The sequence below is a fragment of the Stenotrophomonas sp. NPDC077659 genome (assembly GCF_050268705.1).
Classification (GTDB): Bacteria; Pseudomonadota; Gammaproteobacteria; order Xanthomonadales; family Xanthomonadaceae; genus Stenotrophomonas.
Genome location: NZ_JBNNHG010000014.1, coordinates 1 through 48,281, shown reverse-complemented (window position 1 = coordinate 48,281; position 48,281 = coordinate 1). Strand labels below are relative to the sequence as shown.

The following is a 48,281-nucleotide window of genomic DNA, read 5'->3' as shown; positions in this document are numbered from 1 at the left end:
CAGGCGCAGCTGCGACCACACCTGGTCGTTGTAGAAGCTCTTGCCGGTGCGCGGGGGAAAGGCACAATGGCTCGTATCGTCCTGATCGAGGATTCACCGACCGACCGCGCGGTGTTCACCCAGTGGCTGCGCCGTGCCGGCCACGAGGTGCTGGAAGCGGACAACGCCGAAGATGGCCTGCAGCTGATCCGTGACCAGGTTCCACAGCTGGTGCTGATGGACGTGGTCCTGCCCGGCATGAGCGGCTTCCAGGCCACCCGCGCGATGTCGCGTGACGCGGCCATCAAGCACATCCCGGTCATCATCGTCAGCACCAAGGCGATGGAAACCGACAAGGCATGGGGCCTGCGCCAGGGCGCGGCCGATTACATCGTCAAGCCGCCGCGCGAGGAAGAGCTGATCGCGCGGATCAACGAACTGGTGGCCTGATGCGTTCGCCCTTCGACATTCTTGAAGCCTACGAGCGGCGCAGCCTGAACCATGCGGTACAGCTGCCCGAGCGGCAGTTCGCCCAGGACCTGTGGCGCGGCGTCGGTTTCCGTGTGGGACAGCGCCGGCTGGTGTCCGATTTCCGCGAAGTGGTGGAAATCGTGCCGATGCCGCCGGTGACCCCGGTGCCGTGCGCGCAGCCCTGGCTGCTGGGCGTGGGCAACCTGCGCGGCAACCTGTTCCCGGTGGTCGACCTGAAGTACTTCCTGGAAGGCACCCGCACCGTGCAGCAGGAAGGCCAGCGCGTGCTGATCATGCGCCAGGCCGGCGGTGACGTGGCGCTGACCATCGACGAACTGTTCGGCCAGCGCAGCTTCGAACTGGGCCAGCAGGTCCCGGCCGGCACCCTGGCTGAAGGCCGCTACGGCCATTTCGTTGATCGCGCCTTCCATGCCGATGGCCACGACTGGGGCGTGTTCTCGCTCTCGTTGCTGTCGCGCACCCCTGAATTCCGGCAAGCCGCGGCCTGAGGCCGGGCAACGCCCCCTGCATTGAAGATCGAGGTTGAACGATGAGTACTGCTTCGGACGCTCCCAAGACCGGCAAGCTGCGGCTGGGCGGCAGCAACCTCTGGCTGGCCCTGCTGGCCCTGTCGATGATCGTGTTCGGTGTGAACACCGGCGTTTCCACCTGGCAGGGCAGCCGCCTGGCCGATGCCGGCTCCAAGGCCGCCGACCTGCAGGTGCTGTCGCAGCAGCTGGCCAACCAGGGCCGTGATGCGGTGGGCGGCAACGCGCAGGCGTTCACCGCCTTCAAGGCCACCCGCAACGCCATCGAACAGAACGTATCCACCCTGCAGGGCCGTTACGGCAACGAGCCGGGCGTGTCCAAGGCGATCACCACGCTGGCCGACACCTGGACCCCGTTGGGCAAGCAGGCGGGCCAGCTGGTGGCCAGTGAGCCGGCGGTGCTGGCCCTGGCCGGCAATGCCAACAACTTCACCGGCGCGGTGCCGGGCCTGCAGGCCCAGCTGAACGAGCTGGTGCGCGCGATGTCCGCGTCCGGCGCACCCGCCTCGCAGGTGTACAGCGCGCTGCAGCAGGTCGTGGTGGCCGGTTCGATGGCCCGCCGCGTGACCGAAATGCGCGCCGGTGGTACCGCCGCAGCGGCCTCGGGCGACGCCCTGGCCCGTGACATCACCGTGTTCTCGCAGGTGCTCGATGGCCTGCGCAACGGCAACGAAGAGCTGGGCATCACCGCCGTGCGCGGTGCCGGTGCGGTGGCCGCGCTGGAACAGTCGCAGCAGAAGTGGGAAGCGATGAAGCAGGACGCCGACGCGATCCTGGCCAGCTCGCGCCAGCTGTTCGCCGCGCAGTCCGCCGCCAACGCGCTGGGCCAGGGCTCGGCGCGCATGCTGGACGACAGCCGCAAGCTGTTCGAAGCATTCTCCTCGTTCGGCTCGGTGTCCGATACCCGCCTGTTCCCGAATTTCTGGATCGGCGTCATCTCCGGTGCGCTGTCGCTGATTGCGATCATCGGCTTCGTCTCCACCAGCGTACGCAGCCGCTCGCGCGAACAGGAACTGCGCTACCAGACCCAGGTGGAGTTCAACAGCCGCAACCAGCAGGCCATCATGCGGCTGCTGGACGAAATCTCCTCGCTGGGCGAAGGTGACCTGACCGTCAAGGCCTCGGTGACCGAGGACATGACCGGCGCCATCGCCGACGCCATCAACTACGCCGTCGACGAACTGCGCCACCTGGTGACCACCATCAACGACACCTCGGCCAAGGTCGCCGTGTCCACCCAGGAAACCCAGGCCACCGCCATGCAGCTGGCGGAGGCCGCCGGCCACCAGGCCAACCAGATCACCTCGGCTTCGGACCGCATCGGCGAAATCGCGGCGAGCATTGAACAGGTGTCGCGCAACTCGGCCGAGTCGGCCGACGTGGCACAGCGTTCGGTGGTCATCGCCGCCGAGGGTGCCGGCGTGGTCCGCGAGACCATCCAGGGCATGGACCAGATCCGCGACCAGATCCAGGAAACCTCCAAGCGCATCAAGCGCCTGGGTGAGTCGTCGCAGGAAATCGGCTCGATCGTGGAACTGATCAACGACATTTCCGAGCAGACCAACATCCTGGCGCTGAACGCGGCCGTGCAGGCAGCGTCGGCCGGTGAAGCGGGCCGCGGTTTCGCGGTCGTGGCCGATGAAGTGCAGCGCCTGGCAGAACGTACCTCCGGCGCGACCCGACGCATCGAAAACCTGGTGCAGGCCATTCAGGCCGATACCAACGAAGCGGTCACCTCGATGGAACAGACCACCGCCGAAGTGGTGTCCGGCGCACGCCTGGCCGAGGACGCCGGCACCGCGCTGACCGAGATCGAGCGCGTGTCCAATGCACTGAACACCCTCATCAAGAACATCTCCATCGCCGCCCAGCAGCAGTCCGCTGCGGCCTCGGACATCACCCGCACCATGGGCGTGATCCGGCAGATCACCGGCCAGACCTCGCAGGGTGCCGGACAGACTGCCGAGTCGATCGGGCACCTGGCGCAGTTGGCGGCCGACCTGCGTCGTTCGGTCGCCGACTTCAAGCTGCCGGCGTGACGCGGGCAGGGCGGCGAGCAAGGAATCATTCGATGAAGCAATTCCATTTCCCACGCCAGAATGCGCGCGGCCTGCGCGCGGCGGCGACTGGAGCGCGTCCATGAGCAGCCTGCGCGATGCGATGAGCCATGCAGCGCTGGGCTGGGTCAAGCCCGAGCTGGACGAGACCCTGCGCCAGGTGCGCAACGAGGTCGAGTACTTTGTCGAAGACCCGGCCGATGGCAGCCGCATGCGTATCTGCGCCGGCTACCTGCACCAGGTGCAGGGCACCCTGCGCATGGTCGAGCTGTATGCCCCGGCGATGGTGGCCGAAGAACTGGAACAGCTGGCCGTGGCCGTCGGCGAAGACCGTGTGGCTGACCGCGATGAAGCCTGCGCGACGCTGATGCGTGGCAGCGTGCTGCTGCCCGATTACCTGGAACGCCTGCAGAACGGTCACCGCGATATTCCCATCGTGCTGATGCCGCTGCTGAACGAGATCCGCGCCGCGCGTGGCGAGGAAGGCGTCAATGACAGCGTGCTGTTCGCCTTCGCGCCGGACAGCGTCAGTGCCACCGAAGCGGAGCTGGACCACGCCCGTGGCAGCCTGAGCGGGCGCAACCGCGAGCTGCTGGACACCGTCGGCAGCGCGGTCAAGGAAGAGCTGCTGCAGGTCAAGGATGCGCTGGACCTGCACCTGCGCACCGGCGGCGCGCCGCAGCAGCTGCAGGAGCAGGTGACCAAGCTTGGCGCCGTGGGCGACACGCTGGGCATGATGGGCCTGGGCGCCGCCCGTGGCGTGGTCGCGCAGCAGCGTGATGCGCTGCTGGGTGTGGTCGAGGGCCGCCAGCAGATCGACGAGGACATGCTGCTGGATATCGCTGGCGCACTGCTCTATGTCGACGCATCGCTGGATGACCAGGTCGCCCATCTGGGCGCTGGCGGCAGTGGCGAGGACGATCCGAGCGCGGTGGAAAACCGGCGCACGGTGGAGGTGCTGGCGCACGAGGCGATCGCCAATTTCGCCGCCGCCCGCGAGCACTTCGTCGCCTTCATCGAAACCAGCTGGAACCATGCCGAACTGCAGGACGTGCCGCGCCTGCTGGGGGATGTCTCCGGCGCGCTGCGCATGCTCGACCTGGGCACCGCCGCCGACTACCTGCGCGGCGTGCAGCAGTACATCGAGGCCGAACTGATCGGCCGCCAGCGCGTGCCCAGTGGCCGCCAACTGGACACGCTGGCCGACGCCATGGCCAGCCTGGAGTATTACCTGGAAGCGCTGCGTGACCGCCGCCCGGGACGCGAGGACATCCTCGACATCACCCGCAGCAGCCTGGAAACCCTGCGCTACTGGCCGCTGCCTGCGCAGCACAACGACGCGGCCGAAGCCTCGATCGCGCCGCTGCAGCCGGTCGAACGCGAGAGCGTGCCGCTGGCCGCGGTGCCGTTGCAGCTGGAGGCGGTGGAAATCGCCGTGCAGCCGGCCGCGCCCGCACCGGGCGAGATTCCGCCGCCGCTGCCGGACTTCACCTTCGATCCACTGCCGGCGGCGCCAGTGGCCGACAACACGCTGGTGTTCGGTGCACTGGACGGGCAGGACGGTCCTGCACCGTCCCAGGTAACGGTCCAGGCCGAGCCTGCGCCGTTGCTGTTTGCGGCCTCCACCGCGCCTGCACCGAGCGTGCCGCAGTGGGAAATCGGCGCGTACGAAACGCTGCCGGCCGCTGAAGAGCGGGCCCCCACGTTTGCCGACTTCGAACCGGTCAGCTTCGAACCGGTCGGTGCCGGGCAGACCAGCGCACCCGGCCACGCTGCCCCGGAGTGGACGCTGTCCGAGGCCGCCGACGCACAGGCTGACGGCGACGCGCTGGTACTGGAAGACACCCGCGAGGACTTCGATTTCGCCGCGCTGGACGTCGCCGCCGGTGGCGCTACGCTGGAGCTGGCTGCTGTTCCGGTGTTCGATCCGGTGGCCGCAGAACATGACGGCCAGGCCGTGCTGGCCGACGACGTGGTGTTCCACTTCGACAACAGCGCCCTGGACAACGCCGACGACGTGCTGTCGCTGCAGGCGATGGAAACGCTGTCGCTGGACGATGAACTGGGCGCGCCGCTGCCGGCACTGGACATCGTCGATGCCAGCGAGGCCGCACCGTTCGAAGCCAGCGGAGCGGCTGCAACGATCAAGCCCGTCGAGCAGATCGACCTTGCCGACGTTGCTGCCGAGGCCGCGCCGGTGGAAATGATCGAAGCCCTCGCTGCCGCCGAAACCGGCGTGGATGAGGAACTGGCGGCGACCACGGCGCCCGCCGCGACCGTGTCGCTGGTCGACGTCGACACCATCGCCGCCATCGATTTCAGCGAGGCCGACGCGCAGTTCTTCGCCGAACTGAGCGCTGCCGCAGCCGAGTTCAATCCGCAGGCCGCACCGGCAGCGCCCGCGCCGGAAGCGGTGCCGGTGGCCGCCGAGCATGCCGGTTTCGAAGCCGGTTTCGACGACGACGCCGAGAACATCGACCAGGACATCCGCGAGGTGTTCCTGGAAGAATTCGACGACGAGATGGGCAATCTCGCCACCCTGCTGCCGGCGTGGCGCATGCAGCCGGACAATATGGACCGGCTGCGTCCGATCCGTCGCATCTTCCACACCCTCAAGGGCAGTGGCCGCCTGGTCGGCGCCCGCACCCTGGGTGAGTTCGCCTGGAAGATCGAGGGCATGCTCAACCGTGTGCTTGATGGCAGCCGCCCGGCCACCCCGGCGGTGCTGGCGATGGTCGACCATGCCAGCAATGCGCTGCCGCAGCTGAACGCCGCGCTGCGTGATGGCCAGCGCGTCACTGCTGATCTGCAGGCGATGCAGGCCATCGCTGACCGCGTCGCCGCTGGCGAGGAAACCTTCTACGTACCGTTGCCGGTGGCTGCGGCCCCGCAGCCGGTCGAGCAGGCCGAAGCCGTGGTGGACGCGCCGCAGGTGGAAGCGGCTGAGCTCGCAGATGAGGCGGTTTCCGCCGCGCCCGTGGCCGGGCCGGTCGGTACTCCGGCCAATATCGACAGCGTGCTGCGCGAGATCCTGGAAGCCGAGGTGGACGTCCACCTGGCGACCCTGCAGCAGTGGCTGCAGTCGGCACAGCAGGGCGAGCAGCCGGTGAACGACGCACTGCTGCGCGCCGTGCACACCATGAACGGCGCCTTCGCGATGACCGAAGTGCCGGAGATCACCGCCGTCACCGGTGGCGCAGAGTCCTATATCAAGCGTGCGCTGGCCGCCAACGTCGTGCCGGGCGCGGACGCGCGGGCCGCACTGGCCGCCACTGCGCTGGCCGTCAATTCGACCATGGCGGCGCTGCAGGCCGAACGGCCGCGCATTGCGCCGCAGGCCGAACTGGCCCAGCGCCTGCAGGCGCTCGCCGCCGAGCTGCCGGAAGCGCGCTGGCCGATGATGGATCTGGCGCTGGACGACGAGGCGCTGGACGAAGCCGAGGCTGCCGACATCGAAGTGGAGACCCGCGTTGAGCCCGATGCGGACATCACCGCAGACGACGAAGCGGCTGTTGATGCCGATGTGCTGCAGGCCGGGACCTTGGCCGAAGCCGCACTGGATACGGGTCTGGAAGCAGCCGAACTGACCGGCGGCGAAGATCTGTCGCGCTACTTCGACGCCGGCTGGCCGTCGATGCCGGAGGCCGCTGCCACGTTGCCGACGGCAGTCGAAGAGGCCGCCAGCGAAGCCATCGAATACGACGAAGCTGCCCCCCCGACCCTGCTCTTCGCCCCCATTGCGGACGCTCTGGACGAGACCGCGCTGACAGCGGCCGATGACCTCTCACCGTATCTGGACGCCAGCGCGCTGCCGGTGGACGACCGTGATCCGGGCGAGGACACCATCCTTGCCATCGATGAAGCGCTTGCCGTGGACGGGCGAACGCAGGTGTCCGACGTTGAGGATGAAGACGAAAACGTCGACGCACTGGCCGATGAAATGGCTGTGCCGGCGTTTGCCGAACCGGTCACGCTGGACGCTGCACGCGAGGCTGGCCTGCACGTGATCGAGGAAGAACAGGCACAGGGCGAGGACGGCCAGTGGCCCGTGCTCGGCCTGCAGGCCAGCGAACCCGCGCCGGGCGAGGCCGAGGCCTTTGCCGAAGATGCGGACGTCGGCGCGGAGGCGCTGGCCGGTGAAGGAAGGGGCGCCGAGCTGCCGTCCCCGGCCACGGTGGACGAAGTTTCGCCGGGCGAGGTGCCCGTAGAGGCTGCCGCACCGCCGCGTCTGTTCGAGATGGAAGATGCCCCGGGCTTGAGTCCGGGGGCCGAAGCCGCCGCGCCGGCATCGGACGCGGTCGACCGACCGACCGACCACGTCGAAGCTGACCAGGTCGCGCCCATCGAGCTCGAAGCTGCCGAAGCCGAAGCCGAAGCCGAAGCCGATGCGCTCGACTTCAGCATCCATGATCGCGAGCTGGTGGACATCTTCGTTGAAGAAGGCAAGGACCTGCTCGACCATTGCGATGGCCTGATCAGCGAGCTGCGTGATGCACCGCAGGACCGCGAAGTCGTGGCCGGCCTGCAGCGCGATCTGCACACGCTGAAGGGCGGTGCACGCATGGCTGGCATCAACGCCATCGGTGACCTGGGCCACAGCATCGAATCCTTGCTGGAAGCGGTGGCCGCCGGCCGCACCGAGATCGAACACCGCGACGTGCAGCTGCTGGAGCGCGGCTTTGATCGCCTGCACCAGCTGCTGACCCGTACCGGCGACCACCGTGTGGTCGAACCCGCGCAGGACCTGGTGGAGGCGTTCGAAGCCCGTACCCGTGGCGATGGTGCCGAGGCTGCCATCGCCGCTGAAGCTCCGACCGCCGTCGTCGGCGAGGCCCCGGCGACGCTCGCGCCGCCGGTCCTGGCCGACGCACCGCTGTCGGCGCCGCTGCCGGTGGAGGGCAGTGCCGAAGAAGACCCGCTGGCGCGTCCGCAGCAGGAGCAGGTGCGCGTGCGCGCCGATCTGCTCGACCGCCTGGTCAACCATGCCGGTGAAGTGGCCATCTACCGCTCGCGGCTGGAACAGCAGCTCGGTGCCTTCCGTGGCGCCATGGGCGAACTGGAGCGCACCAATGCGCGACTGCGCGACCAGCTGCGCCGTCTCGACCTGGAAACCGAGGCGCAGATCGTCGCCCGTTACCAGCGCGAGCAGGACCAGGCCGACCAGAAGTTCGACCCGCTGGAACTGGACCGCTTCTCGACGCTGCAGCAGCTCAGCCGCGCGCTGAACGAATCGGCGGCCGACCTTGGCGGCCTGCAGGGTGTGCTGGACGATCTGTCGCGCCAGTACGATTCGCTGCTGCAGCAGCAGTCGCGCGTCAGCTCGGAACTGCAGGACGGCCTGATGCGTGCGCGCATGGTGCCGTTCGACGGGCTGGTGCCGCGCCTGCGCCGTGTCGTCCGCCAGGCCGGCATGGACACCAGCAAGCAGGTCCACCTCACCCTGGAAGGTACCCACGGCGAACTGGACCGCAACGTCCTGGACCGCATGGTCGCGCCGCTGGAGCACATGTTGCGCAACTCGGTGGCCCATGGCCTGGAAGCTCCGGAACAACGCCGCGCTGCGGGCAAGCCGGAGGAAGGCGAGATCACCATCCGCCTGCACCGCGAAGGCTCGGAAATCGTGCTGGAAGTGGCCGATGACGGTGCCGGACTGGACCGCGAAGCGATCCGTCGCCGCGCCATCAACCGCGGCCTGCTGGCCGCCGATGCGGCGCCGAACGAGCAGGAACTGGACAACCTGATCTTCGCTGCCGGCTTCTCCACCGCCGACCAGGTCAGCCAGCTGGCCGGCCGCGGCGTGGGCATGGACGTGGTGCGCAACGAAGTGCGCCAGCTCGGCGGCTCGGTCGACATCCAGTCGGTGCGCGGGCAGGGCGTGCGCTTCACCCTGCGCCTGCCGCAGACCCTGGCGGTCACCCAGGCCGTGTTCGTGCAGATCGGCGAAACCACCTTCGCCGTGCCGGTCGCCTCGGTCAGTGGCATCGGCCGCCTGTCGCGCGAGCGTTTTGAAGCGGCCGACAGCAGCTATCGTTACAGCGGCGAAGACTACCCGCTGTACGACCTGGGCAGCCTGGTCGGTCAGGCACCGGCCCGTGCCGATGGCCAGGACCAGGTGCCGCTGCTGCTGGTCCGCGCCGGCGATCTGCGTGCCGCCGTGGCCATCGACCAGGTGCTGGGCAACCGCGAAATCGTGGTGAAGCCGGTTGGCCTGCAGATCGCCTCGGTGCCGGGTATCTACGGTGCCACCATCACCGGCGATGGCCGGGTGGTGGTCATCCTCGACGTGGCACCGCTGGTGCGCCGCTACCTGGCCAACCCGACCGCGCCGGTGCAGGTCAACGCACCACGGCAGGACCGGCAGGTGCCGTTGGTGATGGTGGTCGACGATTCGCTGACCATGCGCAAGGTCACCGGCCGCATCCTGGAACGCCACAACTTCGAGGTCAGCGTCGCCCGCGACGGTGTCGAAGCGCTGGAGCAGCTGGAAGAGCGTGTGCCCGACCTGATGCTGCTGGACATCGAGATGCCGCGCATGGACGGCTATGAGCTGGCCACCGCGATGCGTGCCGACCCGCGCTACAGGGACGTGCCCATCGTGATGATCACCTCGCGCAGCGGCGACAAGCATCGCCAGCGCGCCTTCGAGATCGGCGTGCAGCGCTACCTGGGCAAGCCGTACCAGGAGCTGGACCTGATGCGCAACGTGTATGACCTGCTGGGGATCGCCCGTGTCCGTGAGTGATGTCAATCCGGTTCCGGCCGTCGCCCTGCTGGCCCGCCCGGGCGCGGCACGCGAGCGCCTGCGCGAAGCGCTGGCCCATGCCGATGTGCATCTCGTGCTGGAAGACGACCCGACCACGCTGGAGCCGCAGGCCCTGGCCGATGCCCGTCCGCAGTTCGTGGTGATCGCCCTGGAAGCGGCCATTGAAGATGCGCTTGAACGGTTGGAGACGGCACTGTCGGCACCGGGCCTGACGCTGGTGTTCGACGAAGCCGAACTCGCCGCGCGCCGCGACGGCTGGGAAGCGCAACGCTGGGGCCGCCACCTGTCGGCAAAGCTGCATGGCCACCAGCAGGTGCTGCCGCCAGGTGCCGAGGACGAACCCAGCCTGCAACTGGAGCCGGGCCGGCCTGCACCGCCGCCGGTACCACCGCAGGACGCGGTACTGCACGCTCATATGGAGCAGGCGCAGGACTGGGCGGGCGATGTGCCTGCAGACGGCCTGTACGCGTCGCCTGCACCGCCTGCAGCTTTCGCCGAACCGGTGTCGCTGGAACAGCACCTGGCTGCCCTGCAGGCACAGGTGGATGCCGCCGACATCGATGCGGCACCGGCCGAGCCGTCTGTGCCCGCACCCGCCGTCACCGAGCCGCCGCCGCTGTCCTTCGATCACACCGCCTGGTCGCTGGTCGACGAGGCCGCCGATGCGGCCGCGCCAGGAACCAGCACGCGAACGGATGCGGTGGCCGTGCCGTCCTACGATACCGGACGCCTGAGCCTGGTCGACCTGGATGCCAGCCTGCCGGCCGGGTCCCGCGCCGGTGCCCTGCTGGTGCTGGCCGGCATCGGTGGCCCGGATGCGCTGCGCCGCCTGCTGGCCGCACTGCCCACCGCGCTGGCCGTGCCGGTATTGGTGTACATGCGCCTGGACGGTGGCCGTTACGGCAATCTGGTCAAGCAGATGGCGCGCGTGTCGCCGCTGCCGGTGCAGCTGGCCGAAGCCGGCCGGCGTGCCACCCCGGGCGAGGTGCACGTGCTGGCCGATGACATCGGCGTGCGTGCCGTGGCCGATGGCCTGCATTTCCAGACCGATCCGGCGGGTATTTCGATTGCCGCCCTGCCGGCCGAACACAGTGCACTGGTGCTGCTCAGTGGTGCCGACCTGGCACACGTCGGCCCGGCCCTGGACCTGGCTGCCGCCGGCGCCTGGGTGGCCGGCCAGGTGGGCGAGGGCTGCTATGACCCGGCTGCTGCAACGGCGGTGGTCGCTGCCGGCATGGTTGCCGGCGAACCGCAGGAACTGGCGCAGGCCATCGCCGCGCGATGGGACGAGGACAACGGAGAAACGCCATGAGCTACGCCAGCAATGATGAAATCCGCGGCGTCCTGATCCAGGCCGGTGCTGAACGCGTGCTGCTGCCCAATGCGACGGTGGCCGAAATGATGTCGCGCGTGCCGGTTGAACCGGTGGCCGATGCACCGCGTTGGCTGGTCGGGCAGATCGCCTGGCACGGTTGGCAGGTACCGCTGCTGTCCTTTGCCCGTCTGTCCGGGCTGGGCGATGAAGCGGTGGGGGGGCACAACAAAGTGGTGGTGCTGAAGGCGCTCAGCGGCAACGCACAGCGCCCGTACTACGCACTGCTGACGCAGAACTTCCCGCAGTTGATCGCCGTGCCGCGCGACGGCCTGCTGGCCGATGCCTCGGAGGAAACCCTGCCGGAGATCGTGCACATGCGCGTGCTGCTGGGTGAACAGAGCGCGCTGCTGCCGAACCTGGACGCGCTGGAATCGGCGCTGGATTCGCTGGCCGCCTGACCGCCGGGCGGTAGTGCCGGCCGCTGGCCGGCACTACCGCACTGCCTGCGCTTTGGTAGATGCCGACCTTGCTCGGCAGCCCCAGGTGTTCGCCCTACCCCAGATCCCCAAGCCGCGCCTGCAACGCCGCGATCGCGGCCAGGCCGGCGGTTTCCGTGCGCAGGATGCGCGGCCCCAGCTGCAGCCCCTGGAAACCCGCCGCAGCAAGCTGGTCGCGGTCACGCGGCGACCAACCGCCCTCAGGCCCAATGGCGATCACGATGCCGCCGGCCGGCGCGGCTTCCAGCGTTGACAGCTGATGCGCGCCCTGCGGGTCCAGCGTCAACCGCAGTGTATCGGCAGGCAGCACCGCTGCCGCCTGGGCCAGCGACAACGGCGCGCCCACCTGCGGAATGCGCGCGCGCCCGGACTGGCCGCAGGCCGAGGTCACCACGTTGTTCCAGTGCGCCACGCGTTTTTCCGCACGGGCTGCATCCAGCTTCACCTCGGTACGCTCTGCATTCACCGGCACGATCGCAGTCACGCCCAGCTCGGTGGCCTTCTGCAGTATCAGGTCCATCTTCTCGCCACGGGCAATGCCCTGCAGCAGCGTGATCGCCAGCGGCGATTCGTTGCCGACCGCCTGCACCGCGTCGATGCGGACCTGCACCTCGCGCTTGCCGGCCACGATCAGCGTGGCGCTGTAGTCGTGGCCATCGCCGTTGAACAGTACGCAGGTATCGCCCTCGCGCAGACGCATCACCCGTACCAGGTGGTTGGCCGTCTCTTCCGGCAGGGTCACGGTCTGGCCGCTGTGCAGCGCCAGGTCGATGGGGCAGCGGGTCACGCGCATGCAATCGCCTCGTCGATGGCTGCCAGCGTGGTCTGTGCCAGCAGCTCCAGTTGTTCGTCATCCACGCAATAGGGTGGCATCCAGTACAGCACATCGCCCAGCGGGCGCAGCACCACGCCGCGCTTCAGCGCGGCCTTGTAGGCGTGCAGGCCAAGCCGCAGCGCCGGGTTGAAGGGGGTATGCCGGTTGCCGTTGCGCGACAGTTCGAAGGCCACCACCATGCCGGCCTGGCGTACGTCGGCCACATGCGGGTGGTCGGCGAACGGCGCAGCCAGCGTGGCCATCACCGAAGCAGTGCCCCGGTTGCGCGCGATCACATCCTCATCGCGGAAGATGTCCAGTGTCGCCAATGCTGCCGCGCAGGCCAACGGGTTGCCGGTGTAGCTGTGCGAATGCAGGAAGGCGCGCTCGCGCGACTCATCCAGAAACGCGTCGTACAGTGCCTGCGTGGCCAGCACCGCGGCCAGCGGCAGGAAGCCACCGGTGAGGCCCTTGGACAGGCACATCAGGTCGGGCATCACGCCGGCCTGCTCGCAGGCGAACATCGTGCCGGTGCGGCCGAAGCCGGTGGCGATCTCGTCGGCGATCATGAAGGCGCCGTGCGCATCACACAGCTCGCGCACGCGCTGCAGGTAGACCGGGTCATGCATGCGCATGCCGCCGGCGCACTGCAGGCGCGGCTCGAGGATCACCGCGCAGATCTCGCCGGGATGCTGGTCGAACAAGGTCGCCAGGCCATCGGCGGCCTGGCGCGCGCGATCAGCCGCGCTCTGCCCCGGTTCGGCCAGGTAGGCGTCGGGTGAGGGCGCGAACAGGCCCTCGGCCAGCAGCGGCGCGTACACGCGGCGGTACAGGGGAATATCGCCCAGCGCCAGCGCGCCCAGGGTTTCGCCGTGGTAGCCGTTTTCCAGCGCGATGAAACGCGTGCGCCGGGCCTCGCCGCGGTTCTGGAAGTACTGGAAGACCATCTTCAGCGCCACTTCCACACCCGCCGAGCCGTTGTCGGCGTAGAACACCTTGGCCAGCGGCGCGCGACCGGCCTGGCGCGGTGCCAGTGCCAGCAGGCGTTCGGCCAGCAGGATCGCCGGTTCATGGCTGAAGCCGGCCAGCATCACCTGTTCCAGTTGCCCGGCCTGGGCAGCGATGGCTGCGCCGATGCGCGGTTCGGCATGGCCGAACAGGTTTGTCCACCAGCTGCTGACCGCATCCAGGTAGCGGTTGCCGTCATGGTCGATCAGCCAGGCACCCTGGCCACGCGCGATCGGCACCAGTGGCAGCGTGTCCGGATGTTCGCGCATCTGGGTACACGGGTGCCACAGCACCTGCAGGTCGCGTTGCCGCCACTGCCGGGCCAGCGGGGAGGGGGTTGGGTCTGCTAGCATTTCGGGCTCATGAACATGTTGCTGCCTGCACATTCTATCGGCCCCGGCGCATGCGCCGGCCGCCTCGGAGTTTCCGCATGAACGACGACCGCAGCGGCCGTCGCCTGCCGATCATCCACCGGATCACCGACGAGGAGAACGGCCCCTTCCAGCGCCAGCACCTGGACCTGGAGTTCTCCAACGGTGAACACCGGCGTTTCGAGCGCCTGGTCAGCCGTGGCCATGGTGCGGTGGTGGTGGTGCCGATGCTGGATGAGGACACCGTGCTGCTGGTGCGTGAATACGCCGCCGGCGTGCATCGCTACGAGCTGGGCCTGGTCAAGGGCCGCATCGATGCCGGTGAAACGCCTGAACAGGCCGCCGACCGCGAGCTGAAGGAAGAGGCCGGCTACGGCGCACGCCGCGTTGACGTGCTGCGTGCGATGACCCTGGCGCCGACCTACATGAGCCACCAGTCGTGGCTGGTGGTGGCGCGCGATCTCTACCCGGAAAAGCTGGCTGGCGATGAGCCGGAAGAGCTGGAAGTGGTGCCGTGGAAGCTGGCCGAGCTGGACCAGCTGATGCTGCGCGAAGACTTCTCCGAAGGCCGTTCGCTGGCCGCGCTGTTCATCGCGCGCCAGTGGCTGCAGGCAGGCCGATGATCAAGCTGACCACCGAGCTGCGCGAGACCGTGATCGCCATCGCCCAGGAGGCAGGGCAGGCCATCATGCAGGTCTACGGCAGCGGTTTTGACGTGACCCTGAAAGCCGATGACAGCCCGGTGACCGCAGCCGATCTGGCCGCCGACCGGGTCATCGCGCAGGGCCTGCGCCAGCTGACCCCGGATCTGCCCATTCTTTCCGAGGAATCAGCGCTGGTGCCGTGGGAACAGCGCCAGCACTGGGGCGCTTACTGGCTGGTCGATCCGCTGGACGGCACCCGTGAATTCGTCAAGCGCAATGGTGAGTTCAGCGTCAACATCGCGCTGATCTACCAAGGGGCACCCGCCTTTGGCGTGGTCCAGTCGCCGGTCACCGGCATCGTCTGGCACGCCATGCGCGGCGAGCTGGCCTATCGCCGCCAGGGCCTGCACGACACCGTGCTGCGCACCCGCACGCCGGCCACCGCGCCGCTGCGCGTGGCGGCCAGTCGCTCGCACCGCTCACCGGAAACCATCGCCCTGCTCGAACGCATGGGTGATATTGAAACGGTGGCGCAGGGTTCTTCGCTGAAGTTCTGCCGCATCGCCGAAGGCGGGCTCGACGTGTACCCGCGGCTGGGCCCGACCTCCGAATGGGACACCGCCGCTGGCCAATGCGTGCTGCACGCCGCCGGCGGCGCGGTGCTTTCGGCGGGCACCGGCAAACCGTTCCGCTACAACCGCCGCGAAACCCTGTTGAACGGCCATTTCATCGCCCTTGGCGACACCAGCCTGCCGTGGCGGGACTGGTTGTCCGACTGACCCTGGAGCCCGCATGAGCGACACCCCCACCGCCGGCAGTGCCGCCAGCACCGAACTGGAGCGCCTGCTGGCGATCATGGCGCGCCTGCGCGATCCACAGGGCGGTTGCCCCTGGGACCTGGAGCAGACCTTTGCCACCATCGCCCCGTATACCATCGAAGAGGCGTATGAAGTCGCCGATGCGATCGACCGCGGCGACCTGGACGACCTCTGCGATGAACTGGGCGACCTGCTGCTGCAGGTGGTGTTTCATGCGCGCATGGCCGAAGAGCAGGGCGCCTTCGCCTTCGCCCAGGTGGCACGCGCGATCAGCGACAAGATGCAGCGCCGCCACCCGCACGTGTTCGCCGATGTCAGCGTGGACGATGCCGAGGGCGTGATGCGCAACTGGGAGGCGATCAAGCGCGCCGAGCGCGCGGCCAAGGGTGAGCAGGACACCTCGGCGCTGGCCGGCATCTCGCGCGGCCTGCCCGAATGGCAGCGGGCGGTGAAGCTGCAGTCGCGCGCGGCCAAGGTCGGTTTCGACTGGCCCGGCCCGCTGCCGGTGCTGGACAAGGCAGCCGAGGAACTGCAGGAACTGCGCGAGGAATTCGAGCGCGGCGACATCGCCGGCAACAAGGCGCGGCTGCAGGACGAGCTGGGCGACCTGCTGTTCGTGTGCGCCAACCTGGCCCGTCATGCCGACATCGACCTGGGCGCGGCGCTGCGTGGCGCCAACCATAAGTTCGAGCGTCGTTTCCGCGCCATGGAAGCGCAGGCCGAAGCCAAGGGCAGCTCGTTGGCGACGATGGACCTAGATGCGCAGGAAGCGCTGTGGCAGCACGCCAAGGCGGCGGAAAAGGCGTGAAGACGCTGGGTCTGTTCCTGCTGACCGCGCTGGCCGAGATCGTTGGCTGCTACCTGCCGTGGCTGTGGCTGCGCAAGGGCGGCAGCGTCTGGCTGCTGCTGCCGGCTGCGGCCAGCCTGGCCCTCTTCGCTTGGCTGCTGACCCTGCACCCCACCGCCAGCGGCCGGGTGTATGCCGCCTATGGTGGCGTCTACATCGGCACCGCGCTGTTCTGGCTGTGGCTGGTCGATGGCATCCGCCCCAGCCGCTGGGACCTGCTGGGTGCCGGATTGTGCCTGGCCGGCATGGCCGTGATCATGTTCGGGCCGCGCGCTTCAGCCCCGTAGCGTCGAGCTTGCTCGACCAAGCGAGGTCCAACGACCCGCGAAAGGTGCATGATGCAGGTGCTCATCTCCCCGCAGCACGCGCATGTCCCGTGTCGCCAGGTTCCGCGAGGTCATGGATTTGCCCGGGGCGGGCATTGCTTCTCCCTGAAGAACCGCCCTGCGACGTTCCGGTATGCGCTGTATTCGTTTGTCGGCGACTGGGTGATGTTCGCCGACATCCTGCGCGGGCCGGTGCCCTGGAGCTTCGCTGTGCCTGCCAGCCTCACGCGCTATGCTGGAGCCTGGGCGACATAGATGAGGAAAGCGTGATGTTCCCGACCGTGTTTTTCACCGTAGTGCTGGCCGTGGTGGCCGTCATCATCCTGTTCAAGGCCGTGCGCATGGTGCCGCAGGGCTACGAATGGACCGTCGAGCGTTTCGGCCGCTACACCCACACCATGTCGCCCGGGCTGCATTTCCTCATCCCCATCGTGTACGGGGTGGGGCGCAAGGTGAACATGATGGAGCAGGTGCTGGACGTGCCTGGGCAGGAAGTGATCACCAAGGACAACGCCGCCGTGCGCGTCGATGGCGTGGTGTTCTTCCAGGTGCTGGACGCGGCCAAGGCGGCTTACGAGGTGGCTGTTCTCGAAGTGGCGATGATCGCTCTGGTGCAGACCAATATCCGCACCGTCATCGGTTCAATGGACCTGGATGAATCGCTCAGCCAGCGCGAGGTGATCAACGCCAAGCTGCTGAGCGTGGTCGACCATGCCACCAACCCCTGGGGCGTGAAGGTCAACCGCATCGAGATCCGCGACATCCAGCCGCCGCGCGATCTGCTCGATGCGATGGCGCGGCAGATGAAGGCCGAGCGCGAGAAGCGCGCGCAGATCCTGGAAGCGGAGGGCTCACGGCAGTCGGAGATCCTGCGCGCCGAAGGCGAGAAGCAGGCGACGGTGCTGGAAGCCGAAGGCCGCCGCGAAGCTGCATTCCGCGATGCCGAGGCTCGCGAGCGCCTGGCCGAGGCCGAGGCGAAGGCCACCCAGGTAGTCTCGGCGGCGATCGCCGAGGGCGATGTGCAGGCGATCAACTACTTCGTTGCCCAGAAATATGTCGAGGCGTTCAAGGAACTGGCCAGCTCGCCGAACCAGAAGCTGGTGCTGATGCCGATGGAAGCCAGCGGCGTGATCGGCTCCATCGCCGGCGTGGCCGAACTGGCCAAGCAGGCCCTGGCCAACCAGGAATCCAAGCCGCCCCGCAAGGGCCCGCCGCCCTTTGGAGGCTGACATGCGCTGGGACGTTGTCGCGTGGGGAGCACTGGCGCTGCTGTTGTTTGCCGCCGAGGCGCTGGCGCCGGGTGCGTTCATGCTGTGGATCGGCATCGGTGCCGCAGCGGTGTTCGTGCTGGTGGCGGTGTTCGCCGATATCCCGCTGCTGTGGCAGGTGGTCGCCTTCGTGGTGCTGAGCGTGCTGTCGATCCAGTGCTACCGCCGCTGGGGCAGGCCGCATGCACGGGCCAGCGACAAGCCACTGCTGAACCGCCGCGCAGAGCAGCTGGTCGGCCGGGTGGTGGCCCTGCCGCACGCCATCATCGACGGGCAGGGCCGGGTAAGCATTGATGACGCGTCATGGCAGGTGAACGGGCCGGACCTGCCGGCCGGCGCACGCGTGCGGGTGGTGGCGGTGCAGGGCAGCGTGCTGCAAGTTGAGTCTGCCGCGTAGGGTCGACCGGGGGTAGAGTCGACTGTCAGTCGACTTGCATTGTGTGTCGGGCCGGGCGGGTTGGGTTCGCGCCCAACCCGCCCGGCCCCTCTCCCAGCGGCTGGGCCGGCTTGGGGGGTCAACCGCGTTCCCTGCGCGGTCACACCGCCCCGCCCAACCCCAGACAACCCAGAGCCGAAACGCCACGGCTCTGCGCTCCATGCCCTGGCTGTAGAAAGCGCCGCCGGCCGCAGGCCGGCCAACCACACCCGTTGCGCTGCGGCGCGACCTGCGGCCGACCGATCTGGGATAATGGGGATTCTTGTTTCCTCTGCTGCCGGACCCGGTCATGACCCAGAAGACGCTGCTCAACGATACCCACCGCGCCCTCGGCGCCAAGATGGTCGATTTCGGGGGTTGGGACATGCCCATCCACTACGGCTCGCAGCTGGACGAACACCACCTGGTGCGTCGCCAGGCCGGTGTCTTCGACGTCAGCCACATGACCGTGGTCGACCTGCGCGGGGAGCAGGTCAAGCCGTTCCTGCGCCGCCTGCTGGCCAACTCCGTCGACAAGCTGAAGGCGCCGGGCAAGGCACTGTACTCGTGCATGCTGAATCCGCGCGGTGGCGTCATCGACGACCTGATCGTCTACTACCTGGCCGATGACTTCTTCCGCATGGTCGTCAACGCCTCCACCCGCGAGAAGGACCTGGCCTGGCTGCGCGAACAGGCCGCACCGTTCGGCGTCAGCGTCGAGCAGCGCCCGGACCTGGCCATCCTCGCCGTGCAGGGGCCGCAGGCGCGCGACAGCGTCGTCGGCTTGGTCGACGGCACCGACCGCGACGCACTGGCCAAGCTCGGTCGTTTTGCCGCGCTGCAGGTCAAGTCGGATGACGGCGTCGAACTGTTCGTTGCCCGCACCGGCTACACCGGCGAAGACGGCTTTGAGATCCTGCTGCCGCAGGAGGCCGTGGTGGCCTTCTGGAACCGTCTGCTGGCCACGGGCATCAAGCCGGCTGGCCTCGGTGCGCGCGACACACTGCGCCTGGAAGCCGGCATGAACCTGTATGGCCAGGACATGGACGAGGCGATCAGCCCGTACGAGGCCGCGCTGGCCTGGACCGTGTCGCTGGATGAGGGCCGTGACTTCATCGGCCGCGATGTACTGGAAGCGCAGAAGGCGGCCGGTAATGCGCGTCAGATGATCGGCCTGGTGATGGACGAGAAGGGCGTGCTGCGCCACGGACAGGCGGTGACCACCGCCGGTGGCCAGGGTGAAATCCTGTCCGGCACCTTCTCGCCGACGCTGGCCAAGGGCATCGCTTTCGCCCGCGTGCCGGCTGGCGAACTCGGCCAGGTGACCGTCGAGATCCGCGGCCGCCAGGTGCCGGTACGCGTGGTCAAGTTCCCCTTCGTCCGCGAAGGCCAGGCCCAGCCCGGCGTGCTGGCCGACGCCTGATGCGAACGTGCCGGTCGTCACTGACAGCAGTGGCGGCCGGTTGGTTACACTAGCCCCGATTTTTCCACCCCATGCAAAACCTGGAGCAGTTCCCATGAGCGAGATCCCCGGCGACCTCAAGTTCCTCAAGTCCCACGAGTGGGCCCGCGTCGAAGGCAACGGCCGTGTCACCGTCGGCATTTCCGACCATGCCCAGGGCCTGCTGGGTGACCTGGTCTACGTCGAGCTGCCCGAAGTCGGTGCCGACGCCAAGGCCGGCGAGCAGATTGCTGTTGTCGAGTCGGTCAAGGCCGCCTCGGACGTCTACAGCCCGGTCAGCGGCACGATCGTCGAGGTCAACTCGGCGCTGTCGGACAAGCCGGAAACCATCAACGAAGATGCCTACGGCGAAGGCTGGATGTTCGTGGTCGAAGTGAGCAGCAGTGACGAGCTCAACGAACTTCTGGATCCGGACGCCTACGCCGAAGCGCTGGAAAACGAAGACCACTGAGTCCTCGCGTCCTGGTTCCAAAACGGCCACCTTCGGGTGGCCGTTTTTGTTCCGGCATGCGTAACCGACTCATGCCATCGGGTTTGCAGCGTACCTGCGGCAAGGCATCAGGCGGCATCGAACAGCGCGATCAGGCGTGCGCAGTTTTGCGCAAATCCGCGTTTCCACCCCGCGTTGGCGCGTTCGGATGTGAAAACTTTTACCCCCCGTTGCAGACCCATTGTGGTGCGGTGGATGTGGACGTTGATGCGTGTCGAACGACGACGTGCGCGATGCGGCATCCGATGTCGTCAATCAACGCAGAGTGCTTATTTCAAGCGTTTTTCATTCGGCGCATGCGCTCAGGCGTTGATGCACAGGGTGTTGCGGCTGTGCGATGCAGGCCCCGGATGGCGCCATGCGGCAGCGTTGCCGGCGGCGCTGGGAGGACGGTGGATGTGAAATTTTTTCGCGGGGGTTGTTGACAGTAAAAAAAACCGTGATTAGGTTTCGCCTCAGCAGACCTTGCCTGCCAGACCGAGTGCGCAGAATCAATCGTCCGATGCGAAGCAACCCCTCCAAGACCACCGCGATCCTGATGACGGTGGACAGGGCACCGCTTCCCCCGGAGAAATGCAAGGCATCTCCCGTTCCGATGCCCGCTCCGCCGATCGAGGCGGGCATTGCCGCATCCGTAACGGCGCGCTTGACGCGCCGGCGGTCCCCGCACGCAGCACCCGCGGGTTTGATCCACCTGGGCGTTTCAACTCCCTATCACTGACGAGGAGCCATCCCATGGCAACCAAGAAAGCTGCGAAGAAAAAGCCTGCCGCCAAGAAAGCGGTGAAGAAGGTCGCTAAGAAGGCCGCTGCCAAGAAGGCAGTGAAGAAGGTCGCGAAGAAGGCGACCGCCAAGAAGGCCACGAAGAAGGTCGCCAAGAAGGTCGCCAAGAAGGCCACTGCGAAGAAGGCAGTGAAGAAGGCGGCGAAGAAGGTCGCCAAGAAGCCGGCAAAAAAGACCGCGAAGAAGGCCGTCAAGAAGGTCGCCAAGAAGGCTACTGCCAAGAAGGCAGTGAAGAAGGCGGCGAAGAAGGTCGCCAAGAAGCCGGCAAAGAAGACCGCGAAGAAGGCCGTCAAGAAGGTCGCCAAGAAGGCAGTGAAGAAGACTGCCAGGAAGGCCACTGCGAAGAAGGCCGCCAAGAAAGCTGCCCCGAAGAAGGCAGCGAAGAAGGTTGCCAAGCGCAAGCCGGTCGCCCGCAAGAAGAAGGCCGCTCCGGTCGCTCTGCCGGCAACCCCGGCGCCGCTGATCTAAGTACTTCCCGATAGCCGTACCCTGAAACCCCCTTCCCTGGCTGCCCAGCGGGGAGGGGGTTTTTTTAGGTTGTCCGCGGCCGTGGGTAGAGTCGACTGTCAGTCGACTGCTTCACCGATGATGCAGCGTCGGGCGTGCTCGACCGCTTTCCGATACGGCACCGCGGGAGTCGACTGACAGTCGACTCTACCGATCAGCAGCAGTCGAGCTTGCTCGACTGATTTTCGATCCGGCAATGCGGGAGTCGACTGACAGTCGACTCTACCGGAGCTGCCGCGCTCAGCGCGGCGAGGCTACCGCTCGGTTGCCCGAGGCACCCTTGCCCTTTCGCTTGTCCTGCTGTGCAGGCGTGGCGCCGTCGGCCATCAGGCTGTCGCTGCCGAAATCGGTGTCTATGTCCAGCCAGCGCTGTGCCGGCAGGCCCAGGGCAGAGTCGAGCACGGTCGGCAGCAGGCCGCTGGGCAGCCCGCTCTCGCCGTTCCAGAGGATGGCAATGCCGAGATCTCGCTCGGGCACCAGTGCGACCAGGCCGCGGTAGCCCTGCACCGCACCGGCGTGGAACACCACATCGTGGCCGGCGTAATCGAACGTGCGCCAGCCCAGCGCGTAACCTGCCGAGTGCAGGCGTTCGCGGCGCCAGCCCGAACGCATCTCGCCCGGCGTGTTGATCAGGCTCGAATGCAGGGTGGCCAGCAGGGGGGCAGGCAGCACATCGGGGCGGTGGCCGGTGTGGGCCAGCAGCCACTGCGCCATGTCGCTGGCGCTGGCGTTGACGCCGGCGGCCGGGGCGACGCGGTAGTAGGTCGGCTTCGGCGTCAGCGACACCCAGCCGTTGCGGCTGCGCACGTGCGGGCGCGCCCAGCGCGAGCTGGCCTGGATGCCGGCCAGGCCGAGGCTGGCATCGTTCATGCCCAGCGGCTTGAAGATGCGGCGCTCGACCGATTGTTCGTAGAAGCTGCCCGAGGCGGCGTAGACCACATCGCCGATCAGGCTGAAGGCCACGTTCTGGTACGCGTAGCAGTCACCCGGCAGGCACTTCAGGCTGGTGTTGGCCAGCTTCTGGGTCAGCGCGTAGTACTCGGCGTTGCCTTCGATGTCGCGGTCGTAGGCGTTGTAGGGCAGGCCGACACGGTGGCTGAGCACATCGGCCACGGTCAGGCGATCGGTGGCTTCCGGAGAGTTGAGGCGGAAGCCCGGCACGTAGTCGGTGACCTTGCTGTCCCAGCGCAGCGTGCCGTCGTTGACCAGCAGCCCGGCCATGGTGCCGGCGAAGGCCTTGGACAGCGAGGCCAGGCGGAACACGGTGTGGGCATCGACCGGCTGCGGATTGTTGACGTCGGTGACGCCGTAGCCGCGCGCGCTGAGGACGCGGCCGCCCTGCACGATGGCCACGGCCATGCCCGGCACGCGCTCTCCGTAAGTGAGCTGCTGCGCCATCGATTCGATGTGGGCGACGTTGAAGCCGGCGGCAGGCAGCTGCACGTGCGGCACCAGGCCGGTGCGGTAGGCTGCCGGCTGGGTATGGGCGACGCCCGGGCCGGCGGCGGCTTCGATGTTGGTCGGCATCGGCGGCAGGGCCGGTGGTGTCTGCGCGGTGGTGGACAAGGCCACGGGCATCAACAGGCCCAGCAAACCAGAGGCCGCCGTCCGGACCGGACGACGCAGGTTGTTCTTTTTCATCGTGTGGACCTGTGCGCGACAGCTGTCTGTGATTCTAGCGCCGCTTTTCGCCTGTGCACAAACAAAGCGAAGATGAATGCGCATCTGATTGAAAAAGTTGGATTTTTGACGCTCGGCGGCGGGGTCTGGGCGCGCCCGCAAACGGCGTCCGCATGAGCCTGCCTGCGGGCATCGCGCACGGCGCGCTGGCGATGTTGCAGTGCTTTGTCTAACGTACGCGCTTCACCGCCCCGGGAGCCTGCCATGCCGTCATCCAACCGCCGCGTCCCGGCCAGGGCAGCCGCGTGAGCACGGCCACGGCCAAGGGCCCGCTGCGCGGACTGGTCCCGGCGATGCGTGAATCACCGGCGCTGTGGTGGTCGTTCCTGTACTTCTTCTGCCTGCTCAGCGGTTACTACGTGCTGCGCCCGGTGCGTGAAGCGATGGCGGCTTCCTCCGATGTGGAAACGGTGTTCCCGCCGGTGCTGATCGGCTGGTTCGCCAGCCACGGCATCGCGCTGAAGGACTTCGTCCTGCAGTTCCTGTTCACCTGCGTGTTCGTGATCATGCTGGTGCTGCAGCCGGTCTACGGCTGGCTGGTCAGCCGCTTCCCGCGGCGGGTGTTCCTGCCGGTGGTGTACGGCTTCTTCATCATCACCCTGCTGGTGTTCTACGCGCTGTTCGACAGCGGTGTGCCGGGGCGGGGCATGGCCTTCTTCCTCTGGGTGATGGTCTTCAACCTGTTCGCGGTGGCCGTGTTCTGGAGCTTCATGGCCGATGTCTTCAGCAATGCACAGGCACGCGCGTATTACGGCTACATCGGTGCGGCCGGCACCGTGGGCGCCTTTGTCGGTCCGATCATCACCGCCGCGCTGGTGCAGCGGGTGGGTATCGCCAACCTGATGCTGGTGTCGGCCGGCTTCCTGATGGTGTGCCTGTTCTGCACCTGGCGCCTGCGGCATTGGGCGGTGCTGCGCGAGCGCGAGCAACAACTGGTATCGGGTGAAAAGCCGATGGGTGGCAGCGTGCTCGATGGCCTGAAGCTCATCGCACGCGAGCCGCTGCTGCGCTGGCTGGCGATCCTGGTGGTGTTCGGCGTGGGCGTGGGCAACCTGCTGTACAACCAGCAGGCCAGCATCGTGCGTGCGGCCTTCAGCGACCCGGCCGCCAGCACGGCGTTCTTCTCGCGCATCGACCTGGCGGTCAACGCGCTCACCTTGCTGCTGCAGCTCAGCCTGACCCGCTGGCTGCTGTCGCGCCACGGCATTGCGCCGGCCCTTCTGATTCCCGCCTTTGCCATCCTGCTCGGCTTCTCGGTGCTGGCCGCTTCGCCGCTGCCGATGATGGTGGCGGTGGTGCAGGTGATGACCCGCGCCAGCGAGTTCTCGCTGTTCAAGCCGGCCCGCGAGACGATCTATACCCGCGTGGACCGCCAGTGGCGCTACAAAGCCGGAGCGGCCATCGATACCGTGGTCTACCGCGGTGCCGACCTGGGTTTTACCTGGGTGCACAAGGCACTGTCGCTGTTCGGGTCGCATATGGTGTTCGCAGGCGGCATTCTGGCTGCGGCGTGCATGACCCTGGCCGCGTTCGGCGTGCTGCGCGAAGAGAAAACGCTGCCGCGCGACCGGTGAGCCATGCGGGGTCGGATCCCTCTCCCACGCAGAGGGCTCTGACCCCATTATTCCGTCCATCTACCCAAGGAACCGTCCATGTACTGGATCGCACTCGCCCTGACCCTCCTGGTCGCATTGCTGCACGTCTACTTCCTGGTGCTGGAGATGTTCCTGTGGACGCGCCCGGTGGGCCTGAAGACGTTCCGCAACACGCCGGAGAAGGCCGAGATCACCCGTGTTCTGGCAGCCAACCAGGGCCTGTACAACGGCTTTCTGGCCGCCGGCCTGTTCTGGGGCCTGTTCGACCACCTGCCGATGCTGGTGAACTTCTCGCTGGGCTGCGTGATCGTGGCCGGCTGCTACGGCGCGTGGAGCGTCAACAAGCGCATCTTCTTCATCCAGGCGGTGCCTGCGCTGCTGGCCGCGGTGGCATGGTGGTTCGTGCCGGCCTGATTGTCTGATGGTGCTGCGCGCATCCACCCATGGGGTGGATCTACTGCGTGATGCATCCACCCATGGGGTGGATCTACTGCGGTAGTGCCACGCCATGCGTGGCTCCGCACCCTCCACAAAAAAAACGGCGGGCCGAGACCCGCCGTTTCCGTGTGTGCATGTCGCAGGCGATCACGCTGCCTGCGAACGCGGATCCTTGTGCTGGCGGTCGTAGTAGCTGGCCGCACGCAGTTCGTGCGTGTCGAAGTCATCCACGGTAATGGTGTCCAGGGTAAGCGTGCGGAGCTCTTCCAGCAGGCTGCGTTCGTCCTGGGTGATCACGCCTTCGGCCACGGCTTCGTCCAGCTGCGCCTTGAAGTCCAGCGCCTCGATCCCCTTGCTCTTCAGTGCCTTCAGGAACTTGCGCTCCACCGGCTCGGCCATGATCGCCTTGCTCAGGTAGCTGTTGATGCGGCCACCGGGATTGTTCTCGCACGGGGTCAGGAACACGCCGTTGGCCAGGCGGTCACGGGCTTCATTGGGTGCCATCAGCAGGGCGGCGACGCGGCGGCTCAGGCGGTCGCCCGGGGCCTCGGCACGACGGCCCAGGGGGAAGATCAGCGCCCACATCAGCCAGCCGATCGGACGGATCGGGAAGTTGCGCAGGGCGGCCGACAGCGATTCCTCGATCTTGTGAACGCTGTCATGGAAGGCCCAGGCCAGCAGGGGCTGGTCAGCCTGCGGTGCGCCTTCGTCGTGGTAGCGCTTGAGCATGGCGCTGGTCATGTAGACATGGCTCAGCACGTCGCCCAGGCGGCCGGACAGCGATTCCTTGAACTTCAACTTGCCGCCGAGGGTCATCATCGAGATGTCGGCCATCAGTGCCAGGTTGGCCGAGTAGCGGTCCAGCTTGCGGAAGTAACGGCGGGTGTAGGCGTCGCCCGGGGCGGCACCGAAGCGCGCGCCGGTCAGGCCGAACCAGAACGAACGCACCGCATTGGAAATGCCGTAGCGGATGTGGCCGAACAGGCTGCGGTCGAAGTCCTGCAGGCCGGCACGGGTATCGGGATCCTGCGCAGCCTTCATTTCCTTCAGCACCCACGGGTGGCAGAGGATCGCACCCTGGCCGAAGATCAGCAGGCTGCGGGTCATGATGTTGGCGCCTTCCACGGTGATGGCGATCGGCGCGGCCTGCCAGCTGCGGCCGGCGAAGTTGCGCGGCCCCAGGATGATGCCCTTGCCGCCGATCACGTCCATCATGTCCGAGATCACTTCACGGCTCATGGTAGTGCAGTGGTACTTGGCGATGGCCGACGGTACCGACGGCACGTCGCCGCGGTCCACGGCGGCGGCAGTGGCCTGCGACAGCGCGCTGATCTTGTAGGCCTTGCCGCCAATGCGGGCCAGCGCTTCTTCCACGCCTTCAAAGCGGCCGACCGACAGGCCGAACTGCTTGCGGATACGCGCGTAGGCGCCGGTGACTGCAGCGCCCGCCTTGGCACCGCCACTGGCGGTGGAGGGCAGGGTGATCGAGCGGCCCACGGCCAGGCACTCGTTGAGCATGTTCCAGCCCTTGCCGGCCATCGCAGCGCCGCCGATCAGCTGGGTCAGCGGAATGAACACGTCCTTGCCCCTGATCGGACCGTTCTGGAAGGTCGAGTTCAGCGGGAAGTGGCGACGGCCGATCTCCACGCCGGCGGTATCGCGCGGCAGCAGGCCCAGGGTGATGCCGATATCGCGGGTGTCGCCGATCAGGCCATCCGGGTCGTACATGCGGAAGGCGAGGCCGATGAGCGACGCAACCGGGGCCAGGGTGATGTAGCGCTTGTCGAAGGTCAGCTTGACGCCAAGCACCTGCTCGCCGTTCCACTCGCCCTTGCAGACGATGCCGTAGTCCGGAATGGAAGTGGCGTCGGAACCAGCGAACGGACCGGTCAGGCCGAAGCACGGCACTTCGCGGCCATCGGCCAGGCGCGGCAGGTACTGGTCCTTCTGTTCCTGGGTGCCGTAGTGCACCAGCAGTTCACCCGGGCCCAGCGAGTTGGGCACGCCCACGGTGGAACTGACCACCGAGGACACCGAGGCCAGCTTCTGGATGACCTTGTGGTGGGCCAGCGCGGAGAAGCCCAGGCCGCCGTATTCCTTCGGGATGATCATGCCGAAGAACTTGTTCTTCTTGATGAAGGCCCACAGCTCCGGCGGCAGGTCGGCATGGACGTGGGTGATTTCCCAGTCGTTGACCATGCTGCACAGCTCTTCCACCGGGCCATCGAGGAAGGCCTGTTCTTCAGCGGTCAGCTGCGGCTTGGGGTAGTTCAGCAGGATGTTCCAGTCCGGGTCGCCGGTGAACAGCTCGCCTTCGAAACCGACCGAACCGGTTTCCAGGGCAATGCGCTCGGTCTGCGACAGCGGCGGCAGCACCTTGCGGAACACCTTCATCATCGGGCCGGTCAGCAGCGGCTTGCGGATGAACGGCAGCAGCAGCGGCACGGCGATCACCGCCAGCACGGCGGCCGCGACGATCGTGGCGGTCTGGTTGACGTAGGGCACGAACCAGCAGACGGCCAGAAGGGCCAGGCTGATCAGCGTCCAGGTCAGCAGGCGCATGCGGTGGTAGGCGACGAACGCGCCTGCCAACAGCAGGGCGAGGAAGGGAAGAACGATGCTCATGAGCGTGCTCCGGTGACGTGCTCGTTTGTGGCGGACGAAGCTGCAGCATCCGCTGCGGGCAACACGTCCAGATAGTCCAACACAGTAGCGGTAAAGGCGTCGTTGTCATCACCGGCGACCATGTGCGTGGCCTGCGGCAACGGTACGTGGCGCGCGTGCGGCGCCAATGCCAGGAATTCGGCCACGGTCTGCGGCGTGACCAGATCGCTGCGGCCGCCACTGACCAGCAGCAGCGGGCACTTCACCTGGCGCGCGGCCTCGGCCAGTGCATCCTGGTGCTGTTCGCTGTCGCGGGCCAGTTCGGCCACCAGGCGTGGATCCCAGTGCCAGCGCCAGCAGCCGTGGTCATCCTCGCGCAGCAGTGCGCGCAGCGACTGCTCGGATTTGCGCGGACGGTGCGGCATGTACGCCGAGATCACGTCGGCGGCCTGGACCAGCGAGGCGAAGCCGTCGGGATGGGCGGTCATGAAGGCGAGGATGCGCTCGACACCGGCGGTATCCCAGCGCGGGGTGATGTCCACCAGCACCATCGCCGAGAACAGGCCCGGCCAGCGCGATTCGGCCAGCAGGCCGAACAGTCCGCCCATCGAGGCGGCGACCAGCACCGGCGGGCGTGGCTGCTCGCCGGCCAGCACGATCAGGTCATCGGCGAACTGTTCGCCGTGGTAGGGCAGGTCGGCGGCGTTCCAGTCCGAATCGCCGTGGCCACGCGCGTCGTAGGCCAGTGTCTGCAGGCCGGCGGCGGACAGCGCCCGCGCAGTCGCATTCCACGCATGGCGGGTCTGGCCGAAACCGTGGGCGAACAGCACGCGCCCGCGTCGGCCGTGGTCGCTGGCCGTGGCGGCCAAGTGAGCGCCGTGGGCCGCCTCCAGGCGCAGGTCATGAAACGCAGCGGGAGCAGGGGACGTAACCATACTCGTTAGTATGGAGTGCCGGTAAGGGAAGTCAATACCATACAGTATGGTGCACTGCAGAACGCCTCATCCCCGCCGCGCGACGTTTTCCACCGCAACGGCGTACTGCAACGAACCCCGCCGTATGGTTAAATCACCCCATGACTCAACCTGACGCTTCTGCCGGCGAACCGCGTGCCGGCCGCAACAGCCGCCTCAGTGCCGAAGACTGGGCACAGGCGGCCCTCGATCTGATTGCTGAACAAGGCGTGGGTGCCGTCGCGGTGGAGCCGCTGGCGCGCCGCCTGGGCGTGACCAAGGGCAGCTTCTATTGGCACTTCCCCTCGCGCGATGCGCTGCTGCAGGCCGCGCTGGAACGCTGGGAACTGTTCGAGCAGGAGCAGGTCTTCGGCAGCCTGGAAGACGTTCCCGATCCGCGCGCGCGGCTGCGCCAGCTGTTCCAGATGGTGGCCCACGAAGTGCAGCCGCACATCATCTACAGCGAGCTGCTGAAGGCACTGGACCACCCGATGGTGCGGCCGGTGATCGACCGTGTCTCGCAGCGCCGGCTGGACTATCTGGTGGCTTCGTTCCGCCAGGCCGGGCTCAGTTCGACCGATGCGCGCCATCGTGCACGGTTGGCCTACGCGGCCTATGTCGGCTTCCTGCAGCTTTCGCTGCAGCTGCAGCAGCCCAAGCAGGCGCGCGAGGATTTCGAAGCCTACGTCGAGCACCTGATCGAGACGTTGATTCCGAACGGTTGATCGATGCCGCCGGACATGCAGAAAGCCGCAGCATGCTGCGGCTTTTTTCATGGGGGATTTCCCAAGGGTGCGGGGAAAAACAAGCAAAAAAAAGCCCGCCGGTAAGGCGGGCCATGCGCTGCCACAGACGCGGGTCTGCGGGCGGCTGGATATTAATTGACCTTCTTCGGAACCTTCTGCATGCGGATGAATTCATCCTGTGCAGAGGTCTTCTGCCGGCGGCGCTCGGCCACGGTCAGGCAGTTGTTCTGCGGGAAGTTGGAACCGATGGTCTTCTCGCGCTTGCAGATCAGGCGGCTGTCGGCCGCGGCCTGGGTCAGGATGGTGTTGATCAGGCTCTGGTCGTTGAAGATCTCCACCCGGGTCGGCTCCGGCAGGCGGTCGATGTTGCCGACGCCGTCCAGATGACGCTGGATGCGGTTCATCGCCTCCGCCACCTTGCTCTTGTCGTCTGGGGTGATCTCGCTGTACTTGTCGCCATTGAGGTCGGCAAGCACGGTCTGGCGCTGCTGCTCGAACGGCTTCTTCACGTCGACTGCCGAGCCGATCTGCGCAGATGCGGTGAACTGGAACGCGCAGGCCAGGAGCACGCCGGTCAAGATCCGTTTGCGGGTGTAGCTCATCATCCTCTCCTCCTTGGTGGAAAAACGAGATGGCCCGGCGAACCGGGCCATCTCCCAACTTACAGGCTCAAACAGCAGCCGTCATCAGAAGCGCTGGGTGTACTGCATGTACATGTAGCGGCCCGGGATGTCGTACTGCGGGTCGAACGAGTTGGCGAACGCGTCCAGGGTCACCGGCGGATCCTTGGAGAACACGTTGTTGGCGCCGATGCGGACGGTGCCATTCCACGGCAGGTTGTAGGACAGCTGCAGGTCGTGGTAGGCGACCGACTCGATGTGGCCTTCGCTGACGTCTTCGGTCAGGCCCGAGCGGTAACGGATCATCCAGCTGGCGCTGAAGTCGCCGTAGGTCCAGTCGGTGGTCAGGTTGCCACGGACGCGCCAGTACGGGTCGGACTCGAAGTACTTGCCGTTCAGAGCTTCCCAGGCATCAGACTTCGAATCGCGGCTGCGGTTCTTGCTGACGTAGGAAGAGTCCAGGGTGAAGGCGAAGGTACCGACCTTGGTTTCCGGCAGACGGTACTTAACGGTCAGGTCGTAGCCTTCGATTTCTTGGTAGCCGGCATTGATCGGACCAATGAAGACATTGGTGACCAGGCCGTCGGCATTACGCGTGACCAGGTCGCAGTAGCTGGCGACGTTGTCGACATAGCAGCGGTCCAGAATCGTGTTGGCAGCGAAGCTGCTGATACGGTTTTCCAGCTCGATCGACCACCAGTCCAGCGAGATGTTCAGGCCTTCAGCCCACGACGGGCTGTACACCAGGCCCAGGGTCTTGCTGGTCGAGGTTTCCGGCTGCAGCGCGGTGTTGCCACCCAGGGTGAACGGGTAGATGGTCTGGCCACCGGTTGCGCCGGAGCCGCTGTTGTACTCGGCCTGGAAGCCGGCCGGCACGCCACGGTTGTAGCAGTTGGCCAGCACGCCGGCATCGCCCGCGAAGCGACCATCGGACGAACAGGGGTCGGAGTACTGGACGAAAGTGTCGGTGTTGCCGCGGTACATATTGGTGATCGACGGAGCGCGGAAGCCCTCGGCCCAGTTACCACGGACCAGCAGCTGGTCGAACGGCTTCCACTTGAAGCCGAACTTGCTGTTGGTGGTGTTGCCGAAGTTGCTGTAATCCGAGTAGCGGGTGGCCACGCTCAGTTCCAGCAACTGTGCGCCCGGCAGATCCTTCAGCACTGGAACCAGCAGTTCGATGTAGGCGTCGTCCAGCGAGTAGGCGCCGGAGGTCGGGGCAAAGGCGTTGCCCGAGGTCAGGCCGTTGGCGATGAAGGCGTCCGGCGAGGAGTAGCCGCTTTCCTTGCGGTGTTCAAAACCAGCCGCGAAGCTCAGCCAGCCAGCCGGCAGCTCGAACAGCTCACCGGACAGGTTGGCTGTGACGCTTTCGTTACGGTACTGGTAGGTGTTGTGGGCGGTGAAAAGGATGTAGTCCAGCATCTCCTGGCTCACGCCGCCGGCCGGCGACAGCGGGTTGAACGGCACGCAGCCGTCGATCACCGTACCGCCGGGGGCGTCAACGCAGACGACCTGGCCGTTTCGGACTTCCGACGGACCCAGGGACGATTCGAGGGTGAGCAGGTTGGCGTCGCCGACTTGGGTCTCCACTTCGTTGGTCTTGTTGAAAGCGTAGCCCGCATCCCAGTTGAACTGGCGACCGGCGAACTCGAAGATGCCGTCCAGGCCCAGGTAGACATGGCTGGTCTTGCTATTCTGGTCGTAAAGACGCGGTGCTTCGGTCAGGCGGTGGGTCCAGCTGACGTCACGACCATCCTGGCCGTATGCGGTGTTGTACGGGTTGTAGTAGCTGTCGCCGCTCAGGCTCAGCCCGGTGTTGATGGTGCTGAGCGGGAAGCCGGCCAGCTGCTGGGCCGAGCGGCGCTCGTTGTACAGCGCATCCATCTTGAAGGTGATGTTGTCGGTCAGGTTGTACGAACCCTGCGCGAATAGCGCACTCCGCTTCTGCGGGGTCGCCAGGTAGTTGTCTTTGGCGTAGTTGTAGTTGAAGTCGGAGGTGTAGGGGACGTACTGGTCCAGCGCGTAGTACGGGTCGCTGGCCAGACCGCTGCCGACGGCACCGGGGCGCAGGGCCAGGTTTCCACCGGCCGTGGCGGCGCGGTTGATCTTGCCGTTGGCCGAGTAGCTGCTGTAGTAGGCCGAACCCAGGCCGAAGTACGGCTCACGCGAGATAGCGCGGTCGCCGGCCATGACCTGGTCTTCTTCGACGCGGGACAGGCTGATGACCAGATTGCCGCGGTCGCTGCTGGCGCCGACGGTGGCGTCGAACGCGGTGCGCTGGCCGTCACCCTTGTCGTACTGGCCGATATAGGCATTGGCTTCGGCACCGTCGAAGTCGCTGCGGGTGATCAGGTTGACCACGCCGGCGATGGCGTCGGAGCCGTAGACCGAGGACGCGCCGTCCTTCAGCACTTCCACCCGTTCCACGATGGCGGCCGGGATAGTGTTCAGGTCCACCGAGCCGGACATGTTGGACACCCAGCGGCGGCCATTGACCAGCACCAGGGTGCGCTCGGAGCCAAGGTTGCGCAGGCTGATCGTCGAGGAGCCGTCACCACCGTTGTTGAAGTTGGTGTTGAGGCCGGCGCCGTTGGCCGAAATGCGCTGCAGGACGTCGGCGACCGAGGTCAGGCCCTGCTTCTCGATGGCCTGACGGTCCATCACGAACACCGGTTGCGAGGTTTCCACGTCAACCGAGCGGATGCGCGAACCAGTGACCTGGATGCGATCCAGGTTGGTCGCGCCGGTGGTTTCGGCTTCCTGTGCCTGGGCAGTTGCCACCGATGCACCGGCGACCAGCGCGACGACTACCGCATCGCGCAGCTTGTTGGACTTGAAATTCATTGGCTCTCTCTCTCCAAGGGAAACTTGGCTGGTTGATTGGCCTGCGAGCGGATCGAAAAAGTCGTTCCAAAAAACGCGAGGCTGAATCGATAGTAACGGCGGCTCTTCAAAAATTAAAGCTACGTTAACTTTCGCCAAGGCCCCCCATTGCACCTTCACTGAACCCTTTCGATTCAATGACTTGTGGCACATGACTGAGACTTGACAGAGATCTTCGTATCGTTTTGTCAGCAAAAAAGTTTCTGTTGATACATGTCGTTACATGTCGGAATGTATCAAGTACGCCCCGTTTTTCCGCTTTTGACACCTGAAGAAACAGGAAGGGCGCCCCTGGGGCGCCCTCTGCTACATCCGGCAATGACCTACGGCACTGGGCCGGCTACAGATCCTGTTCGTAGCGGACGTACGGCACGGTGCCGTCGTCGTTGCTTTCGTTGCGCGGGGAGAACGGATTCTTGCCGCGGCTGATCACGTTCTCGGCGCCGACGGTCAGCTGGCCCGACCACGGCGTGCGCCAGGTCAGGCCGATGCCCAGGCCTTCCCACTTGCCGGGCTTGCCCGGAACGTCGACCACACGGCCGATGATGCTGCCGGTGAAGTTGCCGTAGCCGGCACCCAGACTCAGGCTCTTGCTGTCCCAGCGGTCGACCAGGGCGGGCGATGCATCGGAAATCGGCACCAACCGCGCCTTGGCGTAGGTGCCGGCGATGGAAACGAAGCCCTCGCGGCCGATGTTGCGCTGGGCGAACACGGTCAGGTCGTTCTGCTCGGCACGCAGGGACGGGGTCTTGTTCGGCGAGGCCAGCCAAGCCGGCAGGGTCTCGCGGCTGGTACCGGCGGTGATGCCCAGGCGGTTGACACCGCGGTTGAGCGCAGCGGTGCCGGTCAGGCGGCGGGAGTTCGGCCCGATGGCGTCATCGTCATCGCCCAGGCTGGCCAGCATGCACTGGCTGGCCAGACCGCTGATGCTGGTACCGCTGCTGCTGTTGCAGAGCAGGCCCAGCGAATCGCCCGAGGACAGGCCGAAGGCGGCGTCCAGTGAATTGCGGCCGAAGTGCCAACGGGCACCGGCAGCCTGTTCACCGGTCGGCTCCAGGTACAGCAACGCCTCGACCTTGCCGCTGCCCTTGTTCCAGACCGGCAGCACGGTGCGGGTGTCCTTGCTCTGCGCATGCGCGCCCGTGATCGCGCCAAGGGCGATCAGCAGGGCCAGCGGTAGACGCAGGAAGGTACGCATCGGACCAGTTCAGACAGGGATGGACAACGGAAGTTCCCGCTGGGGCGGGAACTCGATCCTAGGGTGTTTATGAAATCTTAACAAGCCTTGATCCTCCCCAGAACACAAGACCTGCTCATTCATTGAAGTCGTTCAGGTGCCGGTACAGCCCCCTCGGCACCGTGGAACAGTATGCCGAACTCCGTCAACGGAAAGTGATACTCCCGTCCGCAGAATTCGCAGCGGACGTCCACCGAGCCGGTATCTTCAGCGGCGGCGCGGGCTTCTTCCTCGCCCAGCGAGACCAGCATCGAGGCCACGCGCTCACGCGAGCAGGAGCAACCGAAGGCCAGCGGCTTGCTGCCCATCAGTTCCGGCTTCTCCTCGTGGAACAGGCGATGCAGCATCTGCTCGGCCGGCGTGGCCAGCAGTTCGGCCTTGCCCAGCGTGTCGAACAGGGCGCTGGCACGGGCCCAGCCATCGTCGTCGCCTTCGTCGCCGGGCAGCTTCTGCAGCAGCAGGCCGACGGCACCTTGCCGGTCGGCGGCCAGCAGCAGGCGGGTCGGCAGCTGTTCGGACTGGCGGAAGTAGTCCTCGAAGGCCTCATCCAGCGCCGGCGCGGTCAGGCCCACCAGGCTCTGGTAGCGCTGCGGTTCGCGCGGGTCCAGGCCGGGGTTCTCGATGGTGATCGCCAGCAGGGCATCGCTGCCCAGGCTGGACAGGTCGCGCGGCGCATCGGCACCGTCGGCCAGCTGGGCGATGCCGCGCAGGGTGCCGGCGGCAGTGCATTCGGCGAACAGGGTCCGCAGGCCGGTGCTGCTGCGCAGCTGGATCGACAGGCGCCCGTCGACCTTGGTGTGGCCGGTGAACAGGGCCGAGGCCACGCAGGCCTCGCCGAGCAGTTCGGCCGCGTTGTCCGGGTAGACGGCATGGGACAGGATTTCCTGCCAGGTGGCCTGCAGTTGCACGTGGACGCCACGGACACCGGCGTCGGGCAGCAGGAAGCGGATCAGGGAATCGGATTGGGCGGTCATCGGCTCACATCGCGCGTAAACAGAGGCGGTTGCCGGATAATGCGCCGACAACCAGGCATGAGAAGGATGCACCAGTAATGGGGGCAGGGGGAGAACAGAACAAGGTGGAGGCCGTGGCGGACACGCCGGCCCCCCGGCGCTGGCACTGGAAGCGGCTGCTGTGGCTGCCGGTGCTGTTCGTGGGCTTCAGTTGCCTGCAGGTACTGGTGCTGCGGTTCATCGACCCGCCCATCTCCACGGTGATGCTGTGGCGCTACGGCGAGGCGCTGGGCGAGGGGGACTGGAGCTATCGGCTGCACTACCAGTGGCGCGACCTGGACCGGATGGCGCCCAGCCTGCCGATTTCGCTGGTGGCGGCCGAGGACCAGCGCTTCCCCGACCACAACGGCTTCGACCTGCAGGCCATCGAGAAGGCGCGCGACCACAACGCCCGCGGCGGGCGCCTGCGCGGGGCCAGCACGATCAGCCAGCAGGTGGCCAAGAACCTGTTCCTGTGGCAGGGCCGCAGCTGGATCCGCAAGGGGCTGGAGGTCTGGTACACGGTGCTGATCGAGGCGTTCTGGCCGAAGGAGCGCATTCTCGAGATGTACGCCAACATCGCCGAATTCGGCGACGGCGTGTACGGCGCGCAGGCGGCGGCGCAGCAGTTCTGGGGCAAGGATGCATCGCGGCTGGCCCCGGGCGAGAGCGCGCGGCTGGCGGCGGTGCTGCCAGCGCCGCGGCGCTACAGCGCGGCCAAGCCGGGGCCGTACGTGCAGCGGCGGGCGGCGTGGATCCAGCGCCAGGCGCGGCAACTGGGCGGGGCGGGGTATCTGGAGGAATAGTTCGGGATCGTTCTGCGGCGCCTTCTTTTTCCGTGCCTAGAGCCGGAGCAAGGCGACAGGCAGGACACGCCGTAAATACGTCCCTGTAGGCTCGGGCGGCGCATCCATGCGCCTCACGGTCCTGCCTGCCGCCCTGCTCCGGCTCCGGACAGTTTCCTGCGCGCGCGGAACGAGGGCGGGAATTCAAAAGCAAAAAGCAGAATCAAAAGCTGTTGCCAACCAAGGTTGGCACCTACCAGGAGCGGTTAGACGCGCGCGTACGCACCGCGCTCGCGCTGATGTGTCCAGAGGCGGAGGGCATGGCCGTGCAGGACCGTAGGCGCCATGGACGGCGCCTACGAGCTACATGGACGTATTTACCGCGTGTCCTGCACGGCCATGCCCTCCGCCTCCCCACGCATCAGGAAGGCGCTGCTCTTGAGCTCTGGCTTCGAAAGGCGGGTCGGCGGGCTGCAGGCCCGCCAGCCACGTACAATCCATTCATGACACGCGAACGCCTCACTCTGGTCATCGCCGCCTACAACGAAGCCGAGGCGCTGCCCTGGCTGCATCCCCGGCTATGTGCGGTGCTGGACGATCTGGGCGATGTCGAAGGCCACATCCTGTATGTGGATGACGGCAGCCAGGATGGAACCTGGGAGGTCATTGCCGGTCTGGCACAGGCCGATGCGCGCGTGTCGGCACTCAAGCTCTCGCGCAACTTCGGCAAGGAGGCGGCACTGACCGCCGGCCTGGACCTGGTGCGCGAGGGCGCGGCGATGATTCTCGATGCCGACGGCCAGGATCCGCCGGAGCTGGTACCGCAGTTTGTCGCGCGCTGGCGCGAAGGCTATGACAACGTCTATGGCACGCGCCTGGTGCGTGACGGCGAGAGCTGGGTCAAGCGCGCTACCGCAGCCATCTTCTACCGGGTGATCGGGCGCTTGTCGCGCACGCCGATTCCGGCCGACACCGGTGACTTCCGCCTGCTGTCCTCGAGGGCACTGAGCGCGCTGCGCGAGATGCGCGAGCGGCATCGCTTCATGAAGGGACTCTTCAGCTGGGTGGGGTACCGTCGCGTGGCGGTGCCCTACCATCGCCACGCGCGGGTGGCGGGCAGCAGCAACTTCAGCTTGTGGCGGCTGTGGAATTTCGCGCTGGAGGGCATCACCGGGTTTTCCACGGTGCCGCTGCGGGCAGCGACTTACCTGGGCCTGGCGACGGCGGCGGCGGCGTTCGTGTTCGGCGTGTGGGTGATCCTCAAGGCGGCCCTGTATGGCGACCGTGTGGCGGGCTGGCCGACGATGATGGCGGTCATCCTGTTCCTGGGCGGCGTGCAGTTGATCGCCCTGGGCCTGATCGGCGAATACCTGGGCCGCCTGTACGAGGAATCCAAGCAGCGGCCGCTCTACCTGGTTGACGCGTGGCTGGCACCTTCCGTGGCAGACTCGGCCCTGCAACCCACCCTGGGAGGGCAGGCAGATGACGACGGTACGGCAACTGTTGGACGGCAAGTCCCCTGAAGTGCATGCGGTCGCGCCCGGCGCGGCGGTGATCGATGCGATCCGGCTGATGGCTGAGAAGGGCATCGGCGCGGTGCTGGTGATGGAGGGGCCGCGACTGGTCGGCATCCTTTCCGAGCGCGACTACGCGCGCAAGATCGTGTTGCATGATCGCTCTTCGCGCGATACCGCCGTGTCCGAGATCATGACGGCAAAGGTGGTGACGGTGTCACCGGGCGAGCAGGTGGAGCACTGCCTGCAACTGGTGACCGACTACCGCATCCGCCATCTGCCGGTGGTGGACGGTGGGTCGGTGCTGGGCGTGATCTCCATCGGTGATCTGGTCAAAGCGGTGATCGACGCGCAGCGGCGGGAGTTGGATCACCTGCAGCAGTACATCGTGGCGGGGTGAGTTTTTCGCTGGCGGGCTTGCAGCCCGCCGGCCCGCTAAAAGCTGACGGCCAGATCTAGAGCAACTGCAGCGCCTTCCTGATGCGTGGGGAGGCGGAGGGCATGGCCGTGCAGGACACGCGGTAAATACGTCCATGTAGCTCGTAGGCGCCGTCCGTGGCGCCTACGGTCCTGCACGGCCATGCCCTCCGCCTCCAGACACGTTCCCGCGCGCGCGGAGCGTTTCAGTGCTGATCACCCGCTCCTCGTAGCTGCCAACCTTGGTTGGCACAGCTTTTGATTCTGCTTTTTGCTTCTTTCTTGTGAATTCCCGCTCTCGTTCCGCGCGCGCAGGAAACTGTCAGGAGTGGGACGGGTGGGCCAGTCAGGACACGCCGTAAACCCGTCCCACTCACACCAGGATCAACAGAGGCGCCGCGAACAACGCTGTAAACCTACTTCGCGTACTGCCCGCCGCAGCTGGCATCCTTGCCCGGCCCCGTTTCAATCGTGGCCAGCAGGGCGGCCGGCGGGGCGATGCTGCCCAGTGCCAGGGCCACCACGCCGCGTACGCCGAGTGCCTTGAAGTCAGGTCGGAATGAGGGATCCTTGAACGTGCCGCCGATACGCAGCGGCGAGCGCAGCACCAGGATGCTCTTGTCCTTCGGCCGCGGCTTCAGCAGCAGGTCCAGCCGCTCATCGCGAAGGCTCACCGTGCCCTCGCCGATGATGATCGTGTCGGTGGTATCCACCGCCAGCGCCTGGCTGGTCATCAGGCCATCGCGCACGCCGAAATCGGCGAAGGCGCAGCGCAGCGGAATCTGCCTGTCGCCGGCGACCAGGAACTTCAGCGACTCGGTGATGTCCAGGCCGGCCAGTTCCATCACCAGGTTGCCGACATGCCCGCGGCCCATCGCCAGGCCGACACTGCCGCTGCTGCTGCCCAGCATCGCGGCGATGGAATTGCCGCGCCCGCTGAGGTCGATGTTGCCGCCAATGCCACCCTTGGCCTGCTCGGCCAGTTTCGCGTCGGGGAACAGCTGGCCCAGCTGCACGCCGCGCACGCTGGCTTTCAGCGCCGTGGCGATCTGCGGCTGGCGCGCATCCATGCGGATCGTGCTGCGGATGTCGCCACCGGCCACGCCAAAGTTCAGCGGGTCCAGACGCAGCACGCCGTCATCCAGCAGCAGGTGTGCGTCCATGTCATCCAGCGGCAGAGATGGCGCATTGATGCGGTGCGCTTTCCAGCGCACATCGGCGTCCATCGCACGCAGCTTGCCCAGGTTGTAAGGCGTGTCCGGCAGCACGCGCGGGCTGGCCGCGACCTGGGCGGCCTGGGCCTTCTGCTCGGCGTTGGCGGTCTCGCCGCCACCGGTCTTCGGCGGCGCACCGACGAAACCGGCCAGATCGTCGAAATCCAGCCGGCGCGATTCCAGCGTGGCGGTCAGGCGTGGGCGGTCACGGCCCACCTCGAACTGCAGGTTGCCGCCGAGATCGCTGTCGCCGACCTTGCCGGTGAATCCGTCATAGCGCCACACGTTGTGGTCGCGCTTGAGCCGGCCATTGAGGGCATATGGCGGCGAGGGCGGGATGGCGATGCCCAGCAGCGGATAGAGATCGGCCAAGTCCTGGCCGCTGAGCGCGAACTGCAGGTCAAACACCTGCAGTGCGAAGGGATTGGTCAGCGTGCCGGTGGCGACGGCGTGGGTCGCCCCGGCGCGGCCATCGAGGTGGATGCGGAACGGATGCGCGCTGTCGGTCAGCTGCAGCGGTGATTCGGTGCCGCCACTCAGCGTGAACGGATTGCCCTGCCAGCGGCCCTGGCCTTTCACCAGCAGGGGCGGGGCAGCATCGGCTTGTTTCGGGTCACCGCTGCGCACGCCCACGCGAATGTCGGTGCGGCCCAGTGCATCCAGGAACTGCAGCCGGCCGTCGTCGATGCGCAGGCCTTTCAGTTGCAGTGTGCTGCTGCCATCGCTGGCCGGCAGGAAATCCCAGTTGCCTGCCTCGCCTTTGCGCGGTGCGGTTTCCAGCAGGACGTCCGGGCGGGTCAGACGCACTTCCGGCAGCTGGATGCTGCCGCGCAGCAGCGGCCAGACCCGCACATCGATTTCCACGCGGTCGGCACTGGCCATGTTGGCCTGTTTCGACCAGGTGGCATTGGCGAAGGTGATCGCATCGGCGCGGATCGTGCTGGTACGGCCGAGGTCGACGTCCAGGTGGCCGATGTGCAGCGCGCGGCCGGTGCGGGCCTGCACCGCGCGCTCCACCGGGCCCTTGAACCAGTTCCAGTCCCACAGCGCGATGAGGACCAGGATCGCGGCCAGCAGGAACACCAGAACGGCCAGCCAGCGCTGGCCGCGGCGGCCGGGACGGCGGAGGCGCCAGCGCGAACTGCGCGGCGCAGCAGGGGAAGGGGCAGCATTCACGCTGCCATGGTTGCCCCATCCGGGTGCACGGCATGCGAAGCGTCCATGTGCATGGCGTGCACATCGGCGCCGGGGGGCCGGTTTACAGCACCTGCATGGTCACCGCGACGAAGTGGCAGACGCTGCCGCCGATCACGAACAGGTGCCAGATCGCGTGCGAATAGGGGATCGATTCGCGATGGTAGAAGTAGGTGCCGAGCGTATAGGACAGGCCGCCGGCGAACAGCCAGGCCAGGGTCCCGCCGTCGATGGAGGCCCACATCGGCTTGATCGCCACGATCACCAGCCAGCCCATCGCGATATAGATGCCGGTGGACAGTGCCTTGAAGCGGCCGGTGTAGAACAGCTTGAACACCACTCCGCCCAGCGCCAGCGCCCAGATGGCCGTGAACAGCCCCCAGCCCCACGGGCCGCGCAGGCCGATCAGGGTGAACGGAGTGTAGGTGCCGGCAATCAGCACATAGATCGCGCAATGGTCGAAGACCTTCAGCCGACCCTTGGCGGTGGGGTGCTGGATGGCGTGGTACAGCGTGGAGGCGGTGTACAGCAGCAACAGGGCGATACCGAACACGATGGCGCTGGCAAGCTGCCAGCCGTCGCCGTAGATGGCGGCCAGGGTGATCAGGACGGCGCTGGCGGCCAGCGCGAACACAGCGCCCAGCCCGTGGGTCAGGGCACTGGCGATTTCTTCACGGATGGAAGCAACGGTCGTGGAAGACATGGCGATGACGTGATTCGCGGGGAGGGGGACCCGCAGCCCCCCTATCATCGCCGCGATGGCGGTTGCTTGCACCCCCGTCACCGTATGGTGGATGAATCCGCGCCCATCCACGCATGGCGTGGATCTACCGGGCGCGGATCCGACCCCTGGCTTTCAACCCACCGAGACGGTGTGCGCTGCTTCGCGGGTGGCCGAGAAGCGCACGTCCGGGGCGCGTTCCTGGGCCAGCTGCAGGTTCACCCGGGTCGGTGCCAGGTAGACCAGGTGGCCGGCGGCGTCCAGGGCCAGATTCAGCGCGTTCTTCTCGCGGAACTCTTCCAGCTTCTTCTCGTTGCCGCAGTGGACCCAGCGCGCGGTGGTGACGCTGACCGGTTCGAAGGTCGCTTCCACGCCGTACTCGTCCTTCAGGCGGTAGGCGGCCACGTCGAACTGCAGCACGCCCACCGCACCCAGGATCAGGTCATTGCTGGTGAGCGGGCGGAAGAACTGGGTCGCGCCTTCTTCGGACAGCTGGGCCAGGCCCTTCTGCAGCTGCTTGAGCTTGAGCGGATCGCGCAGGCGGGCGCGGCGGAACAGTTCCGGGGCGAAGTTCGGAATGCCGGTGAAGGTGACCGCTTCGCCTTCGGTGAAGGTATCGCCGATGGAGATGGTGCCGTGGTTGTGGATGCCGATGACATCGCCCGGCCACGCTTCAGCGGCGATTTCGCGGTCGCTGGCCATGAAGGTCAGCGCGTTGGCCAGCTTCATGTCCTTGCCGGTGCGGACGTGGAAGGTCTTCATGCCGGCCGTGAAGCGGCCCGAGCAGATGCGCATGAAGGCCACGCGGTCACGGTGCTGCGGGTCCATGTTGGCCTGGATCTTGAACACGAAGCCACTGAGCTTGTTCTCTTCCGGCGCGATGATCCGGCCAGTGGTGGTGCGCGCCTGCGGCGGCGGTGCGTGCTCGACGAAGAAGTCCAGCAGCGGCTGCACGCCGAAGTTGTTCACGCCCGAGCCGAAGAACACCGGGGTCTGCTTGCCGGCGCGGTAGGCGTCCAGGTCAAACGGGTGGCTGGCGCCCTGCACCAGTTCCAGTTCGTCGCGCAGCTCGGCCAGCATCTGTGCACCGATCTTTTCGGCCAGGCCGGGCGCATCGATGGACGGGAAGATGGTCGAATCCTGGCGGGTGAAGTTGCGGCCCGGCTCGTACAGATGCACTTCGCCGGTCAGCAGGTGCACCACGCCCTTCAGGCGCTGGCCCATGCCGATCGGCCAGGTGACCGGGGCGCACTGGATGCCCAGCACGGTTTCCACTTCATCCAGCAGCTCGATCGGGTCCTTGCCCTCGCGGTCGAGCTTGTTGATGAAGGTCATGATGGGGGTGTCGCGCAGGCGGCACACTTCCATCAGCTTGATGGTGCGCTCTTCCACGCCTTTGGCCACGTCGATCACCATCAGCGCCGAGTCCACCGCGGTCAGCACGCGGTAGGTGTCCTCGCCGAAGTCGGCGTGGCCGGGGGTGTCGAGCAGGTTGACGATCTTGCCTTCATAGGGGAACTGCATCACCGAGGAGGTGACGGAGATGCCGCGCTCCTTTTCCAGCGCCATCCAGTCGGAGGTGGCGTGGCGGGCCGCCGTGCGGCCCTTCACCGAACCGGCCATCTGGATCGCGCCGCCGAACAGCAACAGCTTTTCGGTCAGCGTGGTCTTGCCGGCGTCAGGGTGGGAAATGATGGCGAAGGTGCGGCGACGCGACGCTTCGTTGGCGACTTCGGACATGGCAGTGGCGCCCGCCCGGGGCGCTTTTCAAAGAGATAAGCGCCCGATTATACCGGCCGGGGCCGGTCAGCGTCCGGTGCCGCCATCGGCGTCGCCCTGGCGGGCGAACTGCAGCGCGCCCTGCGCGGTGAAAATACGCACCGGCACCGAGCGCAGGCCCATGCCGCGGTTGACCTGGACCACGAAGTGCAGGTGCGGGGCAGTGCTGTAGCCGCTGTTGCCGGACAGGCCGATGGGCTGCCCGGCCTGCACCGTCTGGCCAGCCCGCACACGCATGCCGCCCGCCTGCAGGTGGCCGTACAGCGCCATGCTGCCGTCGCTGTGCAGGATGCGGATGAAGTTGGCGCGGCCACCATCGCGTTCGCGGTCCTGGCCATTGGCCTTGAAGCCGTCCTGCACCTGCATCACCGTGCCCTCGCGCGCGGCCATCACCAGGGTGGCCTCGGGCAGGGCGAAATCCACCGCGTCGCGGTTCTCTTCATCGTGGTGGCTGAAGCGTCCGTTCGGGGCCTGGTCCACGCGCAGCTGCGACGCTTCGAACGGCAGCCGGTAGGCCACGTCCTCGGCCTGCGCGGCGGGGTTGCCCGGCACCGACTGCAGGCGTACCTCCAGGCTGCGGCCATCGGCAGGGGCCGGCAGGTGGCCGACCACCAAGCTGCCACCGCCCTGGACCAGGGACCGCAGCGGCAGGCCTTCAATGGCGGCGCCCGGTGCCGGCCGCAGCTCGATCTGCACCGGGCCGGCCAGCGGATTGTCGATGCGCGCCTGCCATTGCCCCCCCATCGCCTGCAGCTGCAGCCGAGTGGTCGGTGCGGCCAGCGGGGCGTCGTCACTGCGGGCGGCCACATCTGCCTTCGGCACCAGGCCCCAGCCCTGGCGCCAGTCGCTGGCGTGTGCGGTTGCGCTTGCCAGCAGGGGCAGCAGCAGGCAGGACAGGGGCAGGCGGGGCATCGATCGATCCAGCGGAAAGGGCGCTGGGGACTCTACCGGATCCTGGACATGAGAGCCGGCACCCGTTCCCGGAATGGGAATTCATTTATTCCATCGCTTTATCCGCATGAAGGGATTGACAGGGCCGGAAAGGGCTGGCATCGTGGCTTCACCATCGAGACCGGCAGAGGGACAGGCCCTTTGAAGCCGGGGCAGCCCGCAGAAGCGAAAGCGTCTGCGTAGGTGCCAAATCCTGCGGGGACCGTGGCGTCCACCGGAAGATGGTTCGAACCATGCACCGCACGTGCATCTCGAACGCGAGCCCCGCGAAGGCTCGATGGCCGATTTCCCACACGGATCCTGCCATGAGCTTCGCCCCCAGCACTGCCGCCCGCCCCGAACCCTTTGTCCCCGTCAGCGTGCCGGTCGATGACCGTGTGCACGCCGAGCGCGGCGAGTTCGCCGCCGTGCTGTCGATGCGCCACGCCGGGGCCAGCCCGGTGCGCCTGCGCTACGAGTGGGTGGGGCCGGCCGACGCGCCGGTGGTGGTGCTGGCCGGTGGCATTTCCGCCCATCGCCATGTTGCGTCAAATGCACAGTTCAGCGAAAAGGGCTGGGCCGAAGGCCTGGTCGGCAACGGCCGCGCGCTGGATCCGCAGCAGCTGCGTGTACTGGCCTTTGATTTCATCGGCGCTGACGGCGCGCTGGACGTGCCGATCGATACCGCCGACCAGGCCGATGCGCTGGCGTTGCTGCTGGACCATCTCGGCATCCGCACGCTGAAGGCCTTCGTTGGCTATTCCTATGGCGCGCTGGTTGGCCAGCAGTTCGCCATCCGCCACCGCCGCCGCGTGCGCCAGCTGGTCCTGGCCAGTGGCGCACACCGTCCGCACCCTTACGCCGCCGCCTGGCGTGCCCTGCAGCGCCGTGCCGTTGCGCTGGGCCAACTGCAGTGCGGCGAAGACCACGGGCTGGCGCTGGCCCGGCAGTTCGCCATGCTCAGCTACCGCACGCCGGAAGAATTCGGCGAGCGCTTCGATGCCGCGCCGGAGGTGGTCAATGGCCGCGTACGTGTGGCCGCCGAAGACTACCTCGATGCCGCCGGTGCGCAGTACGTGGCGCGCACGCCGGTGACTGCCTACCTGCGCCTGTCCGAATCGATCGACCTGCACCGCGTGGATCCCGCCGCCATCCTGCCGCCCACCGTGGTGGTGGCCGTGGAAGGCGACCGCCTGGTGCCGCTGGCCGACCTGGTGGGCCTGGTCGAAGGGCTGGGCCCGCGCGGCAGCCTGCGCGTGCTGCGCTCGCCCTACGGCCACGACGCCTTCCTCAAGGAAACCGATCGCATCGACGCGATCCTCGCCACCGCCTTCCGCACTTCTGGAGAGTCCGTATGAGCCTGCACGCCAACGAGCCGTCCTGTAGCCGCACCACTGCCGCTGTCCGCGCCGGCATTGATCGTGACACCGCACATGGCGCGGTCACCCCGCCGATCGTGCTGTCGTCCAACTTCAGCTTCGAGGGCTTTGGCAACAAGCGCCAGTACGACTACACGCGCAGCGGCAACCCCACCCGCGACCTGCTGGGTGAAGCGCTGGCCGAACTGGAAGGCGGCGCGGGCGGCGTGATCACCGCCACCGGCATGGGCGCGATCAACCTGGTGCTGAACGCCCTGCTGCAGCCGGGCGACACGCTGGTCGTGCCCCACGATGCCTACGGCGGCAGCTGGCGCCTGTTCAACGCGCTGGCGAAGAAGGGGCACTTTGAACTGGTGACTGCCGACTTGACCGACCCGCGCGCGCTGGCGCAGGCGCTGGCTACCCAGCCGACGCTGGTGCTGGTGGAAACCCCGTCCAACCCGCTGCTGCGCATCACCGATCTGCGTTTCGTCATCGATGCCGCGCACAAGGCGGGTGCGAAGGTCGTGGTGGACAACACCTTCCTGTCGCCGGCGCTGCAGCAGCCGCTGTCTTTCGGTGCCGATGTGGTGCTGCATTCAACCACCAAGTACATCAACGGCCACAGTGACGTAGTGGGCGGTGCGGTGATCGCGGCAGACCCGGCGGTGCACGAACAGCTGGTGTGGTGGGGCAACGCGCTGGGCCTGACCGGTTCGCCGTTCGATGCGTTCCTGACCCTGCGCGGCCTGCGCACGCTGGATGCGCGCCTGCGCGTGCACCAGGAAAACACGGCCTCGATCGTGGCCCTGCTGGATGCACACCCGGCGGTGGCGCGCGTCTACTACCCGGGCCTGGCAGACCACCCCGGCCACGCCATCGCCGCGCGCCAGCAGAGTGGTTTCGGCGCGATGCTGTCGTTCGAACTGGCTGACTGCGAAGGCGACGATCCGCATGCAGCGGTGCGCGCCTTCGTCGATGGCCTGCGCTGCTTCACCCTGGCCGAATCGCTGGGCGGCGTGGAAAGCCTGGTCGCGCACCCGGCCACCATGACCCATGCGGCGATGACGGCCGAGGCGCGTGCTGCCGCTGGCATCAGCGAAGGCCTGCTGCGCCTGTCGGTGGGCATCGAGGCCGAGCGTGACCTGCTGGCCGATCTCGACGCGGCCCTGCAGCGTGCCGAAGCGGTGATCGGCGCTGCCGTGCGCCGCAAACAGGTGGTGGATGCATGAGCGCGCTGGCCGCTGACATTCCGGCCCTCGGTGGGGGGCGCCTGGCCCTGCTCGGGACCGGCACGGTGGGTACCGCCTTCGTACAGCGTTACCAGGCCCTGCATGCGCGCGGGTTGGAACTGCCCAGCGTGCAGTGGCTGGCCAATTCGCGCACGGCACTGGCCATTGATCGCGACCTGGCACTGCCGTTGGAACTGGCCCGGCGTGCGCCGCGCGATGGGCAGAATTCGCCGCCATGGGCCAGCACTGAAGGGCTGGAACGGGGCGATGTGGTGGTCGATGCCACTGCCAGCGAGGACGTGGCCGCACGCCATGTGCATTGGCTCGCCCGTGGCGTACACGTGGTGACGGCCAACAAACTGGGCCGCGGTGCGCAGCTGGCGCGTGCGCAGGCCATCGCCGAGCGCTGCGCCGATACCGGTGCGCGCTACGGTGACAGCGCCACGGTGGGCGCGGGCCTGCCGTTGTTGAGCAGCCTGCGCGCGCTGGTGGCGGGTGGCGACCACATCCATGCCATCGAGGGCGTGCTGTCTGGTTCGCTGGCCTGGTTGTTCCATCGCTACGACGGGCAATCACCGTTCTCGGCGGCCGTGCGCGACGCGCTGGCGGCCGGGTATACCGAACCTGACCCACGCGTAGATCTGTCGGGTGAAGACGTGCGGCGCAAGCTGCTGATCCTGGCCCGCAGCAGCGGGTTGGCGCTGGATGCCGCGCACGTGCAGGTGGAGCCGCTGGTGCCGGCGGCGCTTGCAGACGTGCCGTTGGCGGAGGCACTGGCCGGGCTGGAACAACTGGACGCCCCGCTGCAGGCGCGCTGGCAGCAGGCGCACGCGCAGGGCCGCGTGCTGCGTTTCGTCGGTCGTGTCGATGCCGGTGGCGCACAGGTGGGACTGCGCGAACTGCCGGCCGATCATCCACTGGCGCAGGGGGCGGGTACGGACAATCGCGTGGCCATCCACAGCGATCGCTACCGCCAGCAGCCGCTGCTGATCCAGGGGCCGGGTGCGGGTGCGGAAGTCACCGCTGCGGCGCTGCTGGACGACGTGTTGCGGATTGCGGGTTGACCGCATGCCGCTGCGCTCGCCGGGCACGGCCCGGCGCTACCGTCCATAGATCTGCAGCTTCGTAGAGCCGAGCCGATGCTCGGCTGTGCTTGACGTCGCCGGTCACGCGCGATGAGCCGAGCATGGGCTCGGCTCTACAAGGGCACCCGGCAGGTCAACGCGTCTTCAGCACCTGCAACAACGCCGCGTTGAACTGCTTGGGATCCTGCACCTGCGGCGAGTGCCCCAGCCCGGCGAACTCGACCAGGGTTGCGCCGGGAATCGCCGCGGCGGCTGCCTTGCCCAGCGCGGGGTAATCGCCCAGCGTGGCCTTCAGCGCGGGCGAGGCGCGGTCACGGCCGATGGCAGTGCGGTCCTTCTGGCCGATGAACAACGCGGTCGGCACCTGCAGGTGCTTCAGTTCGTAGATTACCGGCTGGTTGAACACCATGTCCGAGGTCAGGGCCTGGCTCCAGGCCACGGCCTGCTTGCCATCACCCTCGTACATGCCTGACTGCATGCGCGCCCAGTGCTCGTAGTCGGGCTTCCACTGGCCGTCGTAGTAGACCTCCAGCTGGTAGCGGCGGATGCTGTCATAGCTGGTTTTCAGTTCGCCGGCATACCACTCGTCGACGCTGCGCCAGGGCACGCCCAGTGCCTTCCAGTCTTCCAGGCCGATCGGATTGACCAGCGACAGGCTGCGCAGGTCCTGCGGGTACATCAGCGCGTAGCGGATGGCGAGCATGCCGCCCATCGAGTGGCCGACCAGATGCACTGGCACGTCGCCCAACTGCAGCTGCTGCAGCAGCGCATGGGTGTTGGCCGCCAGTTGGCCGAACGAGTATTGATAGCGCTCGGGCTTGCTGGCTTTGCAGAAGCCCACCTGGTCCGGTGCGATGACCCGGTAACCGGCGGCTACCAGCGGCTTGATCGATTCCTTCCAGGTGGCCGCACAGAAGTTCT

Annotated in this window: 38 protein-coding genes, 1 pseudogene and 1 riboswitch; of the genes and pseudogenes, 25 read left to right on the top strand and 14 right to left on the bottom strand. The window is 67.0% G+C overall.

From position 1 onward, the window contains the following. The first annotated feature begins 66 nt into the window (after positions 1-66). The 6 genes from ACQKDV_RS03965 (at position 67) to ACQKDV_RS03940 (ending at position 11,591) form a co-directional block, all read left to right on the top strand. On the top strand, positions 67-429 hold the full coding sequence (locus tag ACQKDV_RS03965) for a response regulator (RefSeq protein WP_427782488.1): 363 nt from the start codon (positions 67-69) through the stop codon (positions 427-429). Next, a complete protein-coding gene (locus ACQKDV_RS03960; protein WP_427782487.1) occupies positions 429-959 on the top strand; it encodes a chemotaxis protein CheW in 531 nt (176 codons plus the stop codon). Before ACQKDV_RS03965 ends, ACQKDV_RS03960 begins: the two co-directional genes overlap by 1 nt. Positions 960-1,000: 41 nt before the next feature. After that, on the top strand, positions 1,001-3,037 hold the full coding sequence (locus ACQKDV_RS03955; RefSeq protein WP_427782486.1) for a methyl-accepting chemotaxis protein: 2,037 nt from the start codon (positions 1,001-1,003) through the stop codon (positions 3,035-3,037). A gap of 100 nt (positions 3,038-3,137) precedes the next feature. Further along, the gene (locus ACQKDV_RS03950) at positions 3,138-9,797 is read left to right on the top strand and encodes an Hpt domain-containing protein (protein ID WP_427782485.1); all 6,660 of its coding nucleotides are present in this window, start codon (positions 3,138-3,140) and stop codon (positions 9,795-9,797) included. Next, positions 9,784-11,130, top strand: a complete 1,347-nt coding sequence (locus ACQKDV_RS03945; RefSeq protein ID WP_427782484.1) for a chemotaxis protein CheB — start codon at positions 9,784-9,786, stop codon at positions 11,128-11,130. Before ACQKDV_RS03950 ends, ACQKDV_RS03945 begins: the two co-directional genes overlap by 14 nt. Then, positions 11,127-11,591: a chemotaxis protein CheW gene (locus ACQKDV_RS03940; RefSeq protein ID WP_427782483.1), complete on the top strand. Its 465-nt coding sequence runs from the start codon at positions 11,127-11,129 to the stop codon at positions 11,589-11,591. Before ACQKDV_RS03945 ends, ACQKDV_RS03940 begins: the two co-directional genes overlap by 4 nt. Positions 11,592-11,685: 94 nt before the next feature. Here the strand turns inward: ACQKDV_RS03940 and ACQKDV_RS03935 are convergent, their stop codons facing one another. Together ACQKDV_RS03935 and bioA are read right to left on the bottom strand one after the other, a co-directional pair. Continuing rightward, on the bottom strand, positions 11,686-12,423 hold the full coding sequence (locus ACQKDV_RS03935; protein WP_427782482.1) for a 16S rRNA (uracil(1498)-N(3))-methyltransferase: 738 nt from the start codon (positions 12,421-12,423) through the stop codon (positions 11,686-11,688). After that, positions 12,414-13,805: an adenosylmethionine--8-amino-7-oxononanoate transaminase gene (gene bioA / locus ACQKDV_RS03930; RefSeq protein WP_427782481.1), complete on the bottom strand. Its 1,392-nt coding sequence runs from the start codon at positions 13,803-13,805 to the stop codon at positions 12,414-12,416. Before bioA ends, ACQKDV_RS03935 begins: the two co-directional genes overlap by 10 nt. A 77-nt stretch (positions 13,806-13,882) precedes the next feature. Here bioA and nudE point away from each other — a divergent pair, with 77 nt between their 5' ends. The 10 genes and pseudogenes from nudE (at position 13,883) to ACQKDV_RS03880 (ending at position 21,344) form a co-directional block, all read left to right on the top strand. Continuing rightward, on the top strand, positions 13,883-14,446 hold the full coding sequence (gene nudE, locus ACQKDV_RS03925) for an ADP compounds hydrolase NudE (RefSeq protein WP_427782480.1): 564 nt from the start codon (positions 13,883-13,885) through the stop codon (positions 14,444-14,446). Further along, positions 14,443-15,246 carry a 3'(2'),5'-bisphosphate nucleotidase CysQ gene (gene cysQ / locus ACQKDV_RS03920; protein WP_427782479.1) on the top strand — a complete coding sequence of 268 codons (804 nt, stop codon included), beginning with the start codon at positions 14,443-14,445 and terminating at the stop codon, positions 15,244-15,246. Before nudE ends, cysQ begins: the two co-directional genes overlap by 4 nt. 13 nt (positions 15,247-15,259) lie before the next feature. Continuing rightward, positions 15,260-16,093 (top strand): nucleoside triphosphate pyrophosphohydrolase, encoded by an 834-nt coding sequence (gene mazG / locus ACQKDV_RS03915; RefSeq protein ID WP_427782478.1) that lies wholly within the window; start codon positions 15,260-15,262, stop codon positions 16,091-16,093. Continuing rightward, positions 16,090-16,419 carry a YnfA family protein gene (locus ACQKDV_RS03910; RefSeq protein ID WP_427782477.1) on the top strand — a complete coding sequence of 110 codons (330 nt, stop codon included), beginning with the start codon at positions 16,090-16,092 and terminating at the stop codon, positions 16,417-16,419. The genes mazG and ACQKDV_RS03910 overlap by 4 nt, the downstream gene beginning before the upstream one ends. 108 nt (positions 16,420-16,527) lie before the next feature. Then, positions 16,528-16,713: pseudogene (locus ACQKDV_RS03905) on the top strand (Mpo1-like protein); the annotation flags it as partial. Positions 16,714-16,727: 14 nt separating this feature from the next. Then, the gene (locus ACQKDV_RS03900) at positions 16,728-17,687 is read left to right on the top strand and encodes an SPFH domain-containing protein (protein ID WP_427782476.1); all 960 of its coding nucleotides are present in this window, start codon (positions 16,728-16,730) and stop codon (positions 17,685-17,687) included. A 1-nt stretch (position 17,688) separates the two neighbouring features. Continuing rightward, positions 17,689-18,123, top strand: a complete 435-nt coding sequence (locus ACQKDV_RS03895) for an NfeD family protein (RefSeq protein WP_427782475.1) — start codon at positions 17,689-17,691, stop codon at positions 18,121-18,123. A 328-nt stretch (positions 18,124-18,451) separates the two neighbouring features. Further along, on the top strand, positions 18,452-19,564 hold the full coding sequence (gcvT, locus tag ACQKDV_RS03890) for a glycine cleavage system aminomethyltransferase GcvT (protein WP_427782474.1): 1,113 nt from the start codon (positions 18,452-18,454) through the stop codon (positions 19,562-19,564). Positions 19,565-19,658: 94 nt separating this feature from the next. Continuing rightward, positions 19,659-20,054, top strand: coding sequence for a glycine cleavage system protein GcvH (gene gcvH, locus ACQKDV_RS03885; RefSeq protein WP_427782473.1), 396 nt, complete (start codon positions 19,659-19,661; stop codon positions 20,052-20,054). 612 nt (positions 20,055-20,666) lie between these two features. Next, positions 20,667-21,344: a histone gene (locus ACQKDV_RS03880; protein WP_427782472.1), complete on the top strand. Its 678-nt coding sequence runs from the start codon at positions 20,667-20,669 to the stop codon at positions 21,342-21,344. A 279-nt stretch (positions 21,345-21,623) separates the two neighbouring features. On the opposite strand, the gene ACQKDV_RS03875 is transcribed toward ACQKDV_RS03880, so the two are convergent. Next, on the bottom strand, positions 21,624-23,024 hold the full coding sequence (locus ACQKDV_RS03875; protein ID WP_427782471.1) for a serine hydrolase domain-containing protein: 1,401 nt from the start codon (positions 23,022-23,024) through the stop codon (positions 21,624-21,626). A gap of 332 nt (positions 23,025-23,356) precedes the next feature. On the opposite strand from ACQKDV_RS03875, the gene ACQKDV_RS03870 reads away from it, so the two are divergent. Both ACQKDV_RS03870 and ACQKDV_RS03865 read left to right on the top strand, forming a co-directional pair. Further along, positions 23,357-24,637 carry an NTP/NDP exchange transporter gene (locus ACQKDV_RS03870; RefSeq protein ID WP_427782489.1) on the top strand — a complete coding sequence of 427 codons (1,281 nt, stop codon included), beginning with the start codon at positions 23,357-23,359 and terminating at the stop codon, positions 24,635-24,637. A gap of 78 nt (positions 24,638-24,715) precedes the next feature. Then, on the top strand, positions 24,716-25,072 hold the full coding sequence (locus ACQKDV_RS03865) for a DUF1304 domain-containing protein (protein ID WP_427782470.1): 357 nt from the start codon (positions 24,716-24,718) through the stop codon (positions 25,070-25,072). Between the two features lie 171 nt (positions 25,073-25,243). Here ACQKDV_RS03865 and ACQKDV_RS03860 read toward each other — a convergent pair whose 3' ends face one another. After that, on the bottom strand, positions 25,244-27,721 hold the full coding sequence (locus ACQKDV_RS03860) for an acyl-CoA dehydrogenase (protein WP_427782469.1): 2,478 nt from the start codon (positions 27,719-27,721) through the stop codon (positions 25,244-25,246). Further along, entirely contained in the window at positions 27,718-28,635 is a 918-nt protein-coding gene (locus ACQKDV_RS03855; RefSeq protein WP_427782468.1) for an alpha/beta fold hydrolase, read from the bottom strand. The genes ACQKDV_RS03860 and ACQKDV_RS03855 overlap by 4 nt, the downstream gene beginning before the upstream one ends. A gap of 140 nt (positions 28,636-28,775) precedes the next feature. Here ACQKDV_RS03855 and ACQKDV_RS03850 point away from each other — a divergent pair, with 140 nt between their 5' ends. Continuing rightward, positions 28,776-29,378, top strand: a complete 603-nt coding sequence (locus ACQKDV_RS03850) for a TetR/AcrR family transcriptional regulator (RefSeq protein ID WP_427782467.1) — start codon at positions 28,776-28,778, stop codon at positions 29,376-29,378. Positions 29,379-29,530: 152 nt separating this feature from the next. On the opposite strand, the gene ACQKDV_RS03845 is transcribed toward ACQKDV_RS03850, so the two are convergent. From ACQKDV_RS03845 to ACQKDV_RS03830, 4 genes are all read right to left on the bottom strand, one after another. Further along, positions 29,531-30,001 carry a hypothetical protein gene (locus ACQKDV_RS03845; RefSeq protein ID WP_427782466.1) on the bottom strand — a complete coding sequence of 157 codons (471 nt, stop codon included), beginning with the start codon at positions 29,999-30,001 and terminating at the stop codon, positions 29,531-29,533. A gap of 84 nt (positions 30,002-30,085) precedes the next feature. Next, entirely contained in the window at positions 30,086-32,863 is a 2,778-nt protein-coding gene (locus ACQKDV_RS03840; RefSeq protein WP_427782465.1) for a TonB-dependent receptor, read from the bottom strand. A 379-nt stretch (positions 32,864-33,242) separates the two neighbouring features. Further along, positions 33,243-34,100, bottom strand: a complete 858-nt coding sequence (locus ACQKDV_RS03835; RefSeq protein ID WP_427782464.1) for a hypothetical protein — start codon at positions 34,098-34,100, stop codon at positions 33,243-33,245. Positions 34,101-34,219: 119 nt separating this feature from the next. After that, positions 34,220-35,113 carry an Hsp33 family molecular chaperone HslO gene (locus tag ACQKDV_RS03830; protein WP_427782463.1) on the bottom strand — a complete coding sequence of 298 codons (894 nt, stop codon included), beginning with the start codon at positions 35,111-35,113 and terminating at the stop codon, positions 34,220-34,222. Positions 35,114-35,190: 77 nt separating this feature from the next. On the opposite strand from ACQKDV_RS03830, the gene mtgA reads away from it, so the two are divergent. The 3 genes from mtgA to ACQKDV_RS03815 all read left to right on the top strand — a co-directional run bounded on the left by mtgA (position 35,191) and on the right by ACQKDV_RS03815 (position 37,830). Further along, complete coding sequence (gene mtgA, locus ACQKDV_RS03825; RefSeq protein WP_427782462.1) at positions 35,191-35,937, top strand: monofunctional biosynthetic peptidoglycan transglycosylase; 747 nt, start codon at positions 35,191-35,193, stop codon at positions 35,935-35,937. A 482-nt stretch (positions 35,938-36,419) separates the two neighbouring features. Further along, entirely contained in the window at positions 36,420-37,439 is a 1,020-nt protein-coding gene (locus tag ACQKDV_RS03820; RefSeq protein ID WP_427782461.1) for a glycosyltransferase family 2 protein, read from the top strand. Continuing rightward, the gene (locus ACQKDV_RS03815) at positions 37,399-37,830 is read left to right on the top strand and encodes a CBS domain-containing protein (RefSeq protein ID WP_427782460.1); all 432 of its coding nucleotides are present in this window, start codon (positions 37,399-37,401) and stop codon (positions 37,828-37,830) included. The genes ACQKDV_RS03820 and ACQKDV_RS03815 overlap by 41 nt, the downstream gene beginning before the upstream one ends. Before the next feature lie 433 nt (positions 37,831-38,263). On the opposite strand, the gene ACQKDV_RS03810 is transcribed toward ACQKDV_RS03815, so the two are convergent. The 4 genes from ACQKDV_RS03810 to ACQKDV_RS03795 form a co-directional block, all read right to left on the bottom strand. After that, positions 38,264-40,237, bottom strand: a complete 1,974-nt coding sequence (locus ACQKDV_RS03810; RefSeq protein WP_427782459.1) for an AsmA family protein — start codon at positions 40,235-40,237, stop codon at positions 38,264-38,266. A gap of 82 nt (positions 40,238-40,319) precedes the next feature. Further along, positions 40,320-40,958, bottom strand: a complete 639-nt coding sequence (trhA, locus tag ACQKDV_RS03805; RefSeq protein ID WP_079222824.1) for a PAQR family membrane homeostasis protein TrhA — start codon at positions 40,956-40,958, stop codon at positions 40,320-40,322. A gap of 153 nt (positions 40,959-41,111) precedes the next feature. After that, a complete protein-coding gene (locus ACQKDV_RS03800; RefSeq protein WP_427782458.1) occupies positions 41,112-42,716 on the bottom strand; it encodes a peptide chain release factor 3 in 1,605 nt (534 codons plus the stop codon). Between the two features lie 66 nt (positions 42,717-42,782). Continuing rightward, entirely contained in the window at positions 42,783-43,667 is an 885-nt protein-coding gene (locus ACQKDV_RS03795; protein WP_427782457.1) for a M23 family metallopeptidase, read from the bottom strand. 148 nt (positions 43,668-43,815) lie between these two features. Continuing rightward, positions 43,816-43,934, top strand: a riboswitch (SAM riboswitch). A 77-nt stretch (positions 43,935-44,011) separates the two neighbouring features. Here ACQKDV_RS03795 and metX point away from each other — a divergent pair. Genes metX through ACQKDV_RS03780 form a run of 3 tightly spaced genes read left to right on the top strand, consistent with a single transcriptional unit; the run spans position 44,012 to position 47,339 of the window. Beyond that, the gene (gene metX / locus ACQKDV_RS03790; RefSeq protein WP_427782456.1) at positions 44,012-45,043 is read left to right on the top strand and encodes a homoserine O-succinyltransferase MetX; all 1,032 of its coding nucleotides are present in this window, start codon (positions 44,012-44,014) and stop codon (positions 45,041-45,043) included. Continuing rightward, the gene (locus ACQKDV_RS03785; protein WP_427782455.1) at positions 45,040-46,275 is read left to right on the top strand and encodes an O-succinylhomoserine (thiol)-lyase; all 1,236 of its coding nucleotides are present in this window, start codon (positions 45,040-45,042) and stop codon (positions 46,273-46,275) included. Before metX ends, ACQKDV_RS03785 begins: the two co-directional genes overlap by 4 nt. After that, entirely contained in the window at positions 46,272-47,339 is a 1,068-nt protein-coding gene (locus tag ACQKDV_RS03780; RefSeq protein ID WP_427782454.1) for a homoserine dehydrogenase, read from the top strand. Before ACQKDV_RS03785 ends, ACQKDV_RS03780 begins: the two co-directional genes overlap by 4 nt. 154 nt (positions 47,340-47,493) lie before the next feature. Here the strand turns inward: ACQKDV_RS03780 and ACQKDV_RS03775 are convergent. Continuing rightward, positions 47,494-48,281 (bottom strand): alpha/beta fold hydrolase (locus ACQKDV_RS03775; RefSeq protein ID WP_427782453.1); only part of this gene is annotated, 788 nt, incomplete at its 5' end.

Excerpts from the sequence above, each read along its gene's own strand:
- ACQKDV_RS03965 (WP_427782488.1), top strand. The coding sequence starts at position 67 with ATGGCTCGTATCGTCCTGATCGAGGATTCACCGACCGACCGCGCGGTG.
- ACQKDV_RS03960 (WP_427782487.1), top strand. The coding sequence starts at position 429 with ATGCGTTCGCCCTTCGACATTCTTGAAGCCTACGAGCGGCGCAGCCTG.
- ACQKDV_RS03955 (WP_427782486.1), top strand. The coding sequence starts at position 1,001 with ATGAGTACTGCTTCGGACGCTCCCAAGACCGGCAAGCTGCGGCTGGGC.
- ACQKDV_RS03950 (WP_427782485.1), top strand. The coding sequence starts at position 3,138 with ATGAGCAGCCTGCGCGATGCGATGAGCCATGCAGCGCTGGGCTGGGTC.
- ACQKDV_RS03940 (WP_427782483.1), top strand. The coding sequence starts at position 11,127 with ATGAGCTACGCCAGCAATGATGAAATCCGCGGCGTCCTGATCCAGGCC.
- ACQKDV_RS03935 (WP_427782482.1), bottom strand. The coding sequence starts at position 12,423 with ATGCGCGTGACCCGCTGCCCCATCGACCTGGCGCTGCACAGCGGCCAG.
- bioA (WP_427782481.1), bottom strand. The coding sequence starts at position 13,805 with ATGCTAGCAGACCCAACCCCCTCCCCGCTGGCCCGGCAGTGGCGGCAA.
- nudE (WP_427782480.1), top strand. The coding sequence starts at position 13,883 with ATGAACGACGACCGCAGCGGCCGTCGCCTGCCGATCATCCACCGGATC.
- cysQ (WP_427782479.1), top strand. The coding sequence starts at position 14,443 with ATGATCAAGCTGACCACCGAGCTGCGCGAGACCGTGATCGCCATCGCC.
- mazG (WP_427782478.1), top strand. The coding sequence starts at position 15,260 with ATGAGCGACACCCCCACCGCCGGCAGTGCCGCCAGCACCGAACTGGAG.
- ACQKDV_RS03900 (WP_427782476.1), top strand. The coding sequence starts at position 16,728 with ATGTTCCCGACCGTGTTTTTCACCGTAGTGCTGGCCGTGGTGGCCGTC.
- ACQKDV_RS03895 (WP_427782475.1), top strand. The coding sequence starts at position 17,689 with ATGCGCTGGGACGTTGTCGCGTGGGGAGCACTGGCGCTGCTGTTGTTT.
- gcvT (WP_427782474.1), top strand. The coding sequence starts at position 18,452 with ATGACCCAGAAGACGCTGCTCAACGATACCCACCGCGCCCTCGGCGCC.
- gcvH (WP_427782473.1), top strand. The coding sequence starts at position 19,659 with ATGAGCGAGATCCCCGGCGACCTCAAGTTCCTCAAGTCCCACGAGTGG.
- ACQKDV_RS03880 (WP_427782472.1), top strand. The coding sequence starts at position 20,667 with ATGCAAGGCATCTCCCGTTCCGATGCCCGCTCCGCCGATCGAGGCGGG.
- ACQKDV_RS03875 (WP_427782471.1), bottom strand. The coding sequence starts at position 23,024 with ATGAAAAAGAACAACCTGCGTCGTCCGGTCCGGACGGCGGCCTCTGGT.
- ACQKDV_RS03870 (WP_427782489.1), top strand. The coding sequence starts at position 23,357 with ATGCGTGAATCACCGGCGCTGTGGTGGTCGTTCCTGTACTTCTTCTGC.
- ACQKDV_RS03865 (WP_427782470.1), top strand. The coding sequence starts at position 24,716 with ATGTACTGGATCGCACTCGCCCTGACCCTCCTGGTCGCATTGCTGCAC.
- ACQKDV_RS03860 (WP_427782469.1), bottom strand. The coding sequence starts at position 27,721 with ATGAGCATCGTTCTTCCCTTCCTCGCCCTGCTGTTGGCAGGCGCGTTC.
- ACQKDV_RS03855 (WP_427782468.1), bottom strand. The coding sequence starts at position 28,635 with ATGGTTACGTCCCCTGCTCCCGCTGCGTTTCATGACCTGCGCCTGGAG.
- ACQKDV_RS03850 (WP_427782467.1), top strand. The coding sequence starts at position 28,776 with ATGACTCAACCTGACGCTTCTGCCGGCGAACCGCGTGCCGGCCGCAAC.
- ACQKDV_RS03845 (WP_427782466.1), bottom strand. The coding sequence starts at position 30,001 with ATGAGCTACACCCGCAAACGGATCTTGACCGGCGTGCTCCTGGCCTGC.
- ACQKDV_RS03840 (WP_427782465.1), bottom strand. The coding sequence starts at position 32,863 with ATGAATTTCAAGTCCAACAAGCTGCGCGATGCGGTAGTCGTCGCGCTG.
- ACQKDV_RS03835 (WP_427782464.1), bottom strand. The coding sequence starts at position 34,100 with ATGCGTACCTTCCTGCGTCTACCGCTGGCCCTGCTGATCGCCCTTGGC.
- ACQKDV_RS03830 (WP_427782463.1), bottom strand. The coding sequence starts at position 35,113 with ATGACCGCCCAATCCGATTCCCTGATCCGCTTCCTGCTGCCCGACGCC.
- mtgA (WP_427782462.1), top strand. The coding sequence starts at position 35,191 with ATGGGGGCAGGGGGAGAACAGAACAAGGTGGAGGCCGTGGCGGACACG.
- ACQKDV_RS03820 (WP_427782461.1), top strand. The coding sequence starts at position 36,420 with ATGACACGCGAACGCCTCACTCTGGTCATCGCCGCCTACAACGAAGCC.
- ACQKDV_RS03815 (WP_427782460.1), top strand. The coding sequence starts at position 37,399 with ATGACGACGGTACGGCAACTGTTGGACGGCAAGTCCCCTGAAGTGCAT.
- trhA (WP_079222824.1), bottom strand. The coding sequence starts at position 40,958 with ATGTCTTCCACGACCGTTGCTTCCATCCGTGAAGAAATCGCCAGTGCC.
- ACQKDV_RS03800 (WP_427782458.1), bottom strand. The coding sequence starts at position 42,716 with ATGTCCGAAGTCGCCAACGAAGCGTCGCGTCGCCGCACCTTCGCCATC.
- ACQKDV_RS03795 (WP_427782457.1), bottom strand. The coding sequence starts at position 43,667 with ATGCCCCGCCTGCCCCTGTCCTGCCTGCTGCTGCCCCTGCTGGCAAGC.
- metX (WP_427782456.1), top strand. The coding sequence starts at position 44,012 with ATGAGCTTCGCCCCCAGCACTGCCGCCCGCCCCGAACCCTTTGTCCCC.
- ACQKDV_RS03785 (WP_427782455.1), top strand. The coding sequence starts at position 45,040 with ATGAGCCTGCACGCCAACGAGCCGTCCTGTAGCCGCACCACTGCCGCT.
- ACQKDV_RS03780 (WP_427782454.1), top strand. The coding sequence starts at position 46,272 with ATGAGCGCGCTGGCCGCTGACATTCCGGCCCTCGGTGGGGGGCGCCTG.